This window comes from Methylorubrum zatmanii, from assembly GCF_014845115.1.
GTDB lineage: Bacteria > Pseudomonadota > Alphaproteobacteria > Rhizobiales > Beijerinckiaceae > Methylobacterium > Methylobacterium zatmanii.
Genome location: NZ_NKUI01000072.1, coordinates 1 through 40,491, shown reverse-complemented (window position 1 = coordinate 40,491; position 40,491 = coordinate 1). Strand labels below are relative to the sequence as shown.

Sequence of the window (40,491 nt, the reverse complement as noted above, 5' to 3'; positions counted from 1 at the left end):
ATCTTCCGCGACGGGACCGAGGTCACCGCGAGCCCAGATCACCGCGCCGCCTGACCGCCTCCGTCACCTAAAATCCTGCATAGCTCGTCGAGCCCTCCGTTCTGCCGTAAAGCAGTGGGGGTGCATCGAAGTGCTCGTCCCGTTCCGGTCCCGCCCACACCGCCGACAGCGGGATCATGTGAGCGAGATTCAATGTGCTGATGGGTGGCTGGCGGACATTGGCGTAGACGTGGCCGGGCAGTGAGCCCAGCCAGGCGTCCACGGCATTGATGGTCTCGGCCATCGCCGTGAAGTCACGGCCCTGAATGACCTTCTCGACCAGCCGGAGCTTCTCGGCGGCGATGCGCGGATCGTCATCCCAGACCGTGATCGTGGCGGTCACATAGGCCTGGCCGGCATAGTCGGCGCCCAGCTCCTGCAACGCCATGTCGGCGTCGGCCGCCTTGTTGGCCGCATCGGTGTCAACGAGCGCCGAGGCCTCGTTGGTCATGATCTCCTTCAGGATGGCGGCGATGGACTTGCGCTTGGCGAACCATTGCCGCCGGATCTTGGTCAGCAGCTTGGTGGCGTCGGTCTTATCGAGCAGGATGGCCCGCGTCGACCAGCGATAGGGAAAGGCGAGGCGGTTCAGCTCGTCGAGGATGCCGGGCGTCGTCGCGGACGGGAAACCGACGATGGTGAGGATGCGCAGGTTCGTGTCGCCCAGGCGTGGTTCGAGTCCGCCGGTGAGCGGCTGATCTGCGAGCAGCGCGTCGAGATACATTGGCGTCTCGGGAACACGGACCCGATGCCGTTTCGTCGAGATGGTCGAATGGAGATAGGTCAGCGTCTCGGGGTCATCGAGCCAGGCGCAGTCGGGCATGAAGGCGTCGATGAGGTTGAGGATGCGGTCGGTGCGATCGATGAAGCCCCGCAGAACCTCGTGGGCGTCGACGCCCGTGTGATCGCGGCCCTCGTAGAGCCAGGTCTCGGCGCGGGCGGCGTCCTCGGCCGGCGGCAGGTACAGCAAGGTGAGGAAGTAGCTCGACTCGAAATGGGCGCCGGCCTCTTCGAAGTCCGCCTTTCGTTCGGCATCGACCAGCGCGGAGGCGCTATCGGCGAATGTGCTGGCCGGATAGGTCGCGGCGTCGTGGCGCTGCGCCTCGACGAAGATCGCCCAGCCGGAACCGAGACGCCGGAAGGCGTTGTTCAACCGACCGGCGACGGCGACCAGCTCGGCGGGCACGGCGCTGTCGAGGTCGGGGCCGCGGAAGCGCGCGGTACGCTGCAAGCTGCCATCCTTGTTGAGGACGACGCCTTCGCCGACCAGCGCGACCCATGGGAGATAGTCGGCGAGCCGGGTGTTGCGGTTGCGGTATTCGGCGAGGTTCATCATCGCGGCGCTCCTCAGACCGACAGGTGGCCGGGAATGCGCAGATGCTTGCGCACGACGTCGACGAACTGCGGATCGCGTTTGGCCGCCCAGACGGCGGCGAAATGGCCCACGGCCCAAAGTCCCAGGCCGACCAGCCAAAGGCGAAGGCCGAGGCCGATCGCGGCGGCCAGAGTGCCGTTGAGAATGGCGATCGAGCGCGGCGCGCCGCCGAGCAGGATGTGCTCGGTCAGCGCCCGGTGGACCGGGACGGAGAAGCCCGGCACCTCGCCGGTATGATCCACGCCCTCGGCCATCAGACGAGCGCGCCGCCACCGAACGAGAAGAACGACAGGAAGAAGCTCGACGCGGCGAAGGCGATCGACAGGCCGAACACGATCTGGATCAGGCGCCGTGCGCCGCCCGACGTATCGCCGAAGGCGAGCGTCAGGCCGGTGATGATGATGATCATCACGGCGATGATCTTGGCGACCGGCCCCTCGATCGATTCGAGGATTGACTGAAGCGGCGCTTCCCAGGGCATCGACGAACCGGACGCATGGGCGGCCGGTGCGAGCGCGAGCGTGACGAAGCTGACGGGCACCGCCGCGGCGATGTGGCGGCGAATGCGCAACGTATGCTTGATCATGACGGGTCTCCTGTGAGGGGCTGGCTTGCGGGGGTGACGCGGTAGTCGCCGTCGGGGCCGAGGCCCTCGATGCGGGCGAGTTCGGCGAGGCGGCGCGAAGAGCCGCGGCCGGAGAGCACGGCGACCAGATCGATCGTTTCGGCGATCAGCGCGCGCGGGACAGTGACGACGGCTTCCTGGATGAGCTGCTCCATGCGGCGCAGCGCGCCGATCGCGGTGCCGGCGTGGATGGTCCCCACGCCGCCGGGATGGCCGGTGCCCCACGCCTTCAGGAGGTCGAGCGCCTCGGAGCCACGGACTTCGCCGATCGGAATGCGGTCGGGGCGTAGGCGCAGCGAGGACCGAACAAGATCGGAGAGCGAGGCGACGCCGTCCTTGGTCCGCATGGCCACGAGGTTGGGCGCGGCGCATTGCAACTCGCGCGTGTCCTCGATCAGGACGACGCGATCCGATGTCTTCGAGACCTCGGCGAGCAACGCGTTGGTGAGCGTGGTCTTGCCCGTCGAAGTGCCGCCCGCGACGAGAATATTGCGACGCTCGCCGACCGCGATGCGCAGGGCCTCGGCCTGGCCCGCCTGCATGATTCCGGCGGCGACGTAGTCGTCCAAGGTGAAGACCGCGACGGCCGGTTTGCGGATGGCGAAGGCCGGGGCGGACACGACCGGCGGCAACAGCCCCTCGAACCGCTCCCCCGTCTGGGGCAATTCGGCGGAGACACGCGGAGCGCCTGGATGAACTTCTGCCCCGACGTGGTGAGCGACCAGGCGGATGATCCGCTCGCCATCGGCTGGCGACAGTCGTTCACCGGTGTCGGAAAGACCCTCCGAAAGCCGGTCGACCCAGAGCCGCCCATCGGGATTGAGCATCACCTCGACGATCGCGGGATCTTCCAGAAAGGTGGCGATCGCGGACCCGAGGGCCGTGCGCAGCATCCGCGCACCGCGAAGGATCGCCTCCGATTTCTGGTGAGTTGCCGCCACGTCGTCCCCGTTCTTTTGCGGGTCCGCGATGCGCGGCCCTGGATCGGGGATGAGTAGAAGAGGCAGAAATCATGGCCTGACAACAGCAATCATGTGGCCGTCGTACTGTGGCGTACAAAGACAGGGAAACGGCGGAACGCACGAATACTTGCGATGCGTAGATCAGTGATTATTCCGCGTCGCGCGTGGGCGGGACGTCTTCCGAAATTTCCTGCCTGAGCTTCGGTCCCTGCGCGAGTCGTCGTCCGAGTGCGGTCACAAAGGCTTCGTAGCGCTCCGCCGCCTTGGCGCGCGCCGCCACCTGTGCCGGCTCCGGCAGCGGCGGATTGGACGTCAGCCAGAAGCGAATGAAGACGGCGAGCGTCTCGACCGATATGCCGAGATCGCGCTCCATGCGCGCCATGCGCCGGTCGAGCTGATCGAGCCGCTTCGTCGTCGCCGCTTCCTGTCGTTCTGCCGCGTCTGGCGAAAGGAACGATGCGATGCCGGCCTCGGCAACGAGCGACAGGGAGAGGTCTCGCCGGGCCGCATGGGCCGCGAGCGCCTTCATAACGTCCGGGTCGAGATAGACGGAGAGGCGTTGCTTCTTCGCAGGCTTGCTCACCGGCGCCTCCTACAGTTCGATGCCGTCGCCCGGATCGAGCGACGCCTGTCGAGCGACCTGGCGCATGGTTTGCGTCATGCGGCTGAGGCGGGCGGCATCCTCATCGACGTCATCACGGGGATCGATCTCGAACTCGTTTTCGATCGCCGCTTTGCGCTCGACGGTCTTGGTGCGGCTCAGTTCGGGTTGATGCCGGCGCTCGGAATCCGTCGGATCATCGTCGGTCAGGGGATCGCCCGCAACGGGCATGCTGAGCACCGGGCGAGCCGGTATGGCGAGCGCGCTCCAGTCGTCAGTCCTCGCGCTCGTCGGCTTGGTAAGTGTGGGCGGCGTGAGGATGCGCTCCTGAAACCTCCGATCCTCGTAATAGCGGGCCTTCTTGGCGCGGATCGGCGGGATGCCGGCGACCATGACGATCTCGTCGGATGGCGGGAGCTGCATGATCTCGCCCGGCGTGAGCAGTTGCCTTGCGGTCTCCGAGCGCGACACCATCATGTGGCCGAGCCAAGGCGACAGCCGGTGGCCGGCATAGTTCTTCATCGCCTTCATCTCGGTGGCGGTGCCGAGCGCGTCCGAAACGCGCTTGGCGGTCCGCTCGTCATTGGTCGCGAAGCTCACGCGGACATGGCAGTTGTCGAGGATCGAGTTGTTCGGGCCATAGGCTTTCTCGATCTGGTTCAGCGACTGGGCGATAAGGAATGCTTTCAGGCCGTACCCCGCCATGAACGCCAAGGCGCTCTCGAAGAAGTCGAGACGACCGAGCGCGGGAAACTCGTCGAGCATGAGCAGCAGCCGATGACGGTTGCCCTTCGCCTGCAGGTCCTCGGTCAACCGCCGGCCGACTTGATTGAGGATCAGGCGGATCAGCGGCTTGGTCCGGTTGATGTCGGAGGGCGGGACCACGAGGTAGAGCGTGGTCGGATGCTTGCCGCCGACCATGTCGGTGATGCGCCAGTCGCAGCGGCGGGTGACCTCGGCCACGATGGGATCGCGATACAGACCAAGAAACGACATCGCGGTCGACAGCACGCCGGACCGCTCGTTGTCGGATTTGTTGAGCAGCTCGCGCGCCGCGCTGGCGATGACGGGATGCGGGCCGGTTTCGCCGAGATGGGCGGTTTTCATCATCGCCGCGAGGGTTGACTCAATCGGGCGCTTGGGATCGGAGAGGAAGGCGGCAACGCCGGCCAGGGTTTTATCGGCCTCGGCGTAGAGGACGTGGAGGATCGCGCCGACCAAGAGCGCGTGCGACGTCTTCTCCCAGTGGTTCCGTTTCTCGAGCGAGCCTTCCGGGTCGACAAGGATGTCGGCGATGTTCTGCACGTCGCGCACTTCCCACTCGCCGCGTCGTACCTCGAGCAACGGATTGTAGGCGGCCGACTTCGCGTTCGTCGGATCGAACAGCAGCACGCGGCCGTGGCGGGCGCGGTAGCCGGCGGTCAGAGTCCAGTTCTCGCCCTTGATGTCATGGACGATCGCCGAGCCCGGCCAGGTCAAGAGCGAGGGCACCACCAAGCCCACGCCCTTGCCGGAACGCGTCGGCGCGAAGCACAGCACATGCTCGGGGCCGTCATGTCGAAGATAGTCGCGCTCGTGTTTGCCGAGCACGACGCCATCCGGACCGAGCAGGCCCGCGGCTTTCACCTCTTCCGGCCGCGCCCAGCGGGCCGAGCCATAGGTCTCGACGTTCTTCGCTTCGCGTGCCCGCCACACCGACATGCCGATCGCAACCGCGATGGAGATGAAGCCACCCGACGCGGCGATATATGCGCCCTCGACGAAGATCGGCGGCGCATAGGCGTCGTAGAAATACCACCACCAGAAGAAGGCGGGCGGATAGTAGATCGGCCAGCCCGCCAGTTCGAACCAGGGCAGTCCGAGCTGAGGCTGGAAACCGAGACGATAGGCCGTCCATTGTGTCGCACCCCAGGTCGTCATCAACACGATCAGGAAGACGGTGAGGATCTGACCCCAGAGGATTTTCGTCGCTGACATGGCGGGGCACTCCTTTCTTGGTTGGGCTACATGCCGAGACCGCGATTGCGGCCGAAGCTCCAGTCGACGCCGCCGCCGCGCGAGACACCGGAGACGTGCTGACCAAGGTGACGTTCGAGAGAGGGCGACCAGGGCACGAGTTGGAAGCCGAGACCGTCGTCGATCATGGCGAAGCGGCCGGAGGCGAGCGCGAAGCGCTGCCGATAGGTCCCGGTCACATACTCGCCCGTTCCGGCCTTGGTGAATGGCCGGCCGGTCTCGGCCGCGAGCTTTTCTCCGAGCGCTTCGACCTCGCGCTGGCGCAAGGTTTCGATCAGCCCCGGCGAGAAGCTGACGCCGCGCGTCTGCCGCTCGGCGAGCCCCTGGGCGATGAGATGGTCGGCGCGCCGGTCCATCGCCTGACGCACCTCCGCGCCGAAGCCGCCGCCGCCGAGCGCTACCGGCTCGCGGGCGATGGCCTGCCGGTCGAGCCAGGTGGCGCCCGTCGCATGGACCTGTCGCTCGATATCGAGATCCGAGCGAACGGCGAGCGCAACACGCCGGCGGCCCTGCGCGTCGTCGAACTTGCGCAGCTCGACGATCGAACCCGGCGCACTGTCCCCGGCGGCGTCAAGATCGGCGAGCTTGATGTGGTGGGTGCGCCCGTCGGTGCCGTCGACCACGGCATAGGCCGTGCCCTTCAGCTCGTCATCGAGGCCACGATCGACCAGCCGGCCGATGACCGGATCGTCGAGGCTCTCGCCGGCGAGCACGTAGCTCGCGGCGCCGCGCTCGATGCCGCGTTCGGTCAGGCCGCGGTGGATGCGCTTGATGATGTCGCCGCGCTCGCCAAGCGCGCGCAGCGTCTTCTCGGCGCTCTGCGATACGATCCACTGACCGGGGCCGACCGGATCGGCAAGGCCGAGTGTTTCCAGCTTGCGCAGCCGCCCGACCTTCATCGCGTGGAATTCGTCGGGCTGGCGATCGGGATGCGGGGCGAGATCGGCCACGCCCGTGCGATAGCTGTCGCGGGCAAGCTGCCGGTCGAGATTGGTCCAGCGTTCCGCCTCGACCTGCCGTTCGAGGTTGCGGCGGATCTCGTGCTCCGTGCGCGGCCCCAGCTCTTGCGTGACGAGATCCTGCGCGCGGGCGCGCATGCCTTCCTTGATATAGTCGCGGGAGATGACGAGGTCCTGGCCGTCATCAGTGCGCCCACGCAGAATGATGTGGACGTGGGGATTGTCGGTGTTCCAGTGATCGACGCCGACCCAGTCGAGCTTGGTGCCGAGGTCCTTCTCCATCTGACCCATCAGCTCGCGCGCGAAGGTCTTCAGGTCGCTCATCTCGGTCGCGTCCTCGGGTGAGACGATGAACCGGAAGTGATGCCGATCGTCCTGGGTGCGCTCGGCGAAGGCCTTCGGATCGGCGTCCTCGGATGCGGAGCCGAACAGGTGCGCCTTCTCTCCATCCCTGGTGACGCCCTCGCGGCGGAGATAGCTGAGGTGTGCAGAGAGCGGCGCGGCCCGCGCGCTATGACGGACGACGCGTGTCTTGATGACTGTGTTGCGCGATCGGCTCGTGAGCAGCCGATTGGCCTGCACGGTCGCGCGCTGTCCGCGTCCAAACCGCGAGCGATTGCCCTTGCTGATCTGGCCGGAGCGCGAGACGCGTCCACCGGCCCGCTGTGCGGCGGCGAGCGCCTGGGCAATGAAGGGCCGCGCCTGCTGCGCACGGGTCGAACGGATGCGGCCAGGCCGGATGCGGAAATCGTCCTCGCCGCTCATGGTCGAGGCTCCGCACATCGCGCAAATGCGCGGAAAGCCTTGGCGAAATGGCGAATGGGCAGGCTGCGCCGATCAGGCGCACCTCGCGCAAATGCGCCATAAGCCTCTGAAAACACACGACCGCACCAAGCCGCACCTCGCCGGCTTTTATCTCGCCATCGTGCGGTTGTGCTGTCGGCTCCTCCTCTCCAGACCGCCCATCGTCCGCCAGAACACGCCACAATGCGAACGGGTGCGAACGCGATCATCGCGGGCCACCGGAGACACTGCGCGCGACGAAAAGGCCATCGGTGCGCGAAGCCACCGGGCCTTGATCGCGCGCCGGTGCAGCCGCCGTGCTGTCACCGGGCGCGCCTTCGGACTGCACCGGCGCGGCAGGTCCGTTGCCGGCCGACTGCACGACGAAGAGCGGCGCCCGCGTCCAGGCCAGCGGATCGGCGGCCGCCACAACGATGGGGCCGGTGAGGTCACCGCCGCCGACAACGGGGGCAAGCGCGGCGACATAGGCGCGCGTTTCAGCCGGCAATGGGCGGCCGGCGAGATACTCTTCGTAACGGCCGGGACCCGCGTTGTAGGCCGCCAGGAAGCCGGGCGATCCGTAGCGGTCGTGCATCTCACGCAGATACGCAGCGCCTGCCAGAATGTTGTCGCGTGGGTCGAAGGGATTGCCGCCGAGCCGATGGCGCACGCGCAGTTCGGCCCAGGTGGCGGGCATGATCTGCATCAGGCCCATTGCGCCGGCCGACGAGATGGCGCGCACATCGCCTGCGCTTTCCACGCGCATGACGGCTCGTATCCATGCCTCTGGAACACCGAACCTCTGCGCGGCCTCGGCGATGAAAGCGCCGTAGGGATCACTGCGCGACGGCCGCTCGACCGGCGGCTGCTGTGCGTCGGCCGGGCTCGCACCCGACGCGGCGAGGATCAGGCCGGCAAAGAGAAGATGGGCTGCACGTCGGAGGGCGATCCTCCCTCCGACGGCATGCTTCGGGCGCGCGGCGGGCATCGTTCAGTCCCGCTCGCCGCGCTTCGGCGGGCGATTCCAGTGCAGACCCCAGGCGGACTTGTCGTCAGCCGACTGGAACAGGTTGGCGCGGATCGGATGGGCGAAGGTCGGATCGTCGAGTTGCAGCGAGACGTATTCGCCGGCCTTCTCGCCGGTGCGCTTCCAGCCGGCGCCGATCTCCGCGCCGGTCTCGTTGCTCATGGTGTCGAGCACATGGACGCGGTAGTCCGGCGCGTTCTCAGCGTCGGACGGCTCGGCCGCGACGATGATGATGTCCTGATGCAAGGACAGCGTCGTCAGGTGGCCGATGAAGCCATCGTTCTCGCGTATGAATTGACCGATCACGGGCATGGGTCGTCTCCTTCATATTGCGGTGGACAAGGGTCATGGGCGCGCCGTCACCGCGTCGGCGCGCGCCAGGCGAAGCGGCCGTCGCCGTCCTCGTCGGTGTAGAGAGGGGTGGCCCGGCCGATCACGGCGGTGGCCGGAAGCGGCCCGAAATAGCGACCGTCGAGGCTGTCGCGGACCTGCCAGTTCATCAGGAACAGCTCGCCATCAGCGACCAATCGGCAGCCCTGCCAGATCGGGAGCGGACTACCGCGACGATCGCGGTCGAGTGCATCGCCCATCGGCAATCCGTCGACGGTGATGGCGAGCCCGGTCCGGCAGACCCGCTGTCCCGGGAGCGCGGCGACGCGCTTCAGAAGCGGCACGCCACGCGGCAGGTAGCCGCCATCGGACAGGAAGGTGGCGAGTGGTTCAGGAGCATCCACCGCGACCAGATCGGTCACGGCGACCGGACCGGGTTCGTCGATCGTGTAGAAGCCGACCGGCGTGCTGGCGGAGGCGTTCCAGATCAGGCGCGGCGCGAACGAAGCGATAGAGGCCACGCCGAGAAGCGACACGGCAACAATGGTGACGATGGCATAGGAGAGCCGGGTCATGCGCCGATCTCCCGGCGGAGGACGAAGGCGCGGTGCTGCTGTGGACCATAGGCGCGCGGTGTTTCGCCGGCGGTCATTCGGTTGTGGACGTGGCGCCAATGGTCGGGCGAGACCTCGATCGGGTCGATGCCGCGCGCCTCGATGGCGTCGATGAGTTGGAGCATGCGCTCCACTTTCGGCCAGCCATCGACGTGCAGCAGGACCTCTGCGCCGGGCGTCACCGTCGGGACGGTCTGACACGGCGCGTTGCGCTCCACCGTGCGCAGGATGTCGAGGCGCGAGAGCACGGTGCCGTGCTCATTCGCCGCCCAGCGCACCAGCGCGAGGACGCTGCCGGGAGGAAAGAAGAGGACGCGGCGGCGGCGGTCGAGGATCCGCTCGCGCCGCTCGCGACCGAAGCGAATCCAGTGCTCGGTCTGCTTCTCGATCCAGACGAGTTCGACCTGTGTGAACGCTTCGGGCGGCGGCTCGGCGGCAGCACGGCCGACGTGCATTGTCGCGGCGACAAGGCCGGTCATCGTGCTTCTCCTGACGGGGGTGGGAACTCGCGCTCGAACAGCGCGCGCAGCATGTCGGCAACGGTCTGGCCGCGCTGAAAGGCGGCGATCTTGATGCGGCCGCGCATGTCGGCGGTGACGTCGATCGTCAGCCGGGCCGAGAAATCCTCGGCGGCCTGGCCGCAGGGTGCGTGGCGATCGGGTGCCTTGATCCAGCTTTCGGGATCGGCGGGACGCGCCGCAAAGCTGCGCTTCGGGGACCGCTCGCTCATGCGCCGATCCTCGCGACTTCCGCCGCGAGCGCGGCGATCTCGCGCGCCCCAGGGCAATCCTGGTCCTGCTCGGCGGCGAGCCGGCCGGTCTGCACGACGTCGGCGAAAACGATGCGCTGGCCGATCGTAGTCGAGAGCAAAGGCGGGTCTTGATCGGCCAGCGTCTCGGCGGTCTCGCGCGCCAATACCGTGCGGGCCGCGCAGCGGTTCAGCACGAAGCGCGCGGCGAGCTGCGGGCGGTAGATGCGCGCCTCGCCGAGCAGCGCGAGCATTTCGGCGGAGGCCCAGCCGTCGAACGGCGACGGCTGCACCGGGATCAGCACGAGATCGGCCGCGAGCAGCGCCGAGCGCATCAATCCGGCGACACGGGGCGGGCCGTCGATGACGACATGGTCGGCGTTGCGGGCCAGCTCCGGCGCTTCACGGTGGAGCGTATCGCGGACGAGGCCCACGACACCGAACAACCGCTCCAGCCCCTCCCGGCTGCGCTGCTGGGACCAGTCGAGCGCCGAACCCTGGGGGTCGGCGTCGATCAGCGTGACGCTGTGTCCACGGCGAGCCCATTCGCCAGCGAGGTGAAGGGCGAGCGTCGTCTTCCCGACGCCGCCTTTCTGGTTGAGCAGCGCAACGATCATGACGGTCTCCCGGGAAACGGGGACTCGTCCACAGCGGCCGAAAACGGCGGTCGCGTTAGAAAGATTCCGTAGGAATCTAGGTTAGATAAGTTACGGGGCTCGCAAGCTGCTGATTCAGCGCGATGAATCGACGATTCCGGTCCCCGATAGCACGAGAGTCCGGTCCCCGATGGCACGATAGTGCCGGTCCCTGATAGCACGAGACGATTCACAGCTTATCCCCAGGGTGAGGTTTGGTTCGGCGACGATGGCGCGGGATGCCGAGGGCATCCGGATCGGTCGGCACGAAGGAGAGGATTTCCGGCCCGCCAAGGCACTGCTCGATGGTCAGACGGTAGCCGGGAAGCGGCTGGCGTTTGACGATGTCACGGAGGTCGTAGGCAAAGTGCTTGAGCGGCGAGAGGCTGCCGGACTTCGAATGGAGATGCGGGAAGTCGAAGCTCCAGCCGAACTCCTGGCGGCCGCCGTGCTTGCGCACCAGGCGGTAGAGCCAGCGTTCAAGCCCGCCGGTCAGGCCGAAATAGTTTCGGTCGATCGTGAGCACGAGGGCATCGTCGAGGACGGCGCCGTAGAACCAGTCAGGCACGATCAGCTCGAGGCCGAGCGGCCGGCCGCGGTGATCGGCGCGCTCCTTCCACTCGTTGATCCAGGAGAAGCGGTGCATCCGCCGCTCCGTCGGTTGGCGGATCGAGGTCGCAACCGTGGTCGATTGAAGTCGGTCGAGCGCGGCCTTCAGGCGGTCGTAGTCGCGCAGCGACACGCCGCGACCAATGAAGTTGAGGATTTCATAAGGGGTGGTCGCCATCAGCCGCGAAGGCCGCAGGCCGAGGTCGCGTGCCTCGGCGATCTGCGAGGCGGCCCAGATCAGGACGTCGGCGTCCCAGATCGTCGCCATGCCATGCTCGGCGACCGCTTCGACGCGGATCTTCACCGAGCCTGCCTTGAAGTCGATCGGCGCCAGGCGCTTCGACTTGGCGAGCGAGAAGAACGGATAGGCCATGAGGTCTTGCGCATCGCGGGGCGCAAGATCGCCGGGCAGCGCCCGGAAGAGATCAAGCTGCGTACGCTCGTCGCGATGCTGGTGACGGGACGACACGGCGCGCCGTCTCAGCGAGGAAAGCGCCCGCCGGCGGTGGCGGGAGATTTCGGCTGACGCTTTGCGGGCAGAACGGTGCCTGCGCGTGGATCGGAGGTGGAGGTCACGAGACCCCGGTCCGCCCAGGCTTGGAGGTCTTCCACTGCATAGACGACGCGACCGCCGAGCTTGCGATAGGTCGGGCCGGTTCCGTAGGTACGGTGCTTTTCGAGCGTGCGCTCGGAAAGGCCGAGGAAGCGCGCGGCTTCCTGCGTTCTGAGATAGCGCTGCGGAATACTGGCGGCTATTTCGGCCATGATCGCACCTCCGTGGTCTCGCTAATGGCCGCTGCGAACGAGCGGCGGGTTGCGAGCACGGTGGCGGGAGGACGGCGCTTCCGACAGGAACGGAATTAGGAAATTATTTTCGACACCGAAGGCGTGTCAGCGCGAGCGACGGGGAAGGCGGAGCAGCTTGCGATATCCGCCCCGAACGAACGCCAGACCATCGCGGGCCAGGCGGACGGTCGTTTCCCGGACCGGGTTTTCATCCCATGTTTCGGCGTCGTGTCTGAGGTTTGGGAAGAGTTGAGCAGCGATTTGTCGATAGGTCGCGCCTGCCGCCCGAGCGTCGACGGTGCGAAGCATCAGACGTGCGCGTCGCTGGCGCTGTGGTGTGACACGTGGATCGGGCGGCACACGCTTTCGAAACATCGCGTGCCAGAGACGCTCTACCGCGGTGAGACGGTCCGGCGTCAGTTCGTCGAACATGACGAACACGCCGATCGGACCTGCTGCATCCATGTCCAGCAGGGAGACATCATAACGCTCGGCCCGCAGATCAATCCGGATCATATCCGGGCCCGCTCTGATGATGGAGTGGTTGCGTAGATCGTCAGCGTAAACGCGAGGCCCTTCGGCAGGGGTGGGCCCATTCGTGAACGGCAATGTGGCTGGATCGACTTGCGGGGTCCAGAAAATCGGCTGGATGAGTGCTGAGGTTCGAGGGTCTGCCGCGAAATCGCAACCCCCATTGTTCGGCGAAACGTTGGGCGACCTCTTCGGTGAGCCGCCCGATGGAGACAAGCTCCTGATATGCATTCCGATAGTCGGGATTACGGCGAAGAAACTCCCAGGCAAGGTCTCCGGGAGCTAACGTATCGATATAGTCATAGGCGGCCTCGGACCGCCAACTTTCCTCTTCAGACATCCTCCGCGCCTCCGCGCAACATAATACAACGCGAGTTTGCAGCAGATACGATTCCCGGTTGGAGGAAGCACGGGAAGAACGAAGTGGTCGCAACGTGATGCAGGTTACGCATCACCTCAATGAAGGGGACCCTGAAGCAGTTCGCAAAAGCCGCTTTTGGTCATCCACTTCGCGCGATCGAGATGGCTGGTATAGATGATCAGAGCGCGATCTGGATCGGTTTCAGCGTCGATGCCGAACAGGATCTTTACGACCTCGCGCCAGTCGGCGTGCCCTCTCTCGGCGTCGAGGAGCCTGACATAAAGCTTCAGATGCGCCTTATCATAGGCGGTCAGTGCCGCGCCGGTTGGCGGCTGGTCGAGAAAGTCGGTCTTGGTCACGTCATCCCCCGGCTGAGAGATGTATCCAGATCGGAGGGGTTTGTTAACCGTGATGCAAGCGGAATGATGACGCAAGACGCTGCCGGCGAAAGAACAGGCGACGCAGCGGTTCGTTGAAGGTCAAGCTTCCTTTTTCGCGTCAACGAGCAGCACTCCCTTGCCCTGATCGGAGTTCAGGAAGACGATGCCGGCGCGTTCGAAAGCCCTTCTTACCTCGTCACGCGTGCTCTCATAAACCTCGAGGCCGCTGGCGGATTCGAGGCGCTTGAGCGCGGTCAGTGAGACCCGGGCCTTGTCCGCGAGCGTCTCCTGTGTCCAACCCAGCAACGCGCGTGCGGCCCGAAATTGTCGGGCGGTGATCATGCATGATCACCTCCCACCCGGACCTACGCGCACGCCAGAACTACGACTATAATAGTCGCTCTAGGCAGGTTTGGCGAGCCACATGGCGCTTTCCGCCCTGACGGAAATGGCCGCGTCAGCCAAACTGATTCGGTCGCTCTGCATGCCGAAGACCCCGGCCTTCCGGCCGGGGTCTTGCGTAGGTCTCAGTCGCCGCGCCGACCGTTAGGGCGGGACCAGATCAGCGAATAGGTGTCCGCGTCCTCGTCGTCGAAGAGGTTGGCGTAGATCGGAGCGTTGAAGCTCGGATCGTCGAGCTTGAGGCCCAGATAGTCGCGACCCTCGTTGGAGCGCTTGGACCAGGCGGCGCCGATCTCGGCGCGGCCGACCAGAACCCGGTGGCTGGGGGCGTTCTCGCCGGTGGCGCGGGTGTCGGGGACGATGCGCACGCCCTTGGCCTGAACACTGAGGGTGACGATGTCGCCGGTGAACTCGTTCGAGCCGGTCTTCTTGAAGGTGCCGATGGTCGCCATTGTAAGTCTCCGTTTTCCGTATTCGAGCCCGCACCATTGCGGCCTCGATGGCGATCGGCAGGCCGGAGGCGATCGACGGCGCACCCCGAAGGGGCTGGACAGCCAAGGAGGGATTTCTTGTCCCGCGAGGAATGGCGGCGCAGCCGGCAGGGGAAGAAAGTTTGACGCGGCTGTTGCGTCATAGGTGATCGAGGCTTTAGCCGGCCTTCGGCCAGATCAGGCCATTGAAGAGGCCGTTCGGAGCGGTTGAGACACGGTCAGAAGACGGAGAAGTTGGCGACCAGCCTGGATCGGCAAACCGGCGGCGACAGAGGGTCTACCTGCATTCGCCCCCTGTTCTAGGCTGCCTGCGTCGCATCCTCGTCATCGCTGCTATCGGAGAGATCGCCTCACCGGGTCGTAGGTTCGCCTCCGAGCCCGTGGAGCTGCCCGCCAGCGTTGTGACGAGATCGGCCGCAATCCGGGTCCGGCATCGAACCTCGCGCCACTCCCCATCCGCAACAGCCTCAGACGACGTGGAAGAGTCGAGTTAACGCTGTCCCGGTCCGCCATTGGGGATTGAGCGCGATTAGGCCCGCGCGAGGCCCTGGCCGGATGGGGCTGGAGCCGTTGCCATCCCCGCGACCCGCACCAGGGCGGTGATGCCGACCGCAATGGCGCCGATGACGGAGAAGGTGATCTGCCAAGCCTCGGACGGCATGAGATGCTTGACGATGCCGTGCGTGGCATGGAACCCGGCGAGCGCCGCTGGGGCGACGAAGGCGATGGCCACGATCAGCTTCAGCCAAACGTGCCGCACGAACATGATCACGAGCTGGCCGACCGCGAGCGTGGCGGCCGCGGCGACTAGGCCTACAAGAATTGCGCCCGCTACGCCGGCCCCAGTCCCATGGGCCCACACACCAACGGTCGCGCCGACGAAGACCGGAAGGGCGAATACGGCCAGGGTGAACAGCAGCCAGCACAGCACGCCGATGGCAGCGAGTGAGGCGAGGATTGCTAGAATGATCATGGTGGTGGCCTCCGTGACGATAGGTCTGACGGTCGCGCCTGCCACCACCACCACGGCGCGCCCGGAATATAGCAGAATATGGCCCCAGCCGGAGCGGAAATCGCTGAGGATCTCCGCCCGGCATCGGATCGCGCCGGTTACGGGGCGAAAGGGTCGATCTCATGGACGATCTCCGAGGCGTCCCCGTCGTATTCGCTGGCGGGCATCACCGAGAGCGTCCCGTCGCCGGCCTGGAAGATGACGATGGCAGCCATCAGGGTCGTCGCGAGGCTGAAGGCGAAGGCGTGAGCTTCGTTGAGGGACATTCGCTGGGCTCCTGCTGGAGCGGGGGACCATCCCCCGCCGACAGGCGCCCGACGTGTCCGGCCGTGGACTGCAATCACCGCGCAGGCGCAGCCGCAGCGGCGGCATGCTCGCATAGCCGACCCTTGATGAGGTGGAACGGCCCGCTCCGACCGCATCGAAGTGCTAAAAGGTGGTCGTTGTCGCAAACGCCACAAGGAGGGACCGTTCCGTGAAAGAAGTTACAACTATTGGACTGGACTTGGCGAAGCACGTTTTCCAGGCTTTTGGTGCGGATGCCGAGGGCACGCCGCTATTCAACCGGAAGCTTCGTCGCGCGGAGGTGCTGCGTTTCTTCGAGAGATTGCGACCGTGCCTAGTCGGGATGGAAGCTTGCGCCAGTGCGCACTACTGGGCGCGCGAGATCTCCGCCCTCGGCCACGAGGTCAGGCTTCTGCCGCCTCAATACGTCAAACCGTTCGTCAAGCGCGGGAAGACAGACGCCGCCGATGCTGAAGCAATCGTCGAAGCGATGACGCGAAAGACTATGCGGTTCGTACCGGTGAAGACGGCCGAGCAGCAGGCTGCGGTAATGGTACTCAGGACACGCGCGTTGCTCGTGCGTCAGCGGACCCAGGCGATCAACGCGTTGCGCGCGCACATGGGTGAACTGGGGATCATTGCTCCAACCGGCATCGCCAACGTCAAGGCATTGGCGCCGATCATCCGGGATGAGAAGGATGCTCGACTGCCTCCGGCCGCCCGATTTGCCCTGAGCGAAATCATCGATCAGATCGAGATGCTCGCCACACAGATCGACAAGCTCGAACGCGAGATCGTCATCCAGTCCAAGCAGGATGATGAAATGAGACGCCTGGCGAGCATCCCTGGCGTCGGCCCGATAATCGCCATGGCGGTGAAGGCATTCGTGCCCGATCCAGCTGGCTTCAAATCGGCCCGCCACTTTGCAGCTTGGATCGGGTTAACCCCGAAATCGCATTCCAGCGGCGGCAAAGAGCGGTTGGGGCGAATATCGAAGATGGGCAATCCGGTACTGCGATCATTGCTGACGACAGGCGCCGCATCGGTGCTGCGTCATGTACAGTATCGTGATCGAGTCTGGCCGTGGCTGAAGAACATGCTTACGCGGCGGCCCTTCAAGGTCGTGGCGGTTGCGCTCGCCAATAAGATAGCTCGGATGATCTGGGCATTGCTGACGAGAGGCGGAATTTATCGAGACCCAACACGAATCGAGGCTGGACCTGTCGCTGCACAAGCGTAAGGACGCCGAGAAGAGCTGCCCGGCAAACCGCCGGCAGATGTGAGGTGCACTCCAGACGATGAACCACGGGACGAAATCCCGAAACAGGACAGGCCGAAACCCGTGACGCGCAGAAAAGCGCGCCCCCTTGATCCAGCTACCTGCTTCGCGGACTTCATCGAGGCCAGCGGTTATGACCGCACAAACAGGCCGGACATATGACCGCACCGTCCTCATGTGGTGAAATCGACTGAAAAGCATCCTTGCAACGCGGGCCGTTCCACATATTACGGGTTGATGGCGACAAGTCCGCGGTCGGACCAAGGATTAGCGCTGATAGGCGGAGATGGTTCTTCGCGTCGGAGACCCACGTAACTGGCCTCGATGCTCGGACCCGCTTTACTCGTGCCAAACGCCGCCGGACGAGTATCTAAGCTATGCTGGCGGCGGCAGGCGTCGAGTCGCGATAGGACTGACGATGGCGGAGTTCACCGGAAGAGATCTACACCTCGTGAAGAAGGCTCTGGCGATCGCGGTGCTAGCGATCGAGCGACAGCCGGGCCCTTTCCAGTCGGCCTCCGACCAGGCCGATATGAAGACGCTGCTCGATGCACTGATCGAGAACGATACGGAGCTGGCACATTATGCGCGATCCGCGCGGATCGCCGTGATGGGCGAGCCAGACTGAGACGGGGCGCAGGATGACCGAGACGCTCCCGTTCGAGAAGAAGCACAGGGACGGCAGCTTGTGGGTCGTCGGCCAAACGCTCAAGGGTCAGCCAACTGGATATTGGGAGTGGTTTCGCCGCGACGGCTCAAAATTGCGGTCCGGCTATTTCGAGAATGGTGAGCAGGTCGGCGACTGGACCACCTACGATAGCGCTGGGCGCGTCTACAAAGTATCGAGGATCAAACGCTAAAAAGATCAGCCTATGCAGGTCACCCGACTCGTCAACGCACGCGCATGCCGTAGAGGAGCAGGTCCACCAAATGAGCGATGCGCGACACCGGTGCGCCCTCCTTTTCGACCGCGATGGCTATGGCGCTCACCACACAGATGATGTCGTCGAAGCTGGCGTCCCCACGAATGATACCGGCTTCCTGAGCGCGCCGAAGCAGGCGCTGCCCTTCCGCGCTAATCGCATAACAGCCAGGTGTCCCGTGTTGGATAACAGTCCCTAGCGAAGCAGCAAGGCTCTGATAGACGCTCGTGTTCATCGCGAGATCCTCAAGAAACTGGCGTAGAGCGTCTCCGGGATCATGATGCGCATCTCGCGCGCGGCTCGTCTCAGCGACCGACAAAAACCGCTCGTTGCTGGTGGCTGCCAAAAGCGCCTCTCGCGTCGGGAAGCGGCGGTAGAGAGTGCCGATCCCGACTTTCGCTCGCTTGGCTACCTCGTCCAGCGAGACGCCTGCGCCTCTCTCTAGGAACAGTTCCTCCGCCGCGACGAGAATGCGTTGGCGGTTCCGTTCCGCGTCGGCACGTAGGCCAGCCTCGATCAATTTGTTCTTCCTCAGCTTGTCAAGCGGAGGATACCTCCATATTTTAAGTGGAGCAATCCTCCACTTGCCTGAAAGGTTGATCGGATGACTAAGCGGTTCGAAGACAAGGTCGTAGTAATCACCGGCGGGAGCGACGGCATCGGCTTGGCTTCCGCGCAGCTCTTCGCGGAGGAGGGAGCCCGTGTGTACATCACCGCGCGGCGACAGGCATTGCTCGATCAGGCTGTCAGCCAGATCGGTCACGGTGCGGTCGGCGTACAAGGCGACGTCACGAACGTGACCGACCTTGCGAGGCTCTACGAGCGCATTGAGCGTGACCATGGCAAGGTCGATGTGGTGTTCGCGAATGCGGGCGTGCACGAGCCCGTCCCGCTCGAAGCGATCGATGAAGCCCATTTCAATTCAACGTTCGGCATCAATGTGAAAGCCGTGGTCTTCACCGTACAGAAGGCACTGCCGCTGATGACGGAGGGGGGCGTGATTGTCCTCAACGGCTCGATCGCGGGTTCCAAGGCATATCCAGGCCAGTCGCTCTACAATGCCAGCAAGGCAGCGGTTCGCTCCTTTGCACGGAGCTGGACGAACGATCTGAAAGAACGCGGTATCCGCGTGAACGTCGTCTCGCCAGGTGGCACCGAGACACGTCTGATCCGGAGCTACTTCGATGCAACCCCGGGCGCTGAGGCAGAGGTAATCAAGGGGGTTCCGCTCGGGCGCCTGGGACGTCTCGAAGAGGTCGCGCGTGCCGTGCTTTTCCTGGCATCGAACGATAGCAGCTTCGTCGCGGGCCATGAGCTCTTTGTGGATGGTGGAGTCGCGGCGGTCTGACCCTGAACAGAAAATGGTGGACGCGGTGGGCGCAGGGGATGACTGGAAAGACCGTAGGGAAGTCCATCGGGACCGGCATCGACGAGATCGCGCATGATCTCGCGAGCATCGTCCGCGCTGTGAGCTTCCCGATTGGCCGGCCCGATTATGTCGACATGCGCGACGTCCTAATCTGACCGTCTGCGCTGAATCAGGCGCAACTCGAAGGCGAGGAAAGTGAATGCGTCATAGGACCTCGCTATCCGTGGACTGCGCTGGGTGGGAATGGATGCATGGCGGCGCTTACGCGCCGCCGAATTTCCACACCGGAATGCCGAGCTTCTTGGCTTTGTCGGCGAGGTTGTCGTTGATGCCCGTGCCTGGGAAGTGCATCACGCCCTTCGGCACGATCTCCAGCATCTGGTCGTTGCGCTTGAAGGGCGCGGCCCGGCCGTGCTTCGTCCAGTCGGGTGCGAAACCGATCTGCGGCACGTTGCGGTTCTTCGCCCAGAGGGAGGCGATCTTCTCGACGCCTTTCGGCGACTTGCCGTGGACGAGAACCATGTCGGGGTGCTTCTCATGCATCTGGTCGAGCTTGGCCCAGATCAGCCGGTGATCGTTGAAGTCGAGCCCGCCGGTGACGACGATCTTCGGCCCTGGAGGCAGCAGCACCTCCTGCTCGGCGCGCTTCTTCGCCATCAGGAAGTCGCGGCTGTCGATCATCGCCGAGGTGAGATGGCGATGGTTGACCTTCGATCCGCTCCGCGGGAGCCATGCCTTGCCGACCTGGCGTTCGTAATGTTCGGCGGCCTGATCGCGCATCAGTTCGAAGGCGGCCTGGCGCTCGATGAGAGTCATGCCCTCGGCGATCTGGCGCTCGAGTTCGACCGACTTCACCTCGCTGCCGTCCTGTTCCCGCTGCGAGCGCTTCTGGGCCTGCTCGTTGTCGTCGAGCTCGCGTGCGATCCGTTCGGTGGCGCGGTGGAAGACGTTGACGGTCGACCAGAGGAGATCGTCGAGGTCGGGTTCGAGGCGTGTGTCCTCCAGCGTGCCGATCAGGGCGTCGAAGATGTCGGCGACGGCGCCTGCGACCGCGTTACCGTCCGGAAGAAGCCGCTGGTCCGGTTCGTCGGAAAAGGGCCGGTAGCCGTGGAGCTGCAGTTCGTTGAGGACGTGATCGGTGGGTGAGGATTCGTGGTGAGGTTCGAAGTCGTCATGCGCGTCCATGGGATGCTCCGTCGGTAGGACCGCGACCGTCGCGGCCTTCATGGCGACGAAGCCCACCGGCGGGACGGTCCTGCACCCGGAGCGCAGCGCAGGGCCGGAGCGTTAGCGGAGGATGGCGAAGGCCGGCTATTTTGTCTCGCGATGGAAAGGCGCGGCACGCGCCGCCGGAAAATAGTCGGCCGCCGCCATTGCCGGGCCGGCCCGACTGTAGGCCGATCGCCCTCTCGAAGGCCGAGGCGCGGTCCTCTCAGACGGTATGGGGCATCCGGACGGGCATGGCGGCATCGCCGCCACCTTCCTCCCTGCCGGCTATGCCGCGAGCGCCATGAAACGTGCCACGTCCTGCGGCCCGATCTGCATCCGGGTCTGGCTTCTGAGCGCGTCGATGCCGCGGGTGCGGAGATCCTCGTTGAAGTCGCCGAGCTGGGGCGAGATGACGATCGCCTCGATCCCGGCCGCATTCGCCCGTTCGACCAGGCTGTCCCGCGCACCGTCACCGGCCGGATCGTCGTCCCGCAGGATGTAGAGCCGCCGCAGCGTGTCCGGGAATAGGATGGCGGCGAGATGGGCTGCGGAGAGCGCCGCCAGCATCGGCATGTCGGGCAAGACCTGCCTGACCGACAGCACGGTCTCGATGCCTTCGCCGGCCGCCATGACTTCGCCGCCCGTGCCGAAGCGGACCGCGTTGCCGAGAAGATCGCCCATCGCCCGCCTCGGCGTGTCGAGCGGCGCCTTGTCGCGGCGTCGCGGGTCGAGCCAGGTCCGATGCGCCCCGGTGATCCTGTCGCGGAGGTCGGTGACGGCGGCGATCATCGCCGGCCAAGTCTCGGTCGAAGAATGCTCGTCGGGCCGATAATAGCAGCGCGGGTGGAAGCGCAGGTTTCCGGTTCCGCGTACATCCGTAATGCCGCGTTCCCGTAGATACGACTGTACGAGTGTGCCCGTGATCGGCTGCGACATGCCGAACAGGCGGCGGGCTGCCTCGGGCGACCCATGCGGCACCGGAGGCTGACGAGGGTTTGCCGGCGACAGTTCGGGCTGCGGCATGCTGAGGAAGGTCCGTGCCTCGTCGGCGACGTCCTTGAAGTCGATCAGGCCGCAGCTCTCGCGGATCACGTCGAGAAGATCGCCATACTCGCCGGTCGCGGCATCGGTCCATTTGCCGGCCGGTCCCTTCGGTGAGTCCTTGAGCCGCACGTACATCGAGCGGCCCGGCGTGTTGCGCACGTCGCCGACCAGCCAGTAGCGGCCCTCGCGCCGCCCACTGGAGAGGTAATGGCGGCACACCGCCTCGGCCTGCCGGCCGAGACGCTGCGCGAGACCGGAAGCATCGTGACGCGACATTACGCGGCCTCCCGTTCGGAGATGCGCGCCACCGGATAGGTGTCGAGCAGCTTCGCGAGCACCGCTGCCCCGCTTGCGTCGGCCGGCACGAAGAAGCGCAGCTTCCAGGAGATGATCTCGCTGAACAGGCCATAGGCCCGCAGCCGCTCGCGCATCGCCTCGGTGAAGCCGGTCAGCTCCAGGCGGTAGGCGCTCATGATGCGGGCGCGGCGAAGCTGGAGGCCTTCGGCGAGATCGAGGATCGTGGTGCCCTCCATCAGCGCGGCGAAGGCGTGTTCCGGCGTCAGCGGGCTCGCCCCCTGCGAGGCGGCGTTGGCGGCCCAGGCCGGCGAGACCCGGCGGCCGATGATGCGCTCGCCCGCGTCGGTCTGGAGCCGGTAGACCCTGGTCGACTCGTCCGGCAGGCGCTTCCAGATCGGCAGCAGCAGGCCGGCGACGATGTGGATCGTGCTGTCGGAGAAATCCGGGATGTCGGCAAGCTCGACCTCCCAGGCGGCAGCGAAGCGATCGCGGTCGGCTTCCTCCCAGTGGCTCTCGTCCATCATGCGCAGCGGCGCACAATGCTGCTCCATCGGCCGGATCAGGCAGACGCGGCGTTCGATCTCGCCGTCGTCGAGCATCATCGACGGGGCCGGCATCTGCACCGCGGCGCGTCCCGAGCGACCGTTGACCACCAGCCGCGCGCGCGGATCGGCGAGATGGTCGAGCGCATCGGCCAGCGTGACGGGTCGATTGCGCTCGCGGCGGGTGATGGTCAGCAGCCGCGTCTCCGCGCCGGTGCCCGGATGGACGTGGATGACCTGGCTGTCGGTCACCACGAAGCTCTCGGCCTGCAGCGTCTCCAGCCCGACGTCATAGTGGCCGCTGCGGATCGCGCCCTCGATCTTCGCTGTCAGGAGCTGCTCGAATGCTGTGAACAGGATGCCCTGCAGCTCGATGGTCAGTGCCAGCAGCCGGTTGAGGAAGGTCGTGATTGGCGGCAACACGTCCTTGATGCCGTTATCGTCCATCAGCTTGAGGCCGGTGGCGGTCTCAAACCGATCGAGCGAGCAGCCCTCGACCTTGCCACGCACGAGCAGCAGGTAAAGCTGGCGCAGCGCGTCGCGCGCATAGTGGGATTCGAGATTGTCCTCGGGCCGGAACAGGCCTTGGCCGCCGGTCTGTCGCTGCCCGCGCGTGATGGCGCCGAGCGTGTCGAGCCGGCGCGCGATGGTCGAGAGGAAGCGCTTTTCGGCCTTCACATCAGTGGCGATCGGCCGGAAGAGCGGCGGCTGCGCCTGGTTGGTGCGGTTGGTGCGGCCGAGCCCCTGGATCGCCGCATCGGCCTTCCAGCCGGGCTCCAGCAGATAGTGGATGCGCAGGCGCTGGTTCCTGACAGCGAGGTCCGCATGATAGCTCCGGCCCGTGCCGCCGGCGTCGGAGAAGACCAGGACGCGCTTGTCGTCGTCCATGAACGAGGCCGCCTCGGCGAGATTGGCGGACGCCGCCCGGTTCTCGACGGCGAGCCGCTCGCCCTTGCGCACCACGCGCCGCGAGCGCCCCGTCACCTCGGCGACGACGTCCGTGCCGAAACGCTGGACGATCTGGTCGAGCGCGCCCGGGACCGGCGGCAGCGATGCGAGGCGTTCGATCAGCTCGTCACGGCGGGCGACGGCCTCGCGGCTCTCGACAGGATGGCCGTCGCGATAGACCGGCCGCGACGACAGATTGCCCTCGCTGTCGGAGAACGGCTCGTAGAGCTGCACCGGGAAGGAATGGGCGAGATAATCCAGCACATATTCGCGCGGCGTGATGTCGACGCGGACGTCGTTCCATTCCTCCGTCGGGATTTCGGCCAGGCGGCGCTCCATGAGGGCCTCGCCGGTCGAGACGATCTGGATGACGGCGGAATGTCCGGCCGCCAGGTCCTGCTCGATCGAGCGGACCAGCGTCGGCGTCTTCATGCTGGTGAGGAGATGGCCGAAGAAGCGCTGCTTGGCGCTCTCGAAGGCCGACCGCGCGGCCGACTTCGCCTGCCGGTTCAGCGTGCCGGCATCGCCGGTTATGTTGGCGGCCTGCATCGCCGCGTCGAGATGATTGTGGATGATGGCGAAGGCGCCGGCATAGGCATCATAGATGCGGGTCTGCTCGGGCGTGAGCTGGTGCTCCACCAGTTCGTATTCGACGCCGTCATACGAGAGCGAGCGCGCCGTGTAGAGGCCGAGCGCGCGCAGGTCGCGGGCCAGCACCTCCATCGCCGCGACGCCGCCATTGTCGACGGCCTCGACGAATTCAGGGCGGTTGGCGAAGGGGAAATCCTCGCCACCCCACAGGCCGAGGCGCTGGGCATAGGCGAGATTGTGGACGGTGGTCGCGCCGGTCGCCGAGACGTAGACGACGCGGGCATTCGGGAGCGCGTGCTGGAGCCGAAGGCCCGCACGGCCTTGCTGCGACGGGGCCACGTCGCCCCGTTCTCCCTTGCCGCCGCCGGCGTTCTGCATCGCGTGGGACTCGTCGAAAATGATCACTCCGTCGAAATCGGAACCCAACCATTCGACGATCTGCTTGACGCGCGAAAGCTTCTCCCCGCGGTCGTCGGACCGTAGCGTAGCGTAGGTTAGAAATAGGACGCCTTCGGGCAGCCGGATGGCCGACCCTTGCGGGAAGCGCGAGAGCGGCGTGACCAGGAGCCGCTCCATGCCGAGGGCCGACCAGTCGCGCTGAGCGTCTTCGAGCAGCTTGTCGGACTTGGAGATCCAGACAGCCTTGCGGCGGCCCTGGAGCCAGTTGTCGAGGATGATGCCGGCGGACTGGCGGCCTTTGCCGGCGCCGGTGCCGTCGCCGAGCATGTAGCCACGGCGGAAGCGAACCGCGTTCGGGGCATCGTCCGGCGCGGCGGTGACGAGATCGCCGGTCTCGTCCACGGTCCAGGCCCCGGCGAGATATTCGCCATGGGCCTCGCCGGCATAGATCACCGTCTCGAGCTGGGCGTCGGAGAGGATGCCGTCGGCGACGATCGGCGCCGGCAACGTCGGCCGATAGCTCGGCTTCGGCGGCGCGACCGAGGCCATGGCGGCGGACTGCACGAGCTTGGTCGGGTGCGGCTGTGCGCCCTCGATGCGGATCGACTGGAGCGCATAGGCCTCATAGATCGAGTCCGACAGTCGGCCGCTCTCCGGCGGCGTCCAGTCGATGGTCTCATAGGCGAGTGGCTCGCCTTCGAGCTGGGCGATCCGGCGGGCGGGCTGGGCCGTCGCCGCGCGGGCGAGATAGCCTCGCACCGTGCGCGGCGTGGCGGCCGACGTCGCGGTGGGACGCGCGATCGAGACCGGCAGGCGCGCGGGAAGCTGCGCATCAAGCCAGCCGAGCAAGGTCGCGACATCGGGTGCGATCCCGGCCGAGTCCGGAAAATGCTCGGGGTCCTCGGCCGGCGCCTTGTCGATGACGGTCAGGCGGGTCTCGATGGTCGTGCCGTGCTTGGCATAGACCGAGCCGGCGATCGCGGCGGTGAACACGACGCGGCCGCGTCCCTGCAGGCGCACGAAGGCGTCCCGCCAGGCCGGAAGCTCGGGCGAGAAGTTCGCGCCGGTGATGGCGACCAGGCGTCCGCCATCGGCCAGCCGGGCGAGCGCCGAGGCGATGTGCCGGTATGCGGCGTCGGCGACGCGCCCGGTGACGTTCGCCAGAACCGAGAATGGTGGGTTCATGATGACGACGCTCGGCACGGCGGCCGGGTTGAGATGGTCGTCGATCTGGGCGGCGTCGAAGCGCGTGACGGGCACGGCTGGAAAGAGAGAAGCGAGAAGATCGGCGCGGGTCTCGGCCAGCTCGTTGAGGATGAGCGATGCGCCCGCGGTTTCGGCGAGGACGCCGAGCAGACCGGTGCCGGCGGACGGCTCCAGCACGCCGTCGGCCGGGGTCAATGTTGCCGCCGTCAACGCGGCAAGACCCAGCGGGATCGGCGTCGAGAATTGCTGGAAGGTCTGCGCCTCCTCGGATCGACGCGTGTGCGTCGGCAGCAGTCCGACGATCTTGGTCAGCACGGAGAGCCGTGAAGCCGGCGATGCGGCTTTGCGGAAAAGCGGCTTTCCGTATTTGCGCAGGAACAGGACGGTGGCGACCTCGCAGGCGTCATAGGCGGTTTTCCAGTCCCAGGCGCCGGCAGCGTCGGACGCGCCGAAGGCATCCTCCATGGCGCTGCGCAGCATGGCGGCATCGACGGTGCGGCCCTGTTCGAGGTGGGAGAGGATGTGCTCGGCGGCGGCGAAGATGGCGGCGGCCGGCGGCGCGGAGGAGCCAAGCGGAAGCGATGCCGCCTCGGCGGCGGGGATCGGAGCATGGAACATCGGGGGAACCTCGGAGAGCGGGAGAAGGGCAAGCCGGCCCGGCGCTCTCTCTCGACCGGACGGGCTCAAACCCGTCCCGGCCTCCCTCTCACTCTGGCGCGGCCGGAACCCGGCCGGCCGCACCGACTTCCGGCGGCGCGGATGGGACGCTAAGCTCCCGCAAGGAAAACAAGCCGCGGCGCCTCACACCATCCGGGCGCGCTGCGCCGGATGATGAACATGGGAGGCGAGATGAAAGGAAGTGCGATCGGCATCGTGGGGGCGGCATGCCTGGTGGCCGGTTTCGGCGCAGGCTTCGTGCTGCGGCCGGTGATCTCGCCGGTCGCCGCATCTCCGGCCATCGCCGCCGGTGTCGCCCAGCCGAGCGAGGACGAGGCCACCGCAGCCGTCCGGCGTCACCGCCTGTTCTCGGGCACGTCGCTGGCGAATGCGACGCTGAAGCTCGGCGACTGCTCGCCGGGCGGCGTCGGCCCGGGCGTGACCTGCATGACGCAGATCGTGCTCGATCCGACGAAGCCCAATGCGGCCCCGCAGAACCGGCCAATCGGCTTTGCCCGCGTCGCCGGGCAATGGGAGGTGGCGGTCTGGTAGAGACACGCGAAGGGATCGAGCGGGCCCGAGCCTTGCTTGCCAATGGCGAAGAGTTTCTGCCGTCTCCGGCACGGGTGGAAAGCGGCGATCCCCGCGAGACCTGCTACATGACCGCGATTTCGGCCGAGCTTGGGCTGAAGGCGTATCTTTCGAGCCAGGGTTGGAGCGACGATCGCTGTCGTCGGGACATTCGCCACGATCTCGAAAGCGGCTTGGCGCGCGCCTGCGCTGCAGGGCTGGTTGTTCCGAACGACGGGCTGGCCGATGCGGTGGCGGTGTTGAACGCCTATTATCCGCATCATGCTTTTGATCGCTTCGACGGCGATCCGGCCTTTGCGTCGAAGGCCCGCGCGGCCGTCGCGGGTCTCCTTGACGCCGTCCGCCCCTATGTCGAGGCCTCCGGCGGGCGGTAGATCTCGAAGGGATTGTCGTCGGCGAGATGGCCAAACGGGGTGAACACGAAGTCGCCGTCATCGCGGCCGACGGCGCAGATGACGTAGCGCGGCTCGCCGGTCACCACATCAGCGCATTCCATCAGCGCCAGGTCGCCGCTCGACGCGGCGCGCAGCAACGTCTGGAAGTTGGCCCGGGCATGGTCGGGGATGCTCATCGCGCGCCGCCCTCGGAAAGCCGGTCGGCGAGCCAGCGGCCGGTGCTCATCCAGGCGATCGTCTCGCCCGTGGCGAGATCGAGGACATGGGCGCCGCCCGAGAAGCCGTCGATCACGGGATTGGAGGCGATGCTGGCCCACTGGAATCCCCAGCGGCCGGTCAGCCCGAACGCCTCGGCGCAGCGTGTCACGAAGGTGATCGCAAGCTGAGGATCGGCGGTGCCGGGGTCGCGCAGCCAGAGCCGCGACGCGCCGTGTTCGGGTGTCACCGACAGGTGAAACGGTTCGGCCGGCGGGTCTTCGCGGCCGTTCTCGGCCATCAGCGCGGCGTAGATGTCGAAGGACCGCGCGGCGTTGGCGGAGGTGCCGACGTCGAGCAGGCAGGAATATCGGGTGAAGAAATCGGTCATGGCGGGCTCCGGAAACAAAAAGAGCCCGGCGCATGGGCCGGGCTCGGAGTGGGTTCAGGATGGCGGTGGCTAGTAGCCGAACTGCCAGGATGGCCAGGCTTGGCCGTCGTCGGCGGCGCGCACGGCATCGGCGAGATTGGCGGGATCGCCTTCGACGACGACGGGATCGCGCACCGGGGTTTCGTCGATGATCGTCACGCGGCGGACGATGCCGTCCTCGACCTCGACATGCACGGGAACGAGGTACTGGAAGACGACGCGGCGCGGCGACGGGGTGGATCGCGGCATGGCGATGCTCCTTCGATCGGGGAAAGGACCGGAGCGGCCAAAGCCGCTCCGGGTGCTCGTCATTCGGCCGCGACAAGGTGCGGTTCATCGTCGTTGGCCTCCGCCGTGACATCCTCGTCGTCGCCGGCGAGGAATGCGGGCAGCGCAGCATCGTCGTCCTCGCCGCCAGCCTCGACCTCCGGTGTGGACGCCTCGGCATCGTCGATCAGGCGCAGCGGCTCGGGCAGCCAGCCGGTCTCGGCGAGCAGGCGCTCGGCTTCCTTGGCCATGTCGCCCTTCTTCAGGAGGTCGATGAGCTGCGCGGCCTGCTCGCCGACGCCCTCGCGAACCGCCTGCAGGATGCGAGGCTTGGTGACACGGTTGAGGTAGTTACCGAAGGTCGGGCGCCAGCCGGCCTCCACCAGATCGAGCCCCGTCGCCTTGGCCAGGCGGTCGGCCTGGGCGAGCCGCATGTCGAGCGTGTGCTGCGACACGCCGCCGGCGCTGTGCGGGTTCGGCCGCTCATAGAGCGCGTTGACGCCGTAGCTGACGCAATGCGCCAGCAGCGCCATCCGGCTGGCGTCGTCGAGGCCCGCGAGCCAGTCCCACAGGGCATCGTCGTCCTTCGGGATGTCGCCGGCCCAGGCGGCGTGACGGTCCTGCACCGCGCGGGCGGACGGGCTGTCCTTCAGCCCATCGTCCTGCGCCGGGAAGAAGACGTGCTTCACCCCGGCCTCCATGGCGCCCGTATACATGCGGGTCATGAAGGTGTCCGAGACCAGCTTGTGGAGCAGCGCGGTCATGGCGACGTGCGGATTTTCCGCGACGGCGTTGCGCAGCGCGAGGGTGCGATAGGCCGTCAGCTCGATGACCAGGCGCTCGGGGAGCGGCTTGATCGCGTCGTCCTCGTCGTCATCCGCCTCGATGGGCTGGCCGCCGATCGTGATGACGGCGCGCTGCACGGCCGGCGCATCGGGCTCGCTCGCTTGGCCTTCGGTCTCGCCCCCGTCGGTTTCGGCGCCGGGTTCGGGAGCCTCGTCCTCGGCCCGGACATAGCCGCGATCGATGGCGACGCTGCCGTCATGGGCGATGCTGATGAACACGCCCGCGCGGGCGATGTCGTCGGCCTCAAAGCGGACCGGACGGGTTTCGAAGGCCGACAGCGCCGTCTCGATCTCCCCGAGCCGCTGGTCGATCTCGTCGGGCAGCTCGTCGGCGCCTTCATATTCCGCCTCGAGCTTCTGGTATTCGGCGTTGAGCGCTTCGATCGTCGCCTGTTCCTCGGCAGTCAGGTCGAGCGGTTCGCCCTGCAGCTCGCGCAGGCCGCGCGTGGCGCCATAGGGGAATCCGACCGCGACCTCGATCCACTTCCAGCCCTCGGCGGCGATCGTCTCGGCCGTCGCCTTCAGCTTCTCGCCGACCAGCCGATCGAGCAACGCTGCATCCTGCAGCCAGCCGCCATCGTCAGACTGGAACAGGTCGCGCATGACGATGCCGCCTGCCAGCTCATAGGCCTCGACGCCGACGAAGACGGCGCGCTTGTCCGAGGCGCGCACCGTCGTCTCGGTCAGCATGCGGCGGATCTGATACGGCTCCTTCGACCAGGCGTCCTTGATCGCGTCCCAGACCTGTTCCTGCCGGGCGTGGTCGTCGGTGACGGTAAAGGCCATGAGCTGGTCGAGCGTCATGCCGTCCTCGGCATAGACCTCATGCAAGGTGGGCGATACGGCCGCGAGGCGCAGGCGCTGCTTGACCACTTGGACCGGCACGAAGAGCGCCGCGGCGATCTCCTCCTCGGTCTTGCCCTTCACCCGCATGTCCTGGAAGGCGCGGAACTGGTCGAGCGGATGGAGCGGCGCGCGGTCGATGTTCTCGACCAGCGAGACTTCCTCGGCCAGGACCTCGTCGTCGCGCTTGCGCACGACGCACGGCACCGGCGCGATCTTGGCGAGGCGCTTCTGCTTGACCAGCAGCTCCAGCGCCCGGAAGCGGCGGCCGCCGGCCGGCACCTCGAACATGCCGGTCTCCTGGTCCTCGGCATCGACCACGGGGATGACGCTGAGGCTCTGGATCAGGCCGCGACGCGCGATCGAGGCCGCTAGGTCCTCGATCGAGACGCCGGCCTTCACCCGCCGGACGTTGGACTGGCTGAGCACCAGCTTGTTGAACGGGATGTCGCGCGAGGACGACAGGACGATCTTCTGAATTGCAGTAGCCATCGGGATTACTCCGCGACGGGCGGCCGAGAGCCTCTCTCTCGACCTCCAACCCGTCACGAAAATCCGGTCCTCCCTCTCACTCTCTTCTGGCCGGCGCCTCGGGGCGCGGCGACCGGACCGATCTGGATACGTTCGCCGCGCAAAGCCTCTGGCATTGACGAAAGACGACTATAATAGTCGCCCTTGGCGGTGTGGCTGGAGAGGAAGACGCGCCCGCCAGGTTCGCGTGTGCCCGGATCGCCCGGCGCTCGGGGCGATCGGAGGAAACGATGAACACGGCGGTGAAGGACGGCGCGCGGACGCCCTGGCGCGATTGGCTGGCGATGCTCGGCCGCAGGCGATCGCGGCCGAGATTGTCGAAGGTCGAGCGCGCGCTGATCGGCGCCAGCGGCAAGGCCCTGACGATGCTGGCGACCGCGCTGCAGGCGCGCGGCCATCTCGACGTCCGGGAATTTTCCGAGCTGCTCGGCATTTTCAGCGTCGTGGTCGGCGAGGATGACGACCTGGAAGGCATGATCCTCGCCGTCTGGGCGGGCCTGCTGAAGGACAGCGTCTCGTCGTAAACGAGAGAAGCCGCAAAACCGCAGACCCGCCTCCACGGATTTACGCCTTTACGGGTGGATCGGGCCTCGCGCGGTGTACGGCGTGAAGCAAGCGTTCGGCCTCGCGGATGCCGCCGGTTCGACGGGCCGCCTCGGCCCAGGCCGAGATCGGATAAAGGCCCTCGAACAGGATGTCGCGCTCGATGCCGAGACCCATCGGCAAGCGCACGGCGATCATTTCGGCGAGGCTGAAGGAGCCGAGTTCGGGTTCGCCGAGATCGGCCAGGCCGAACAAGGTGTCGCCGTCCGCGTCAAGTTCGGTCGCCAGCCAGACGCCTTCGCCGAGCGGGTTGAAGAATTTGACCACGGGGATGTGGTCGGCGCCGCGGATCCGGCCGTTGGCCAGGAGCTGCTCGCGCAGCTCGTCGGTCAGGAGGATCATGCGGCCCTCCTGTCGATCGCGGGCTCGGCCGACAGCGCGGCCCCGTCGGCCGGCACGAAGCCGAGCAGCCAATCGGCGGCCTTGCTCGCCTGGCTGGCCGCGCGGACAATGGCGCGATTGTCCTCGCGCAGCACCTCCAGCCAGGAGCCGATGTAATCGGCGTGCCGCACGGTCGGCACGATGCCGAGCGAGGCGCAGCAGAAGGCCGCGTTCATTTCGGCGACCAGCTCCTCGAACGCATATTTCTTGGTGCCGAAGCCGCCGGTCATGTCGCGCCGGAGACGGGACGGATGGCCGGTGGCGTGACCCAGCTCGTGCAGCGCGGTCCGGTGCCAGTTGATCGGCTCGAAATAGGCCTGGGGCGGCGGGACCTGCACATAGTCGAGCGCTGGCACGTAGAAGGCGCGATTGCCGCCGATGCGGAAATCGATGCCGGTCGCGTGGATCAGCGCTTCGACCTGCGGCTCGACAAGGCCCGGCGCCGGTGGCGGCGCGACAATCGCGACGTCCTCCGGCAGACCCTCGCACTGCGCGGCGTTGAACACCGTGAAGCGCTTCAGGAACGGGATCGCCTGGGCCTCGTCGCCGGTCTCGCGGGCGCGCCGCTTCTCGTCGTCGGGCACGAAGCGGTCGGCATAGACGACGGTCGTGCCGCGCTCGCCCTTGCGGACATTGCCGCCGAGCGCCAGCGCCTGGCGGAAGGTGAGCCAGCTCTGGCCGGCAAAGCCGTGCTCGATGACGGCGCCCCAGAGGATCAGCACATTGATCCCCGAATAATGCCGGCCGGTGGCGGCGTTCCTCGGCATGGCGAGCGGCGCCTTCGCCGCCGCGGTCCCCCAGGGCTGGACCCAGGGCACGCGGCCGGCCTGCAGCTCGCCGATGATCTTGCCGGTGATTTCGTCGTAGAGGCTCGTTCGGTCCTGGCCGGCGCGAGCGGATGCGGTCTTTCTGGACATCGCGGATCTCCGCGACGGGCGCCGGAAGCTCTCTCCCAACTCTCAACCCGTCACGGCAAAGCCGGTCCGCACTCTCACTCTACCGGGGGCGTTGCGGGGTCTCCCCGCAGAAGGGGTCGGCCGAGACGAAGGCTCGGCCGCAGGGGAAGGCTTTCCCCCCAAAATCGTTTGGTTAATTCGACTTTTGCCGTCTTGCCTCGGCCGCCTTGACAAACTCTGAAGGTATTCCTTGATTTTCCCGGCCATTGGCCGTACATATTTGATCAAGGAGAACGATGATGCCCAAACCTGCGATGCAGTCGCCTCGTGGCCGTGTCCGTGGCGAGCGTCTGGAGACGCGCGTTACGGCCGACCAGAAAAGCCTTATTGAGCGCGCCGCGGCCCTCCAAGGCCGGACGGTGACCGATTTCGTGTTGTCCAGCGTCCAGGAGGCCGCCCGCCGGGCGATCGACGAGCATCAGCGTCTGGACCTGTCGGTCCGTGACAGCGAGACCTTCGTAGAAGCGTTGCTCAACCCGCAGCCGGTCAATGACCGTCTGCGTGACACGGTGCGCCGCTATCGCCAGGCGACCGGCGTCTGACGGGTGGCGGACGATATCGGAGAAGCCCTGCGGGTCGAGATTCTCGGTGCCCAGCACGACAGGTCCGCGTTCGAAAGTGGCATCGAGCCGCTCGACCGGTATTTCCGGGTTCAGGCGGGTCAGGATGCTCGCAAGAACATGGCCGCGCCCTTCGTGCTGGTGCTGTCGGACGGTACGGTGGCTGGCTACTACACCCTTTCGTCGACAGCGGTGAATCTCTGGGACCTGCCGGAAAAGACAGCGCGGAAACTGCCGCGCTATCCGCTCGTTCCGGCAACCCTTCTCGGACGGCTCGCGGTCGATCGACGACATCAAGGCAAGGGGTATGGCCGGTTTCTGCTGGCGGATGCCCTCTTTCGGGCTGTCAGAAGCGAGATCGCGTCCTTCGCGGTGGTCGTGGACGCAAAGGATGACAATGCGCGGCGCTTCTACGAGCGAGAGAGCTTTCTGTCGTTTCCCGACCAGCCGATGAAGCTGTTCAGGCCGATGGCGGACATCGAACAGCTCTTCAAATAAGAAAACGGGGGGTAGGAAATGGCATTCTGGGATGGGCGCGCGGCGGCGAAGGAGAACATCCGGCTCTTTGAACCAGCGAAGACTTGGCGGCGCTACGCCGATGAGGTCGACGCAACGACGGGAGAGACGAAAGAGCGCGGCAGCGGGCGGGCTATCGATGGGTTCCTATTGAATGGTCTGAATGCCACCAACCTGCTGCTGCTTACCGGCGCTGGTTCGTCCTTCTGCGTTGCGAATGCCGCCGCTTCAAAATTGAAGGTGAAGACGGCGCCGGGCCTTGCCGACCTTTGGGAGGCGGCGAAGGTTGGGATGGGCACGGCGGCTTTCGACGCGGTGCTGGGCATCATTCCGAACGGCACAAAGATCACCGACATCGAGAAGCTGCTGACGCAGTGCAAGCTCTATGTCGCACTGTATGGCGATGCGGATGCGAACGGCAAACTTGTCGCCGAGTTCATCGTCAAGGCCGAGGCGGCGATTCTGGCGCGCGTGGATTTCGTTGACGCGGAGACCGACCTGGTGGCGCATCAGGGGATCTTGCGCAAGCTTGCTCGGCGCGGCGTGAGAAAGCCTCGCACGAAGCTCTTCACCACGAACTACGATCTCGCTTTCGAGTACGCGGCGCGGCTCCAGCGTTTCGTCGTAATCGACGGCTTTTCGCATGCGGTGCCGCCGGTCTTCGACCGCTCGCATTTCGGGCTCGATATCGTTCGCCGCGATAACGCGAAAGACGCACCTGACTATCTCGACAGTGTCGTGCAGCTCTTCAAGCTACATGGATCGATCGACTGGCGACGGACGGCGACAGAGATCATCCGGGCACGCGGCGCCGAGGGTAAGCCGGTTCTGATCTATCCACGCGACAGCAAGTATCAGGAGGCCTTCGAACCGCCGTATCTGGACATGATGTCGGCCTTTCAGACTGCGCTGCGCGAGCCCGACACGACGCTGCTGGTGGCAGGATTCAGCTTCAACGACAGCCATCTCGCCCAGCCCGTTTTGGCCGCGCTGGAAAGCAATATGAGCTTCCGGCTTGTGGTCTGCGATCCGGTGTTCGTCGACCAGGCGCTAATCGACGCCGACCCGCTGAAGGTCGAGAGCGACGCCTCGAAGAATGAGTTTCACCGCAAGCTGTTCCGCCTCGTGCAGACCGGGGATGAGCGGGTGATGCTGCTGAACGGCCGCTTCGAGGATCTCGCCCTCGCGCTTCCCGATCTCGTCGCCGAAACCGAGCGCGAACGCCATGCCATGCGTGTCAAGGCGCTTCGCGACGCCACGTCCGGCGCGGGCGGAGCCAAGCCATGAACGCGCCGAGCCTCGTTGATCCTGACTACTATATCGGCACCATCACCTATGTCGGCGCATCGCTCGTTCAAGCGAACTTGCCGCAGGCGACGGCGCGGCCAGAACGGCGACGTCTGTCGCGGGGGGCGGTCGGGGAGTTCGTCTTCATTGACTGCGAGCAGTACAAACTCCTCGGCCGCATCCTCGAGGTCCGGGTTCCCGACGTGGAGCGTCTCACCTTGGAACCAAGTCTCGGCACGCCGCCAGACCCGCATCCGATCGGCCGCATCCAGCTTCTGGCGACCATCGACCAGGCGAGCCAGCGCCTTCAGCGCGGTCTGAAGACTCATCCTAGAGTGGGCGACGGCGTCTATCTGGCGAGTGGCAGTGCTTTTGGCAGCTTGATCTCGAACACGACAAATGATCCGGGCGACGTGGCCCTGGAACTGGGTACGCTTGATGCTGGCGGCGGTGTGCCGATCAGGCTTTCGGCCGAGAAGCTGTTCGGCCGCCACTGCGGTGTGCTCGGTGCGACGGGCGGCGGCAAGAGCTGGACGATCGCCACGCTTCTCCACCAGATCAAGGCCGCAGGCGGCCGCGCGATCATGTTCGATCCAACCGGGGAGTTTGGCGACATCCCCGCCATTTCGAAGCACTACACATTCAATCACGCCGAGGGGACGGCGCAGGTCGTGTATTTCCCCTATCAGTCGATGAGCGAGAACGACCTCTTCACGCTCGTGAGACCATCAGGGCAGAGCCAGGGGCCGAGGCTCAGAGACGCCATCAAAAGCCTGAAGCTCGTGAACGCGGCCGCGGGCGCTGCAATAGCCGGCGTCACCGTGACGGCGGGCCTCGTGGAAAAGATCAACAAGCCGCGCGCGCCTTACTTCGCGGCGATCGATCACTACCGAGCGCAGGTGAACACACCGTTCTGCACCTTCAACATTCAGAACCTGCCGGATCAGGTGCAGAACGAATGCGTCTGGTCGAACTCGCAGAACAATCCGGGCAACTGGGGTGGGCCAGAAAACAACTCGATCAGCTATTGCGAGTCGATGATCGCGCGGCTGCGGACGATGATCCACTCGCCGGAGCTCGCCTGCATCTTCGGCACGGCCGGGACGTCCCTCGCGAACGTGCTGAATGATTTCTGCTCGAAGGATGACGACGATCTCATTCGCATCTCTTTCAAAAACGTGCGGTTCGAGCACCACACGCGTGAGATCCTGCTGAACATCATCGGGCGCTTCCTGCTAGATTGCGCGCGTGGCGGTGTCTTTCGCGATCGGCCGATGATCGTGTTTCTGGATGAAGCACATCAGTTCCTCGGCCGCACCGTCGGCGATGAATACGGCAGCGTGTATCTCGACGCCTTCGGTCTGATCGCGAAGGAGGGACGGAAATATGGCCTGAGTTGCGTGCTGGCGACCCAGCGTCCACGCGACATTCCGGCCGATGTGCTGAGCCAGCTCGGCACACTCATCGTTCACCGTCTGACGAACGACCACGACCGCGACACGGTGGAGAAGGCGTGTGGCGACCTCGACCGTGATGCGGCGATGTTCATCCCGACGCTGGCACCGGGCGAGGCGATCGTGATCGGGCCTGATATCCCCGCTCCGGTGCCACTCTTAATCGGACGGCCGTCGAAGCCGCCAAACTCGAAGGGGCCCGCGTTTCAAGCCTATTGGAATACGCGAAAGAAACCTTAGGAATGTTGGCACGGTAAAGTTGAAACTCTACCGGAGAACGCTCACCTAATTCTGTCGAAGTATAGACGTGGGGAGGGGAAGTAGTGATCCATTGGAATCCAATCGCGGGCTGGATGGGCTTTCCCCATCTTAGCCGCTCGCAGGGTATCACGCATTCGTATACGCTGACATACAAGCTGACAGATAAAACCGGTGAGGCGTGGACGTCGCGCATGATCCGTTTCAAGAACAAGGACAAGGCGGCGATCTACGGTGGTGGTCGGCTTCTCTATAGCGCTGTCCCCGCGCTGATCGAGGCGGTGGGAGTCGACGTCGATGACACAACATTCGTCGCGGCGTTGTCATCCGGGGAGACGAAGGCTGATCCGGACCGCGCAATCCCGTATTTCGCAACCGAGTGCGCCGGCATGGTTGGAACACAGTCCGATATAGGCGCGCTAAGCAAGAAAGTGCATCAGAAGATTCATAACTTCTATTCAGCGGAGCAGCGCGACGCTGAACTTGAGAAGGCTGAATACCAAGCCAAGAAGCTGGACGCTGAACATGTTTTTGTCTTCGATGACTTCATAACGCGCGGTGCTACACTGTCGAAAATAGCAACGGCGATTCTGGAAAAAAATCCGAAGGCCAAGGTCTATGGATTGGCGTTGGCGAAGGCGGAGAGGGTCGACTGGTGCCCGAATCCCGACAACGATCATGTTCCTGCGAAGTGGGACAAGGTATGGCAGCAGGGTGAGCAGGAAGCGGCCGGTGTCAAGAAAGGATAGGCCATGACAGTATTGGCATCGCCGACGACGACCGCGCTAGTCGCGCTCATGAAGCTGAAGGGTGTCGGTCGTCGAGCGGCGCTTAAGATCGTCGATCGCGAGATTGGCGAAGCCGACGCCCGAGATGAGGTGCTCTCTAAGGCGGGACGGGCGAAACTGCCGGAGAGCGAACTCCTCCAGGCCTGGATACGGAGCGAGGACGAACTGGAGCGCAGCTTTGCCGCCGGCGTGCGTGCTTATTCGCTGCATGAAGAGGGATATCCCGCGCGCTTGAAGAATATTCCGGACCCCCCGGCCGTGCTCTACGTGAAGGGTGACGCGAAGGGGCTCCACGCGGCCCATTGCGTCGCCGTGGTTGGTACGCGCGAGCCGACTACTTACGGCGAAAAGGTCGCCCGCAAGTCGGCGGCTACCGCCGTGGAAGCCGGCTTTGCCATTATCAGCGGTCTCGCTCATGGTTGCGACACGCTGGGGCACGAGGGCTGCCTCGATGCACGAGGTCTTGGCGTTGCTGTCTTGGCCCATGGCCTCGACAAAGTCTATCCGGCGGCGAACCGTGGCCTGGCCCAGCGCCTCCTCGAATTCGAGGGCTGCTTGGTGAGCGAGTATCCGCTGGGTGTCACACCTTTGCGGACGGCGTTTGCCGAACGCGATCGGATTCAGAGCGGGTTATCGGATGGCGTGCTCGTTATCGAGACCGACGTGAAGGGCGGGACGATGCATACGGTCCGCTTTTCGCGAGAGCAGAAGCGTGCGCTGGCCTGCATCGAACATCCGGCGACGTGGCGCCACGAGGACAAGACCAAGGGCAATCAGATGCTAATCGCCGATCGTTGGGCTGATCCGATCCCCGATGGTGAAGCGCTCACGCGGTTCCTCGATCGCCTAAAATCGGAGCGCGGCAAATCGGAAGAGCCGTCACCACCGTCCCAGTCGGGCTCGCAGATATCGATGGCGTTCTGAGATGGTGATCTTCGATTTCGATCAGACGCTAGTCGACACCTCGCCGGTCGAGCACCTGCGGGCGGCGAGGAACTGGAAAGCTGTGATGGCCCAGGCGCCGAAGCTGCGCGTCTATGAGGGCATCCATGAACTGCTGAAGGAACTGCATGAGGTCGGGCAGGCGTTGGCGATCGTGACAAAGAGTCCTGACATGGTCGCCAAGGCCTTCATCAGGGAGCACAAGTGGCCGATCGATATCGTGCTCGGTTACCATCAGGTGCGCGCCAGGAAGCCGGACCCTGAAGGTCTGATCCTAGCGATGCAGAAGGCGGGCGCTGACCCGGAGGAGACATATCACGTCGGCGATCAGCCGGAGGACACGCAGGCTTCGCGTGCGGCGGGTGTCGTCGCGCTTGGCTCGGCGTGGGGTCTAGCCGACGCGTCGGCCCTGAAGGCGTCGGCGCCGGACGAGATGTTCATGAGCGTCGCCGGCTTGCGGGCCTATCTGAACGCTCGCGGGTGAAGGGCGACCGTGCGTCGGCTGCTCGATCGCCAGAAGGGGTGCAAAGCGAGCCGAGATGCTGATCGTCATCTGACCGTCCGTTTTTGAACTACCGTTTGGGCGACGATACGCCGATTGATCTTCACCTTCCAGGCGACCTGCGCAGCCGAGAGGTTCCGCTTCCTCATAGTCTGCTTCAGGAAAGTGTATTCCTTCTCGCCATAGAGATAGCCCATCCGGTAGGCGTGCTCGATCAAGTCACTGTTGGCGTTCGCGGTGAGATCCTTCGCAATCCTCTTCAGACCGTCGAAGAGATTCCCTGTGTCGATTCGAATGAAGCGATTGATGCAGACATTTCCGACATAGGTCGTGTTGCTATTGAGGTGATTGCGTATGTAGCAGTGCTCCTTGATGTCCTGGCCGCAGGGACATTGATCGAATTCCTCGCTAATTTCGACAGCAATAAGAGACCATTCCCTGCGGGCGACATCGAAGCTACGCGAGACGGACAGAGGCAGGATGTGGGCCTTAAGTCTTTCGAAGTTGTTCCCCTCCATTCCGCTTCCTCGATTAGCAAATCCGCGAGAGTCGGCTGTCTGCGCCGACATCAATCGGAAAATCCCAGTGGTTGAACAAAACTGGATCAGCAGATCTATTTAGCTCAGGATCGCAATATTCGTCGGGACCGAAATCTGTCAAAAAGAGACATACTGGAGCCATAAGGGGTTTGCCCAATTCGCTGAAAACGATTTTAACTTTGATTTCAAGCCGCCGGTCGCGATTTGCAAACCCTGCAAACAATCTCGCCTTCTCACCACCGTCCAGCACGATCGTTGATCCGTGCATCACGGATAGCGCGTGAAGGGCAACGAAAGCTTTAGCTCCGTTCAGCGCTTCGGCGTCGGCCTTATCTACGATTTGGTTGAGCGTCAGGACGTCCCTGAACTCTGAAAACAGTTGATCTGATGTGAAGGCAGGTTTCCAAATGAAGCGATTGCCGAGGTAGTCGAGCGCTTTTATTTCTAGATCGGTTGGCCTCTCCTGTCGCTCGATTTTTGCAAGCGCCGCCTGCATTCTCTTCTTTGCCGCCCCGCGCTGACACCCGCAGCCAGACCTTATCTGTTCGTCGGAAGCGAGCCGCAGGTTAGCTTCGGCCGCGCGTGCGATATCGGCCCAGGAGGGCTCGCGACCTCGCATCTTGAGGCTCCAGACGTCGACACTCGTGAAAACGTCCTTTCCCATCTGAGTGACGAGACCTTTTTCGCGGGTGTCGCGATGAGCAACAAAATCACCGATTTCGCGAAAAGCGGCGCGACCCCAGGCCCTGTCCCTTTGGCCGAGGAATAGGCGATCCAGATCCCCGGTTCGAAAATCGCCAGCCATCAGCCGGCGAGCGCGGTGACGCAAATCTTCATCGAGCACGACACATCCTCGTCACCATTCGCGCCGGCCGGGCTGGGGCATCATCTTGTCGAAGACGTCAGGCTCATCTTCAGCTTCAAACGAAGCGAACGGCCGTGCGTCATCGAGCAGAAGCAGCGAGATCGCGAAATCGTACTGCTCGGCGAATACCGTCATTTCCCGCACCGGTTCTCGAAACCAGACACCGGCCCCATGATCGATGGCCGCAGGTAGCCGAGCTCATCGAGGATGACGAGATCGGCGTAAGCGAGCCGGCCGGCGATCTGTCCTGCCTTGCCCTGAGCCTTTTCCTGTTCGAGAGCGTTGACGAGCTCGACGGTGGAGAAGAAGCGGACCCGCTTGTGATGGTGCTGGATGGCCTGGACTCCGAGAGCCGTAGCGACATGGGTCTTGCCGGTGCCGGGCCCTCCCACCAGGACAACGTTGTGAGCGTCCTGGAGGAACTCGCAACGATGCAGTTGGCGCACGAGCGCCTCGTTGATTTCGCTGCTGGCGAAGTCGAAGCCGTTGAGGTCGCGATAGGCCGGGAAGCGCGCGGCCTTGAGTTGATAGGCCGTTGATCGGACCTCTCTCTCGGCCATCTCCGCCTTCAGGAGCTGCGACAGGATCGGCACAGCGGTCTCGAAGGCCGGCGCCCCCTGTTCAGTCAGTTCGCTGATGGCCTGGGCCATGCCGTGCATCTTGAGGCTGCGCAGCATGATGACGATGGCCGAGCTATGCGGGAGATTG

The 40,491-nt window shown here is 65.2% G+C and carries 48 protein-coding genes and 2 pseudogenes; 14 read left to right on the top strand and 36 right to left on the bottom strand.

The window, feature by feature from the left end; translation table 11 throughout:
* Nucleotides 1-79 precede the first annotated feature (79 nt).
* The 22 genes and pseudogenes from MZTS_RS10160 to MZTS_RS10060 form a co-directional block, all read right to left on the bottom strand.
* Nucleotides 80-1,375 (bottom strand): annotated as a pseudogene (locus MZTS_RS10160) (VirB4 family type IV secretion/conjugal transfer ATPase); the annotation flags it as partial.
* A gap of 11 nt (nt 1,376-1,386) precedes the next feature.
* On the bottom strand, nt 1,387-1,668 hold the full coding sequence (locus MZTS_RS10155) for a VirB3 family type IV secretion system protein (protein WP_192283685.1): 282 nt from the start codon (nt 1,666-1,668) through the stop codon (nt 1,387-1,389).
* Nucleotides 1,668-2,000 carry a TrbC/VirB2 family type IV secretion system protein gene (locus MZTS_RS10150; protein WP_009866148.1) on the bottom strand — a complete coding sequence of 111 codons (333 nt, stop codon included), beginning with the start codon at nt 1,998-2,000 and terminating at the stop codon, nt 1,668-1,670. Before MZTS_RS10150 ends, MZTS_RS10155 begins: the two co-directional genes overlap by 1 nt.
* Nucleotides 1,997-2,932 (bottom strand): P-type conjugative transfer ATPase TrbB, encoded by a 936-nt coding sequence (gene trbB, locus MZTS_RS10145; protein WP_210329210.1) that lies wholly within the window; start codon nt 2,930-2,932, stop codon nt 1,997-1,999. The genes MZTS_RS10150 and trbB overlap by 4 nt, the downstream gene beginning before the upstream one ends.
* Nucleotides 2,933-3,149: 217 nt before the next feature.
* Nucleotides 3,150-3,584 (bottom strand): CopG family transcriptional regulator, encoded by a 435-nt coding sequence (locus MZTS_RS10140; protein WP_192283681.1) that lies wholly within the window; start codon nt 3,582-3,584, stop codon nt 3,150-3,152.
* A 9-nt stretch (nt 3,585-3,593) separates the two neighbouring features.
* Nucleotides 3,594-5,579: a conjugal transfer protein TraG gene (locus tag MZTS_RS10135; protein WP_192283679.1), complete on the bottom strand. Its 1,986-nt coding sequence runs from the start codon at nt 5,577-5,579 to the stop codon at nt 3,594-3,596.
* A 26-nt stretch (nt 5,580-5,605) separates the two neighbouring features.
* Nucleotides 5,606-7,342, bottom strand: coding sequence for a relaxase/mobilization nuclease domain-containing protein (locus tag MZTS_RS10130; protein WP_192283677.1), 1,737 nt, complete (start codon nt 7,340-7,342; stop codon nt 5,606-5,608).
* Nucleotides 7,343-7,586: 244 nt separating this feature from the next.
* Nucleotides 7,587-8,348 carry a lytic transglycosylase domain-containing protein gene (locus tag MZTS_RS10125; protein WP_192283675.1) on the bottom strand — a complete coding sequence of 254 codons (762 nt, stop codon included), beginning with the start codon at nt 8,346-8,348 and terminating at the stop codon, nt 7,587-7,589.
* Between the two features lie 3 nt (nt 8,349-8,351).
* Nucleotides 8,352-8,699, bottom strand: a complete 348-nt coding sequence (locus tag MZTS_RS10120) for a DUF736 domain-containing protein (protein ID WP_192283673.1) — start codon at nt 8,697-8,699, stop codon at nt 8,352-8,354.
* A gap of 47 nt (nt 8,700-8,746) precedes the next feature.
* Nucleotides 8,747-9,292, bottom strand: a complete 546-nt coding sequence (locus MZTS_RS10115; RefSeq protein ID WP_192283671.1) for a S26 family signal peptidase — start codon at nt 9,290-9,292, stop codon at nt 8,747-8,749.
* A complete protein-coding gene (locus MZTS_RS10110; protein WP_192283669.1) occupies nt 9,289-9,810 on the bottom strand; it encodes a DUF2840 domain-containing protein in 522 nt (173 codons plus the stop codon). Before MZTS_RS10110 ends, MZTS_RS10115 begins: the two co-directional genes overlap by 4 nt.
* Nucleotides 9,807-10,061: a hypothetical protein gene (locus MZTS_RS10105; protein ID WP_009866021.1), complete on the bottom strand. Its 255-nt coding sequence runs from the start codon at nt 10,059-10,061 to the stop codon at nt 9,807-9,809. Before MZTS_RS10105 ends, MZTS_RS10110 begins: the two co-directional genes overlap by 4 nt.
* Complete coding sequence (gene parA, locus MZTS_RS10100; protein ID WP_009866020.1) at nt 10,058-10,696, bottom strand: ParA family partition ATPase; 639 nt, start codon at nt 10,694-10,696, stop codon at nt 10,058-10,060. The genes MZTS_RS10105 and parA overlap by 4 nt, the downstream gene beginning before the upstream one ends.
* Before the next feature lie 208 nt (nt 10,697-10,904).
* Complete coding sequence (locus MZTS_RS10095) at nt 10,905-11,792, bottom strand: replication initiator protein A (RefSeq protein ID WP_009866019.1); 888 nt, start codon at nt 11,790-11,792, stop codon at nt 10,905-10,907.
* An 11-nt stretch (nt 11,793-11,803) separates the two neighbouring features.
* Nucleotides 11,804-12,088 (bottom strand): helix-turn-helix transcriptional regulator, encoded by a 285-nt coding sequence (locus tag MZTS_RS10090; protein WP_009866018.1) that lies wholly within the window; start codon nt 12,086-12,088, stop codon nt 11,804-11,806.
* A 126-nt stretch (nt 12,089-12,214) separates the two neighbouring features.
* Nucleotides 12,215-12,625, bottom strand: coding sequence for a DUF2285 domain-containing protein (locus MZTS_RS25180; RefSeq protein WP_246482073.1), 411 nt, complete (start codon nt 12,623-12,625; stop codon nt 12,215-12,217).
* A gap of 40 nt (nt 12,626-12,665) precedes the next feature.
* Nucleotides 12,666-12,980: a transcriptional regulator domain-containing protein gene (locus MZTS_RS25175; RefSeq protein ID WP_246482072.1), complete on the bottom strand. Its 315-nt coding sequence runs from the start codon at nt 12,978-12,980 to the stop codon at nt 12,666-12,668.
* A 116-nt stretch (nt 12,981-13,096) separates the two neighbouring features.
* Complete coding sequence (locus MZTS_RS10080; protein WP_151664189.1) at nt 13,097-13,360, bottom strand: DUF2285 domain-containing protein; 264 nt, start codon at nt 13,358-13,360, stop codon at nt 13,097-13,099.
* A 120-nt stretch (nt 13,361-13,480) separates the two neighbouring features.
* Nucleotides 13,481-13,723 (bottom strand): helix-turn-helix domain-containing protein, encoded by a 243-nt coding sequence (locus MZTS_RS10075; RefSeq protein WP_151664188.1) that lies wholly within the window; start codon nt 13,721-13,723, stop codon nt 13,481-13,483.
* 185 nt (nt 13,724-13,908) lie between these two features.
* A complete protein-coding gene (locus MZTS_RS10070; protein ID WP_009863828.1) occupies nt 13,909-14,235 on the bottom strand; it encodes a DUF736 domain-containing protein in 327 nt (108 codons plus the stop codon).
* Nucleotides 14,236-14,803: 568 nt separating this feature from the next.
* Nucleotides 14,804-15,247, bottom strand: coding sequence for a hypothetical protein (locus MZTS_RS10065; protein WP_192283688.1), 444 nt, complete (start codon nt 15,245-15,247; stop codon nt 14,804-14,806).
* 137 nt (nt 15,248-15,384) lie between these two features.
* Nucleotides 15,385-15,552, bottom strand: a complete 168-nt coding sequence (locus MZTS_RS10060) for a hypothetical protein (protein WP_192283665.1) — start codon at nt 15,550-15,552, stop codon at nt 15,385-15,387.
* A 209-nt stretch (nt 15,553-15,761) separates the two neighbouring features.
* Between MZTS_RS10060 and MZTS_RS10055 the strand changes: the two genes are divergently transcribed.
* From MZTS_RS10055 to MZTS_RS10045, 3 genes are all read left to right on the top strand, one after another.
* Nucleotides 15,762-16,811, top strand: coding sequence for an IS110 family RNA-guided transposase (locus tag MZTS_RS10055; protein WP_192283663.1), 1,050 nt, complete (start codon nt 15,762-15,764; stop codon nt 16,809-16,811).
* 457 nt (nt 16,812-17,268) lie between these two features.
* Entirely contained in the window at nt 17,269-17,478 is a 210-nt protein-coding gene (locus MZTS_RS10050; protein ID WP_192283660.1) for a hypothetical protein, read from the top strand.
* A gap of 13 nt (nt 17,479-17,491) precedes the next feature.
* Nucleotides 17,492-17,710 carry a toxin-antitoxin system YwqK family antitoxin gene (locus MZTS_RS10045; protein WP_192283658.1) on the top strand — a complete coding sequence of 73 codons (219 nt, stop codon included), beginning with the start codon at nt 17,492-17,494 and terminating at the stop codon, nt 17,708-17,710.
* Between the two features lie 31 nt (nt 17,711-17,741).
* On the opposite strand, the gene MZTS_RS10040 is transcribed toward MZTS_RS10045, so the two are convergent.
* Nucleotides 17,742-18,293, bottom strand: a complete 552-nt coding sequence (locus MZTS_RS10040; RefSeq protein ID WP_192283656.1) for a TetR/AcrR family transcriptional regulator — start codon at nt 18,291-18,293, stop codon at nt 17,742-17,744.
* Nucleotides 18,294-18,377: 84 nt separating this feature from the next.
* On the opposite strand from MZTS_RS10040, the gene MZTS_RS10035 reads away from it, so the two are divergent.
* The gene (locus MZTS_RS10035; RefSeq protein WP_192283654.1) at nt 18,378-19,121 is read left to right on the top strand and encodes an SDR family NAD(P)-dependent oxidoreductase; all 744 of its coding nucleotides are present in this window, start codon (nt 18,378-18,380) and stop codon (nt 19,119-19,121) included.
* Between the two features lie 282 nt (nt 19,122-19,403).
* Here the strand turns inward: MZTS_RS10035 and MZTS_RS10030 are convergent, their stop codons facing one another.
* The 3 genes from MZTS_RS10030 to MZTS_RS10020 form a co-directional block, all read right to left on the bottom strand.
* Nucleotides 19,404-20,327 carry a DUF2493 domain-containing protein gene (locus MZTS_RS10030; RefSeq protein ID WP_192283652.1) on the bottom strand — a complete coding sequence of 308 codons (924 nt, stop codon included), beginning with the start codon at nt 20,325-20,327 and terminating at the stop codon, nt 19,404-19,406.
* 309 nt (nt 20,328-20,636) lie between these two features.
* Nucleotides 20,637-21,671 carry a DUF7146 domain-containing protein gene (locus MZTS_RS10025; RefSeq protein WP_009863705.1) on the bottom strand — a complete coding sequence of 345 codons (1,035 nt, stop codon included), beginning with the start codon at nt 21,669-21,671 and terminating at the stop codon, nt 20,637-20,639.
* Nucleotides 21,671-25,996 (bottom strand): strawberry notch family protein, encoded by a 4,326-nt coding sequence (locus MZTS_RS10020; RefSeq protein WP_192283650.1) that lies wholly within the window; start codon nt 25,994-25,996, stop codon nt 21,671-21,673. The genes MZTS_RS10025 and MZTS_RS10020 overlap by 1 nt, the downstream gene beginning before the upstream one ends.
* 231 nt (nt 25,997-26,227) lie before the next feature.
* On the opposite strand from MZTS_RS10020, the gene MZTS_RS10015 reads away from it, so the two are divergent.
* Complete coding sequence (locus MZTS_RS10015; protein WP_192283648.1) at nt 26,228-26,587, top strand: hypothetical protein; 360 nt, start codon at nt 26,228-26,230, stop codon at nt 26,585-26,587.
* Nucleotides 26,588-26,619: 32 nt separating this feature from the next.
* Entirely contained in the window at nt 26,620-27,000 is a 381-nt protein-coding gene (locus MZTS_RS10010; RefSeq protein WP_009865243.1) for a HEPN domain-containing protein, read from the top strand.
* Here MZTS_RS10010 and MZTS_RS10005 read toward each other — a convergent pair.
* The 4 genes from MZTS_RS10005 to MZTS_RS09990 form a co-directional block, all read right to left on the bottom strand.
* The gene (locus MZTS_RS10005) at nt 26,973-27,197 is read right to left on the bottom strand and encodes a DUF6117 family protein (RefSeq protein WP_009865242.1); all 225 of its coding nucleotides are present in this window, start codon (nt 27,195-27,197) and stop codon (nt 26,973-26,975) included. The two genes, MZTS_RS10010 and MZTS_RS10005, sit on opposite strands and share 28 nt — an antisense overlap.
* Nucleotides 27,194-27,607, bottom strand: coding sequence for a hypothetical protein (locus MZTS_RS10000; protein WP_009865241.1), 414 nt, complete (start codon nt 27,605-27,607; stop codon nt 27,194-27,196). The genes MZTS_RS10005 and MZTS_RS10000 overlap by 4 nt, the downstream gene beginning before the upstream one ends.
* Nucleotides 27,608-27,676: 69 nt before the next feature.
* Nucleotides 27,677-27,895 carry a hypothetical protein gene (locus tag MZTS_RS09995; protein ID WP_009865240.1) on the bottom strand — a complete coding sequence of 73 codons (219 nt, stop codon included), beginning with the start codon at nt 27,893-27,895 and terminating at the stop codon, nt 27,677-27,679.
* A 59-nt stretch (nt 27,896-27,954) separates the two neighbouring features.
* Complete coding sequence (locus MZTS_RS09990; protein WP_192283646.1) at nt 27,955-30,093, bottom strand: ParB/RepB/Spo0J family partition protein; 2,139 nt, start codon at nt 30,091-30,093, stop codon at nt 27,955-27,957.
* 281 nt (nt 30,094-30,374) lie between these two features.
* Here MZTS_RS09990 and MZTS_RS09985 point away from each other — a divergent pair, with 281 nt between their 5' ends.
* On the top strand, nt 30,375-30,656 hold the full coding sequence (locus tag MZTS_RS09985; protein WP_210329209.1) for a hypothetical protein: 282 nt from the start codon (nt 30,375-30,377) through the stop codon (nt 30,654-30,656).
* 40 nt (nt 30,657-30,696) lie between these two features.
* Here MZTS_RS09985 and MZTS_RS09980 read toward each other — a convergent pair whose 3' ends face one another.
* Both MZTS_RS09980 and MZTS_RS09975 read right to left on the bottom strand, forming a co-directional pair.
* Nucleotides 30,697-31,077 carry a DUF2958 domain-containing protein gene (locus tag MZTS_RS09980; protein ID WP_009864171.1) on the bottom strand — a complete coding sequence of 127 codons (381 nt, stop codon included), beginning with the start codon at nt 31,075-31,077 and terminating at the stop codon, nt 30,697-30,699.
* Nucleotides 31,074-32,033, bottom strand: coding sequence for an ArdC family protein (locus tag MZTS_RS09975; protein WP_192283642.1), 960 nt, complete (start codon nt 32,031-32,033; stop codon nt 31,074-31,076). The genes MZTS_RS09980 and MZTS_RS09975 overlap by 4 nt, the downstream gene beginning before the upstream one ends.
* A gap of 278 nt (nt 32,034-32,311) precedes the next feature.
* Here MZTS_RS09975 and MZTS_RS09970 point away from each other — a divergent pair, with 278 nt between their 5' ends.
* The 7 genes from MZTS_RS09970 to MZTS_RS09940 all read left to right on the top strand — a co-directional run bounded on the left by MZTS_RS09970 (nt 32,312) and on the right by MZTS_RS09940 (nt 38,361).
* Nucleotides 32,312-32,614, top strand: a complete 303-nt coding sequence (locus tag MZTS_RS09970) for a type II toxin-antitoxin system TacA family antitoxin (protein WP_192283687.1) — start codon at nt 32,312-32,314, stop codon at nt 32,612-32,614.
* A 3-nt stretch (nt 32,615-32,617) separates the two neighbouring features.
* Entirely contained in the window at nt 32,618-33,130 is a 513-nt protein-coding gene (locus MZTS_RS09965; RefSeq protein WP_192283640.1) for a GNAT family N-acetyltransferase, read from the top strand.
* 18 nt (nt 33,131-33,148) lie between these two features.
* Nucleotides 33,149-34,435 (top strand): SIR2 family protein, encoded by a 1,287-nt coding sequence (locus MZTS_RS09960; RefSeq protein WP_192283638.1) that lies wholly within the window; start codon nt 33,149-33,151, stop codon nt 34,433-34,435.
* The gene (locus MZTS_RS09955; protein ID WP_192283636.1) at nt 34,432-36,129 is read left to right on the top strand and encodes an ATP-binding protein; all 1,698 of its coding nucleotides are present in this window, start codon (nt 34,432-34,434) and stop codon (nt 36,127-36,129) included. Before MZTS_RS09960 ends, MZTS_RS09955 begins: the two co-directional genes overlap by 4 nt.
* An 83-nt stretch (nt 36,130-36,212) precedes the next feature.
* On the top strand, nt 36,213-36,896 hold the full coding sequence (locus MZTS_RS09950; protein WP_192283634.1) for a hypothetical protein: 684 nt from the start codon (nt 36,213-36,215) through the stop codon (nt 36,894-36,896).
* A gap of 3 nt (nt 36,897-36,899) precedes the next feature.
* Nucleotides 36,900-37,859 (top strand): DNA-processing protein DprA, encoded by a 960-nt coding sequence (locus MZTS_RS09945; protein WP_192283627.1) that lies wholly within the window; start codon nt 36,900-36,902, stop codon nt 37,857-37,859.
* A gap of 1 nt (nt 37,860) precedes the next feature.
* Nucleotides 37,861-38,361, top strand: a complete 501-nt coding sequence (locus tag MZTS_RS09940) for an HAD family hydrolase (protein ID WP_192283626.1) — start codon at nt 37,861-37,863, stop codon at nt 38,359-38,361.
* A gap of 65 nt (nt 38,362-38,426) precedes the next feature.
* Here MZTS_RS09940 and MZTS_RS09935 read toward each other — a convergent pair whose 3' ends face one another.
* The 4 genes and pseudogenes from MZTS_RS09935 to MZTS_RS09920 all read right to left on the bottom strand — a co-directional run.
* Complete coding sequence (locus tag MZTS_RS09935) at nt 38,427-38,897, bottom strand: hypothetical protein (protein ID WP_192283624.1); 471 nt, start codon at nt 38,895-38,897, stop codon at nt 38,427-38,429.
* A 13-nt stretch (nt 38,898-38,910) separates the two neighbouring features.
* A complete protein-coding gene (locus tag MZTS_RS09930; RefSeq protein WP_192283622.1) occupies nt 38,911-39,762 on the bottom strand; it encodes a hypothetical protein in 852 nt (283 codons plus the stop codon).
* Nucleotides 39,763-39,774: 12 nt separating this feature from the next.
* Nucleotides 39,775-39,918 carry a hypothetical protein gene (locus MZTS_RS09925; RefSeq protein WP_210329208.1) on the bottom strand — a complete coding sequence of 48 codons (144 nt, stop codon included), beginning with the start codon at nt 39,916-39,918 and terminating at the stop codon, nt 39,775-39,777.
* A gap of 32 nt (nt 39,919-39,950) precedes the next feature.
* Nucleotides 39,951-40,460: pseudogene (locus MZTS_RS09920) on the bottom strand (ATP-binding protein); the annotation flags it as partial.
* Nucleotides 40,461-40,491 lie beyond the last annotated feature (31 nt).

Coding starts and splice junctions, on each gene's coding strand:
- MZTS_RS10155 (WP_192283685.1), bottom strand. CDS start 1,668: ATGGCCGAGGGCGTGGATCATACCGGCGAGGTGCCGGGCTTCTCCGTC.
- MZTS_RS10150 (WP_009866148.1), bottom strand. CDS start 2,000: ATGATCAAGCATACGTTGCGCATTCGCCGCCACATCGCCGCGGCGGTG.
- trbB (WP_210329210.1), bottom strand. CDS start 2,932: ATGCTGCGCACGGCCCTCGGGTCCGCGATCGCCACCTTTCTGGAAGAT.
- MZTS_RS10135 (WP_192283679.1), bottom strand. CDS start 5,579: ATGTCAGCGACGAAAATCCTCTGGGGTCAGATCCTCACCGTCTTCCTG.
- MZTS_RS10130 (WP_192283677.1), bottom strand. CDS start 7,342: ATGAGCGGCGAGGACGATTTCCGCATCCGGCCTGGCCGCATCCGTTCG.
- MZTS_RS10125 (WP_192283675.1), bottom strand. CDS start 8,348: ATGCCCGCCGCGCGCCCGAAGCATGCCGTCGGAGGGAGGATCGCCCTC.
- MZTS_RS10120 (WP_192283673.1), bottom strand. CDS start 8,699: ATGCCCGTGATCGGTCAATTCATACGCGAGAACGATGGCTTCATCGGC.
- MZTS_RS10115 (WP_192283671.1), bottom strand. CDS start 9,292: ATGACCCGGCTCTCCTATGCCATCGTCACCATTGTTGCCGTGTCGCTT.
- MZTS_RS10110 (WP_192283669.1), bottom strand. CDS start 9,810: ATGACCGGCCTTGTCGCCGCGACAATGCACGTCGGCCGTGCTGCCGCC.
- MZTS_RS10105 (WP_009866021.1), bottom strand. CDS start 10,061: ATGAGCGAGCGGTCCCCGAAGCGCAGCTTTGCGGCGCGTCCCGCCGAT.
- parA (WP_009866020.1), bottom strand. CDS start 10,696: ATGATCGTTGCGCTGCTCAACCAGAAAGGCGGCGTCGGGAAGACGACG.
- MZTS_RS10090 (WP_009866018.1), bottom strand. CDS start 12,088: ATGGCCGAAATAGCCGCCAGTATTCCGCAGCGCTATCTCAGAACGCAG.
- MZTS_RS25180 (WP_246482073.1), bottom strand. CDS start 12,625: ATGATCCGGATTGATCTGCGGGCCGAGCGTTATGATGTCTCCCTGCTG.
- MZTS_RS25175 (WP_246482072.1), bottom strand. CDS start 12,980: ATGTCTGAAGAGGAAAGTTGGCGGTCCGAGGCCGCCTATGACTATATC.
- MZTS_RS10075 (WP_151664188.1), bottom strand. CDS start 13,723: ATGATCACCGCCCGACAATTTCGGGCCGCACGCGCGTTGCTGGGTTGG.
- MZTS_RS10070 (WP_009863828.1), bottom strand. CDS start 14,235: ATGGCGACCATCGGCACCTTCAAGAAGACCGGCTCGAACGAGTTCACC.
- MZTS_RS10065 (WP_192283688.1), bottom strand. CDS start 15,247: ATGATCATTCTAGCAATCCTCGCCTCACTCGCTGCCATCGGCGTGCTG.
- MZTS_RS10060 (WP_192283665.1), bottom strand. CDS start 15,552: ATGTCCCTCAACGAAGCTCACGCCTTCGCCTTCAGCCTCGCGACGACC.
- MZTS_RS10050 (WP_192283660.1), top strand. CDS start 17,269: ATGGCGGAGTTCACCGGAAGAGATCTACACCTCGTGAAGAAGGCTCTG.
- MZTS_RS10045 (WP_192283658.1), top strand. CDS start 17,492: ATGACCGAGACGCTCCCGTTCGAGAAGAAGCACAGGGACGGCAGCTTG.
- MZTS_RS10035 (WP_192283654.1), top strand. CDS start 18,378: ATGACTAAGCGGTTCGAAGACAAGGTCGTAGTAATCACCGGCGGGAGC.
- MZTS_RS10030 (WP_192283652.1), bottom strand. CDS start 20,327: ATGGACGCGCATGACGACTTCGAACCTCACCACGAATCCTCACCCACC.
- MZTS_RS10025 (WP_009863705.1), bottom strand. CDS start 21,671: ATGTCGCGTCACGATGCTTCCGGTCTCGCGCAGCGTCTCGGCCGGCAG.
- MZTS_RS10020 (WP_192283650.1), bottom strand. CDS start 25,996: ATGTTCCATGCTCCGATCCCCGCCGCCGAGGCGGCATCGCTTCCGCTT.
- MZTS_RS10015 (WP_192283648.1), top strand. CDS start 26,228: ATGAAAGGAAGTGCGATCGGCATCGTGGGGGCGGCATGCCTGGTGGCC.
- MZTS_RS10005 (WP_009865242.1), bottom strand. CDS start 27,197: ATGAGCATCCCCGACCATGCCCGGGCCAACTTCCAGACGTTGCTGCGC.
- MZTS_RS10000 (WP_009865241.1), bottom strand. CDS start 27,607: ATGACCGATTTCTTCACCCGATATTCCTGCCTGCTCGACGTCGGCACC.
- MZTS_RS09995 (WP_009865240.1), bottom strand. CDS start 27,895: ATGCCGCGATCCACCCCGTCGCCGCGCCGCGTCGTCTTCCAGTACCTC.
- MZTS_RS09990 (WP_192283646.1), bottom strand. CDS start 30,093: ATGGCTACTGCAATTCAGAAGATCGTCCTGTCGTCCTCGCGCGACATC.
- MZTS_RS09980 (WP_009864171.1), bottom strand. CDS start 31,077: ATGATCCTCCTGACCGACGAGCTGCGCGAGCAGCTCCTGGCCAACGGC.
- MZTS_RS09975 (WP_192283642.1), bottom strand. CDS start 32,033: ATGTCCAGAAAGACCGCATCCGCTCGCGCCGGCCAGGACCGAACGAGC.
- MZTS_RS09970 (WP_192283687.1), top strand. CDS start 32,312: ATGCCCAAACCTGCGATGCAGTCGCCTCGTGGCCGTGTCCGTGGCGAG.
- MZTS_RS09960 (WP_192283638.1), top strand. CDS start 33,149: ATGGCATTCTGGGATGGGCGCGCGGCGGCGAAGGAGAACATCCGGCTC.
- MZTS_RS09955 (WP_192283636.1), top strand. CDS start 34,432: ATGAACGCGCCGAGCCTCGTTGATCCTGACTACTATATCGGCACCATC.
- MZTS_RS09945 (WP_192283627.1), top strand. CDS start 36,900: ATGACAGTATTGGCATCGCCGACGACGACCGCGCTAGTCGCGCTCATG.
- MZTS_RS09940 (WP_192283626.1), top strand. CDS start 37,861: ATGGTGATCTTCGATTTCGATCAGACGCTAGTCGACACCTCGCCGGTC.
- MZTS_RS09935 (WP_192283624.1), bottom strand. CDS start 38,897: ATGGAGGGGAACAACTTCGAAAGACTTAAGGCCCACATCCTGCCTCTG.
- MZTS_RS09925 (WP_210329208.1), bottom strand. CDS start 39,918: ATGACGGTATTCGCCGAGCAGTACGATTTCGCGATCTCGCTGCTTCTG.